Below are 46,849 nucleotides of genomic sequence, written 5' to 3' on the forward strand. Positions count from 1 at the left end.
GGTATATGTCGAAAAATATTTTTTTGACATCCCACCAACGGGTCAAACCGTTGTTATATCAATATTTATAGAGGGAGTGTGCTTTTTTTATAACAATCCCTTCTAGTCCATGCTCTTTGGTTAAATTAAAATATGCTTCCGCATTTCCGGTTGTCCATTCGACCGGTGCTATATATTGAGAAGGTTTGATTAATGATTTTAATAGTTCTTTTCTCTTGAGCAGAGGTAAATGTGTAATTCTTTTCTCCTCAAGATAGATAATATCGAATACACAATACTGTATGGGTTGTATTCCATTTCTCCCCGCTTGAAATCTGCTCATTGTTTCCTCGAAATCAGGTTTACCTCCAGGACCAGGCACAACTACTTCTCCATCCAGGATCGTTTAACTATACTATAATAATTACAGGATGGAATGTTTAATATATAACGTTTTATCCTCTTTTTTATTCATAATATACTGTATATCTATACTAAATTAATTTAGTATATTATGTTTAATATTAATTTATTTTTCTGAGGGCGTAGCCCACAGCGGGAGGCGTCGTGAGGTCCTTAGACCGAGCGTTAACAAAACAGGAGGTGAACATTCTCTTTGAGGGTTCAAGAAGTTATCTTAGAAGGTTTAAGCAAGCGATACATGCTAATTGATCAACATGGATGCCCGGTACTACCTGTTATGAAGTATTTAAAGTATTTGGACATAACAGAGAAAAGTAGCAATACACAAAAAACTTATTGTTATGCTTTAAAGCACTACTTTGTATTTTTACACGACAATAACAAAGACTACAAAGCAGTTTGTTTAGATGATTTAGTAGAATTTATTGGATGGTTAAGGAATCCTTATCAAAACATTAAAGTATCACCAATACAGCCCAAAAAATCAAAAAAAACCGAAAAAACAATCAATCTAACAATTACAGTTATTTTAAACTTTTACGACTACCTATACCGTAATAACACTATTAGCAGCAATATGGTTGACCCTGCTTTTAAACAAGTTTTCTCAGGGGGGAGAAACAAATTTAAAGATTTTCTTTTCCACGTTAACAAAGGAAAGCCTGTTAACCGGAACATACTTAAATTAAAAGAACCGAAACAAAGACTTAGTGTTTTAGTAAAAGACGAAGTTCTACAACTTATTGAAGCAACGAAAAATATCCGGGATAAGTTGTTAATTCAATTATTATTTGAAACAGGATTACGTATCGGTGAGGTATTGTCTCTATTTTTGGAAGACTTTGTATTTGACCATATTAAAGGACATAGAATTCGGCTGGTGGATCGTGGGGAATTAGAAAATGGAGCAAAATTAAAAACTGGGGAAAGAGAAATTTATGTTTCTCAAGAATTAATGGATTTGTACGACGATTATTTATACGAGGTGCTAGATGAACTGGAATTACATAGCAATTTTGTCTTCATCAAAATTCGCGGTGCTAGTGTTGGAAAGCCTATGAATTACCAAGATGTTTCTTCATTATTTAAACGTTTGAGGAAAAAAACTGGTATTTTCAAAATTCACCCTCATTTACTTCGTCATACACACGCTACCATGTTTTACAAACAGACCAATGATCTTAAACAAGTGCAAGAACGTTTAGGTCACGCACATATTCAGACAACAGCAAATTTATATTTACATCCTTCAGAAGATGAAATTCGTGAGAATTGGGAAAAGGCAAAAAGTTCATTCATTATACAATCAACGGAGGCTTAAGTAATCGTATATGACAGAGCTGAACATTTTCAATTACACTACACAAGATTATAATAGTATTTTTCGAGAGCATATTTCTAAGGTTATTCAAGAAAACTTAGTAGAAGTTTCTCCCTTCAACCACATAGATGAAATCACTAACTATTTTGTAGATATGGACATATGGAACGTAAGGACTTTTGGGACAATCTCGAACTTTATCAATGATTTTCAGAAGTATAAGGGATTAAAAGTAAATATAAAATTTAAGACCAAAAATGAGAATATAAAATTAGAATTAAAATATTTTTGTATAAATAAGTTATTTTCTACCGAATGGGCTCTAGGTACTTTTATGGCCGGCACTTCTAATTACATGACAAACTTACAAACATTTATTGATGAAGAGTTTCCTAACATTAAATCAATACTATCAGTAGAATTTCCAGTCTTAAATGATAGATGGAGAGCGTGGTTAGAAAAAAATAATATCAAAACAATAAAGACTGAATTAAAAGAGGTATCAGACAAAGTTTATCAAATAAAATCTCCAATTTTTATGTTTTTGGGGCGATTTTATGAGGGTATTTCAACTGTTTTAGACGATCGGGATGAATGGGAAAAAGATATTTGGGACATTAGGATGTTAATAAAAAAATATGACATAGAGTATAATCCTAGTAAAAATGATTATTTGGTGAATTTTTCTACAATTGAAAACTCTTATTTTAGAGAAGCCGTGAAATCCTATTTTAAACAAAGAATTTTAGCGCAAAATAATTTTTCGTGGTCTACAGCTAGAACTTATGTGGGTTGGATAGGAAAATTTCTTAATTATATATCGCACATGGAACCTACTTGGAAAGATTTAAAACTGCTTTCGCGACAACATATTGAAGGCTATATTGAGTGGTTAAGTCAATATGTAAAAGGTCACACTAGAAAAGATGCAAACCCTAATAGATACAAGCGTCAATCACTTACAGCTGTAAATCAATTTATAAGAGACTTGCACTTTTATAACAACAGTCATATGGCTCCTACTTTACCTGTTGATCTATTAATTTTGCCAGGTGATAAACCAAGGAAAGTAAAAAAATCGCATGATACCATCGATTACATACCCCCTGTTTGTATTGGAACAGTTATTTAAAAATATAGACCATCTACATAAAGAAGTTCAACCAGTTGTATGGCTTGCATTTAAAACAGGTTTAAGAATATCTGATGTGTTAGGTTTAAAGCAAAACTGTTTGGTTTTGCTAAATGGGAAATTCAGTATAGTAACCGATATAGAGAAAACATATGTAAAAGGCCACATGATTCCAATCGATGAAGAATTAGCAAATATAATGGCAGTTTTAATAGATAATGCAAAAAAACACAGCAACCAAAAGAATAATCCTGAAGACTTTATTTTTGTTCGATATAGGGGGAAAAGGAAAGGAAAAGCTTATGAACAAGGATGGGTTTCTGACCAGTTAAATCTCTTAGCTAGAAGAAAGATTATAACCGACGAAATTGGGAACCTATTTCATTTTAAAATGCATCAGTTTCGACATACCTTTGCAATAAAACTGTTAAATAGCGGTACCGATATTTTCACAGTGCAAGAGTTACTCGCCCACTCGTCACCGGAGATGACAATGGTATATGCTAAACTTTTAGATGAAACAAAGCGTAAAGCATATGAAAAGGCGGTTACTGACGGAGTTTTTAGTTTCGATTTAAACGGTAATATGTACGAAGTTAATAAAGATGAAGAGATACCGGAAGAAATAAAGGAAATGCTTTGGCTAAACCACAAGTTAACCGCAATTGACAATCCTTACGGATCCTGTAGAGCGAGATTAAATGGAAATTGCCCTTATGCAGAGGAACCCCCTTGCTTAACATGTAATGGTGGCAGCCCATGTAAGGACCTGGCAGTAGGCCTTTCAGAAATGGATGTAGCAAAATATGAAATTCACATTCAATCCACTTCTAAAATGGTTGAAGTAGCGAAACAATATGGGCGTGAAGAAATAGCACAAAAAAATCAGAAGAATTTAGAGAGACTACAGGATATTTATAATACGATTAAACAAGGAAATATAATATTTGGACGAATGGAAAGAATAAAACGTATGCAAGGAGTATAATATGGCAGCATATGACCGCAAGAAACACCTAAAGCAAATCCACGAAAGTCGAAAAGCCATTACCATAAGTAAAGTAGATGAGGCTATTAAAAGGCTCGTTAGAGCTAATCAAGCAATTAATTTTAATAGTGTAGCCAGTGAGGCCGGAGTGGCAAAGGCTACGCTATACAATAATGTGGCACTACGTGAGCGAATTGAAACACTACGTCAGCAGCAGATAAAGAGCCCTTCTGCAAAGCAGGTTAAGTCTGAAATGCATGAAAATAATAAAGACGCGATTATCGAATCGTTAAAGCGGAAAGTTAAGCGATTAGAGCATGAGAACAAGGATTTACGAGACCAATTAAAGGTAGCGTATGCAGAAGTCTACAAGAAGATATAAGCTGAGTGCCCCTTCTCTTTCTCGTTCCAATTAAATCCAAGGTGCAAAAGACACCTCTTATATTAAATAAAACGCCAGGTTTCCCCTGGCGTTTTATTTAATATAGAAACTTAACAAAGGAAGGTGTGCGTAACAGTCCTTTCCTCGTATAATTTCGGAATTTCAAACGACATCTAATAACTGGTTCCAGTTCAACCAACTTATCATCTTCTCGTGTAATCAGTTGTTTAGAAATAGCATAAAACGCCTGTCGTACCTGTGGTGTTGTCCCAAGTTCTAATGTCCCTATCGGACGAAAGTTTTCTCCCTCTTTCCGGGAACACACCCATCCAAATTCATCCTTCCGGTATCCAGTTATATAAACGTCTTCATACATCCAGTTGATCAATTTAAGCCAATGCTTACTTCTCTTACTGACATATTTACTGTTTTTATACTTACATACCATGCCTTCCAACTTCATCTGTTCGACTGCAGCAAATAAATCCGTACCCCGATCCTCAATATAGCTAATTTTCTTGTAAAAAGCATTTTCATGCATTACTTCATCCAAAATAGCCTTACGTTCTAAAAGAGGTATGGAGCGTAAGTCTGTTCCATCATAGTGCAGAATATCAAAAACGACATACTCAACCGGCAATTGCTTTTGCAATATTTTGATTTTGTCCGACTTTTTCGCAGAAAAGCGTTCCATTATCAGTTCAAAATCAATTGATCCAGTTTCAGGGTCTACACAAACGAGCTCTCCGTCTAGGATAACGTCAGTATCTACCGGCACATCAAGTAATTCGGGAAAGCGTTGCGTTATCTCGTTCTTATGCCGGGTCCACATGCGGGTCTGATCACCTACTTTACTAACAAGTAAGCGAATGCCGTCCATCTTTGGCTCAAAAATATAGTTTGTATCATAAAATGGCTGATCCGTTTTTTCTAATAACATTGGTGTAATAAATGACATGAAATCACCCAATATAATTTTAATGGGTCAATAGGTAAAAAGTCTATGGGAACTGTTGGGTGTTGATTTAAGCAACTTCTTTTTCATAACTGTTGTACAGTTCCCTCCATGTTTGCATAGAGGTAAGAGCAGAAAGTTCAAATAAAATTTCAAGAAATAATTATTGACCCTGTACCATAGTACGAGGTTTAAACTATAAAAGAATAATAACTTAAATACACAATAAAGGACGCAACAACATGAGCGAAAATCATATCAATGCTTCAATAAAGGACCAGGTGTTACAATCACTCGGTTTGCCAAAAGGAGGATTTGAGGAAAAAATCAGTAACCTGTCTCCTGCCGAAAACCTGATTCGTACAGATATCCTTCTTTCCATGGCAGAGGGAAAAATAGTCAATATCAATAATATAACCGCAATGGAGGAACAAGCCAAAATCGATATGAACTCTGCTCTTCAGCGTTTGAGGGAATTGGACCTAGTTCACTGGGACCACAAATCTGGAGATGTCACAGTGGCATATCCTTTCTCTGGAGTTCCCACCCCGCATCGAGTCACATTGGCTGGTATGGCACCATCTTATTCCATGTGTGCAATTGATGCTCTAGGCATTCCATCCATGTTTACGGATGCCGTGATTGAGTCTGAATGTGCATTTTGCGGTGAAAAGATCACCATCCATGTGAAAGACAACGTTCCCGTTACCAATCTTGGCACCGTTGTAGTAGGCTTGGGAACAATGGATACTGCCAACGCATGCTGCGATTCTTCTTGTGGACCGAGTGAGCCAATGTCCATTTCTGCCAGCTGTTGTCCAGCCATACAATTTTATTGCTCTGAGGAACATTGGCAAAAAGCGAATGCAAAAAATTCAACGATGGCGAAGGTCAAGCTGACTCTTATGGAAGCCTATGAGGTTGGTGCTGCTATATTTGGCGGCACGTTATCTGGATCTAATGCTGAGTAGAACTTCATGCAATGAAGTACAATATATATTGACCCTGTACCTAAGTACAGGGTGTATACTCTATCTGAGGTGAAATATATGCAATTTCGTATTGGAGAACTGGCTGACAAGTGCGGCGTTAACAAGGAGACAATTAGATATTATGAGCGTTTAGGCTTAATTCCAGAGCCTGTTCGAACCGAAAATGGCTACCGTACGTATTCTCAACAAACGGTAGATCGAGTGAATTTCATAAAAAGGATGCAGGAACTGGGCTTTACCTTAAATGAAATTGACAAATTATTAGGAGTTGTCGATCGTGATGAAGCAAAGTGCAGTGATATGTATGATTTCACTGTTCTTAAGATAGAGGACATTCAGCATAAAATTGAAGACCTCAAAAGAATTGAACAAATGCTGATGGACCTCAAAGAAAGATGTCCTGAAAACAAAGACATTTACGAATGTCCCATTATTGAAACGTTGATGAATAAATAAAGAGGTGAAACAAGATGAAAAAAACAATTAAAAGTACAGCTTGGTTACTTGTTGCACTAATTACATGCCCGTGTCACCTCTTTTTACTCCTTCCGTTGTTCGCAGGTACAGCTCTGGGATCCTATTTCATGGAATTTAAAGATGTAATTTTCATAGTGATGGGCCTGTTATTTGTTTTTGCCCTGTTCAAGGTTTGGAGAAAAGCTGATCCAGAAACAAAAAATGAGGCAAAGAAAGAAACAGCAATGCATGATTGTTGCAGTATGGAGAGGTTTAAATCATGAAGGAAAAAGTATCACAGTTAGCTACTGTATTTTCAGCTTTTGCTATGGCTGCATGCTGCCTGGGTCCAGTTATTTTCATACCTCTAGGACTAACTGGGTTTGCTGGAGCATTAGCTTTTTACTCACTAAAATATCGGTTAATGTTCAGCATTGTTACCATCATTCTTCTTGCTTACTCCTTTTATATGGTTTATGGGAGAAAGGGAAAAAGAAAAAGTTCTGTCCTTGGCTTATGGATCACGACGGTTTTCGTTTTCGGCATGTTTCTTTTTTTATTTCTAGTTGAAGGTGGAATTTAAAAATGAGGTGCTTTATATGAGGGTACAAATAATCAGGATTATGATGCTATTATCCCTTCTGTTACTGGTTACTGCGTGTAGCAATGAAAAAGAAGCACAAAATACTATAGATCCTCAGAAGGAAGAAAAAACTACAGTTGTAACAAATAAAACAGGGACATTCACCGTTTTGGGAATGGATTGTTGTCCACCTTCTGTTGTAAAAGATGTAATGGAACAGGTAGAGGGCGTTGGTAAATCGACCATTAAAGTCAGTGGAAGCACGGCAGAAGTAACGGTTTCCTTTGATGATAAGAAGACGGATTTACAGGCAATCAAGACAGCAGTTTCAGATTTCGGGCTTGGAATCGAGTAAAGGAGGAATTTGATATGAAAAGATATCGAGTAAACGTTCAAGGAATGACATGTACCGGTTGTGAAGAGCATGTAGCAATAGCGCTTAAGAACACCGGTGCTACGGGGGTTGAAGTCGATTTTCGTCGTGGTGAAGCTATATTTGAGCTTCCTAATGATGTGGAGGTTGAATCAGCAAAAAAGGCGATTGCTGACGCAAACTATCAACCGGGACAAGCAGAAGAAGTTCAAAAACCTGAAATGACCAGTAATTTAATGAGGATGTATCGGATGAATGTTCAAGGAATGACCTGCACTGGTTGTGAACAACATGTAGCTGTCGCTCTTGAAAATATTGGTGCAAAGGGAATTAACACCGATTTTGGCCGTGGAGAAGCTGTATTTGAATTGCCGAATGATGTAAAGCTGGAAACAGCCAAAAAAGCAATTGCTGATGCAAAATATCAACCAGGAGAAGCAGAAGAAATACAAGCACAATCGCAAGAAAAGCCAGATGTAAGCTTAGGTGATGAAGGTAATTACGACTATGACTACATCATTATTGGCTCAGGTGGGGCTTCCTTTTCTTCTGCCATTGAAGCCGTAAAATATGACGCAAAAGTGGCGATCATCGAACGTGGAACAGTAGGTGGAACTTGCGTGAACATCGGCTGTGTTCCGTCAAAAACACTGTTAAGAGCTGGTGAAATCAATCATATAGCAAGAAACAATCCATTTGTGGGATTGCACACTTCAGCCGATAATGTGGATTTGGCACCATTGATAAAGCAGAAAAACGAGCTGGTGACGAATCTTCGAAATGCAAAGTATGTGGATTTAATTGATGACTATGGATTTGAGTTAATCAAAGGCGAAGCGAAATTCGTGGACGAAAAAACCGTTGAAGTGAATGGCATGAAGTTATCTGCCAAACGATTCTTAATCGCGACAGGTGCTTCCCCAGCCATGCCAAATATTTCCGGACTAGATGAGGTCGATTATTTAACAAGCACCACGCTGCTTGAATTAAAGAAGGTTCCAAAGCGTCTTACCGTCATCGGCTCCGGCTATATCGGCATGGAATTAGGGCAACTATTCCACAATCTTGGCTCAGAAGTCACATTGATGCAAAGAAGCCCGCGTCTGTTAAAGGAATACGATCCTGAAATCTCAGAAGCCATTACACAAGCCTTAACAGAACAAGGGGTCAATTTAGTGAAAGGAGCATCCTTTGAACGAATCGAACAAGATGGGGACGTTAAAAAGGTTCATGTCGAGGTTAATGGAAAGAAGCGAATCATTGAAGCAGATCAATTGCTGGTAGCCACAGGAAGAACACCGAACACCGCAACTTTGAATTTACAGGCAGCAGGTGTAACAGTAGGCTCTCGTGGCGAAATCGTGATTGATGAGTATTCTAGAACGACGAATGCACGCATTTATGCAGCAGGAGATGTGACGCTTGGTCCTCAATTTGTTTATGTGGCAGCTTATGAAGGTGGAATGGCTGCGAAAAATGCCATCGGAGGACTGAACAAAAAGCTGAATTTAGAGGTTGTTCCTGGGGTTACGTTCACTGCTCCAGCAATAGCAACGGTTGGTTTGACGGAGCAACAGGCAAAAGAAAAAGGATATGAAGTGAAAACATCCGTCTTACCGTTAGATGCCGTTCCAAGAGCCTTGGTTAATCGGGAAACAACAGGCGTGTTTAAACTGGTGGCGGATGCGAAAACACTAAAAGTGTTAGGGGCTCATGTTGTAGCTGAAAACGCAGGAGACGTGATTTATGCGGCAACACTGGCTGTCAAATTCGGTTTAACTGTAGAGGATCTCCGTGAAACGATGGCTCCATATTTAACAATGGCCGAAGGATTGAAGCTGGCTGCCCTTACGTTTGATAAAGATGTGTCAAAATTATCTTGTTGTGCTGGTTAAAGCTCCTTTTTAGGAGCTTTTTTATTATTACTTTTTCATTTAAGTGAGCGACGTTAAACTGTTCAACATATTATTCATGACCAATATATTTAACACCTAGTTATTATTAAGTTTTTTTAAATTTAGTCTTGATAAGATCGTTCCATTTGGGATGTCTATATTCAGGAGCTCAGGAAACTTCCCTGTTATTTCATTTCCATGTCGAGTATATAGTTTTATAACGTTATCCCATTTAGATAGAAGTAACCTAATCCCATCTATTTTTAATTCGGAGATATATTCATTTTCATCAAATGGAAGCTCATCGAATGGAGGATTAAATTTATGCAATAACATTGGTGAAACAAACATCCATACCACCTCATTTCAACATTAACAGATACCTTCGATAGTATCCTTATATAATTGGTGGCAAGTTATCCAAATGCTTGTAAAGTAACCATATTGGAGGTTTCGAAGTCTGAATTTTCTTGACCCTAACATAATAAGGTAATATAATAAACACTATAAAACGGTGTAATTTAAAATGAATTTATTTTGTATTATTTACTGGCGGTGAATAGGATGAACACTTTGCTTAGTGCGGCTAATGCAGCATTGCAATATAACAGGGGAAAACAAACAGGTTTAGCTGGTTTAGTTTTTATAGGAATTGTTTTACTTGCTGCTTATCAATGGGATCATATCGTCCCTATTTTTGAAGCAATCGGTTTGATAAGTTTTCTCGATCAATGGGGTCTCATATATGAAGGTGAATCTTATATGACTGGATTCAGCATCTTTATGGTTGTATTTAGAATCTGCATTTTGTTTGTAGTACTCGGGTTTATATTATTAGTATTAGGAATTATTGTATCAATGGTTGGCTCTAGTGATATCGGTATTTTAATATTGGGTCTTCTTATCAGTATTATTGCCTTACCGTTTTATCTTGTCTGGATACTTTTCGAGACTATATTCACTCCGAAAGAAGTCCGGGAAGAACGAAAAAGAGAACGAATGAGAAAATATAAAGAAGCTAATAGTACTCCAATTGATATCATAAAGGAGAACTATAATGAAATTACTGAAGATGAGGCAATAAGGTATTTGAACCGAATTCCTACTAAGGGAGACCATTTATTCTTATTAGGGGTAACGGAGGAAAACGAAGTATTTTTTGTTTTTCCAAAACCATATTATTTAAATACTGAGAATTTCAGTGCTGGCCTATGGGGAATAAAATCCATTATGAAACGGTGCAATGGCTCAGAATTTGGTATTGGGCCATTTCAGATAGATATTAAGCCAGAAGAGATTTACCCAGGTAAAGGTATTCAGCCAGTCCCAATTGATCGGATTACTTTCTATCACTCTGATAATAGCCATAAGGATATTAAAGCGAAATCTCAGCAATTTAGTTACCGGGATGAATATAGAAAATACATTGATGAAATACAGTCAACATACTTTCAAAAAAAGGATAATTTAGAAAAAACCATTTCTATTACTCCAAATAAAGAAAGATTCAATGAAGCAGTCCATGAAATAGCAAATTTCAATGCTTCCAATGAAGAGATAGTAAGGATGATGTTACAATCTGAAGGAAGAGTACAATAGAGAGGCAATGTATGGATAACGAGGAATTAATAAATCAATTAGAACAACACAAATCGGAAATAACAACTGCTGCACATTGGAACTCATATGCAAAAAGTGTTGGTTTACCAGATTCAAATAAGTTGATCGCTAATTATGGGTCATGGAATGAATTAAAACGTAAGCTAGGGCTTCCGGTAACAAATACATCATATACTCCAAGCGAGATACGTACAATAGTCAAAAAGCATAAGAATCATGTTAGGACCCAATCTGTGTGGGATCTATACGCAAGGGAACATTCTTTACCCTCTTCTAAGACGCTTATAAAGAGTTTTGGAACATGGAGTGAAGTAAGGAAATATGTTGGGAATAAACGTGAAAGAAAACCGACATATACAAAGAAAGACATTAAAGATATACTCAAAAACCATGCTCCCAATTTCCAAAATCGTACACAATGGGATGTTTATGCAAAAGAGAATAAACTTCCGACTTACAAGACTATAAAGAAATTTTTTGATTACGAGGAAATTACAAAAATTCTTAACAAGGAAAAAAAGATTAATTTATCAAAAGATGATCTAATACGCATAGCACTTAAGCATAAGGATATATTTTTAACATCAAGCATGGCAAAGTGGGATATATATGCTTCTGAGAACAACTTGCCTAGAAGTACCACCTTCCATAAACATTTTGGCTCCTGGAACACAGCTAAAAATGTGATAAAGCCAATGTAATTTAAAAGCCAGCTCTCCTGTTATTGGAGGCTGGCTTCTATCTGTTTAATGATATCCCAAGCAGAAGTAGTTATTACGTAAGTGCCTATTTCATCCTCATGGTGAGAGTCTGATAAAGTTAAAAGATCAAAATTTACCGTGGCTTCTTTTTGATCGTCGTATTTAATGGTTAGTGAGATTGTGTTGCTATCTGTATTTAAGAACCCTTTATTTACTTTATACAAAATCTCTTTTAGAGTACCATTGCGAGAAATTTTATCCATTATTTCTTTAGTAACGGCATCCTTATCGGGATTTTTACTCTTAAATAAATCTTGAGAGATAGACTCTACATAAAAACTAGATAAAAAGATGTCGGTATTGTTGCTAAGAAGCCCAGCAATAAAATATTTTATGGCATCTTTTTTGGGATCTTCTTTTCCTTCATGCTCAGCATGTTCTGGATGGAAATAACCAATGTCTTGGTCGTTACCTTCCGCTAATTGAATTGTTTTCTCAGTGTATTCTTTTGAATCTTTTATTTCCTTCAGTACCTCTTCTTTAGTAGCGTCTAACTCAATCCTTTGTTTGTCTGAATTGATATCTAGATAGATAAACAAAGAAACACCTAAAATGGCCATTATTGATATTAAAGCGGCAGATTTTTTATTCATGATTATTGAGGTGTCTCTCCGTCTGAGGTTTCAAGACTCTTTCTTAGTATTTTCCATTCATTATTGATAGATGCTTGATTCGTTTTAATTTCTTGGTACTCAGTTCTTAGATAGTTTTTATCAATTTCATTTTCTTCAGTGTTGGCCATATCAATAGCAGTTAACAAAAGTCCGTGAGAGCGATTAATTAGCGCTATAAGATTTTGATGGTTCTCAAATAATTCGGGCTCTACATCTAAACTTTCAACATCAGAAACTAGTGTATTTGATATTTCTATATTGTCTTTCATAGATTTTGCGAATTGTTCACGGCTGTATTGTTCAGTATATAAGCCATCTAATGAATTATTAAAGGACTTAAAAATTGATGTCATTTGATCAAAATATACTTGTAAGGACTTATCATATTCTTCTAGATAGGATTTATTTTCTTCAGTTACCTTTAAACTTGCTGTAGCATTTTGTTTTGAGGAACATCCCATTAAAATAAAAATACTAGTAATGATAATAGTTGCAATCCCTAGCTTTTTCACAAATACTGATTCTCCTTTGGTTAGAGGGGGAATCCCCCTCATTTATTAAAATTGAACAACTAATGCCGGATTCATCGCATTCCCTTTATTGGGTGTCCACTGGTTTTTGTGTACTTCAAAGTGTAAGTGTACTCCAGTTGAATTCCCGGTCGTTCCCATATAGCCTAAAAATTGCCCTTGCTTGACTTTTGCACCTTGACTCACTGCTCTATTGGTCATATGAGCATAAACTGTTTCATAAGCTTGCCCATTAATGTTGTGCTTAATAAAAACAACGTTTCCATAAGATGAAGAAAAATATGATCGGCTAACTGTCCCATCTGCAGAAGCAACGATAGGAACTTTGGATTTACCCCCAGAAGCGATATCAGTTCCATAATGTACCGTTCCCCATCTTGCTCCAAAAGGAGAAGACACAGGACCAATAGCTGGCCTCATAAAGCTACCTGGCTTTAATGGAGGAGTATCTCCACCACCTTCATAGGTTGCTGCAGTCTTAAATTTCTCTGCGTTTGATAGTACCTTATTAACATACCAATCTGCGTGATTGTATTGCCAAATGGCTTTTCTTGCATCTTTTGCATATCCATTTTTTGATAGGTAATATGCTGCGGTATGAATGGCATCTTCCATGTCCCAAGGGTCTGCTTTGCCGTCATTTTGGGCATCTCTTCCGTATCCATTTCCAGCAGCAATGACTGCTGGACTGGTGATATCTAGACTTGACGAAACGAGTCCTCCGCCGATATTGTACTTCCAGCCAACCCATGTTGCGGGCATGAACTGCATGTGTCCAACAGCGCCAACAGATGAAACCATAGTTTTATGTGAACTGAATCCAGTTTCAACAAAATGTACAGCTGCCAATACATACCAATCAACACCATACTTCTTTTCCGCAGATCGATAGAAAGGCATGTATTGTGGAGGTACACCTGCACCAGGTATTATAGTTCCGTCAAAGCCAGGGGAACCACCGAAGCTACCTCCGGTTCCCATCGTTTGAAGCCAATCTGTATAAGCAATAGTTCCTCCCATAAACATATAGTTTGCTTCTACTATACTTTTATCGGTTAGACCAAGCCCATAAGAATTGAGGATACTATCAAAAGTAGCATAATCAGTAATAGTAGATTTAGAGGACTCGAAATATTGTTGACGTGTTTTAGTAATTGTTTTTACTTCTATTTTTCGAACTTTCTCGACTTCTACTTCTCTAACCCTTTCTTCTTCCCTTGATTTAGCTTTTTTGACAGGAACTTTTTTATACTCTGTTTTAGTTACCTTTTTATACTTTGTAACAGTTATATACTCTACGTACCTTCTACCGTTTTCATCAAGTTTTACAACAGCAATTTTTTCTTCGTAAGGAACGTATTCGGTAACTGTATAGGGCCGTGTCTCATATTCGATATAGTACTCCACTACAGTAACGGTGTATGTTTCTTTTACTTTTTCTTTATATTTTTCTTCCCGGTATGTGATCTTCTCACTAGTTTTCCAAGGAGTGACTTTAGGTGTGTACGTAAAAGTTGTTGTTCCATTCCAATACTCTACATGGTTTAATTTTGTAACCATATTAGAGGTTCTTTTTACAGGTCCAGCATTACATTTTCCATCTTCACATACCGTGACCTGTTTTTCTTTCCATTCATCATATTGACCGTAATCAAATGTAGGAGCAAGAGCATTGGCCATTTTTTTAATGACGCTTTTAATATCATCATTTTTTTGGAAAGCATCTAATTGAATAGTGGCAGCTATTAGTTTTTCGGGTACGCGATAGGGTCTTTCAAGTGAACTATTCATATTTACTGTGCCATTTGCCTGTTGCACAATATATTCATGAATCTTCTTATCTTCACCCTCTAGTCCATCGCCTGTACCGAACATGAAGCTCCAGGCTAATGAGATAACAATAAGAGCAACAATTACCGCTAAAGCTATCCCTATAACAGGGAGGCCAACAGCTCCAACTAGCCAAGCTAGTACTTTTCCAAGTAGCAAGACAAACTTTTTTGCCGCGAATTTAGCTAATTTAACTGCAAATTTAGCTCCTTTTTTAGCTAGCTTTTTAGCTACTTTCCTGCCCTGCTGTTTGGCCTTATGTTCAGCATATTTTCTTAATACGGATGGATCACGTTCTTTTTCTTGAGGTGAAGGCAGCATGCGATCACCTCAAGCCTTCCACAAATGCTTTATTTCTGAACTTGTCATTCTGTTTTCTCATCATATTTCGTTTGTTAGCTGGACGATAAGCGACTAAATCCTCTGGTTTTAATGAAGTAGTATAACCATCAGTATTATTTGGAATCAGCTTATTATTTCTCATCTCACAGGTGATCTTTTGAGTTTCATCTGGGCTAATTCTTGTATCACCCGGTCCATAAGGAGAAATGCGGTAGGTTTGTCCATTCTTTACTCCTTGAAGGTAGCTTCGATTTCTGTCAACAATCATTTCAATGTTGGACATTTCACTCATTGCATTCTTTAAATAATACTGTCCGCTATCTACCAATTGGTTATAGCTTTGTACTTCTTTTACAACCCTTGGAGTTTTAGGTGTGTTCCTATTAGCTACCAGTTTATTAGGGTTAACATTTATTGTGCGGTTTAAATTAACCCTCCCTCCTCCACTGTCTTCTTGGTAGACATTAGAAGTTGGAGTGAGTTGGCCATCTTGAATTGATAAATCTTGATAAAGGGTGTCTCCCTTTTTTAAAGAAGAATCACCCGAGCCAATACGAGAAACTGTTTGAAGCTGTCCCGATTTCGTTCTTACTTGAAGGACTGTTTGACCCTTAGTAGTAACCATTCGAACTGCTCCAGATGCAAGTGTTTTTTGGCCATCATCCCCAATTATAGTTTGAGCCATTTGTTCTATCTCAGATATTTCAGCAACATCCGGAGATTTTTGATTAACAGCGTTGTTATATGGATTCCATCCTTTTAAGCCAAATGCTTTAGTTACTTGTGTTCCTCCAGCTGCATAATTCGCTCCGGCTTTATAACCCTTTACACCACCAATCATGCCTGTGGTATAAGCAACAGCATTTCTGAAGCCTGATTGTTTTTCTAATACATTTTGAGCGATGTGGTTCCTTCCAGCATCCCACGACTGTTTAATTCCTAATCCAACAGAATCAACAGCTGCTGTTACTGGATTTTGAATTGGATCTCTATTTTCCCATGCTGTTCTTGTTTCAACAGGTAAAGACCTAACAAGAGTGCCCAATTTAGAATCACCAACAAATTTGCTAACCGCTTTCGGACCAGAAATAATACCCGTACTTTCAAGGACTCCACTAGCAACACCAGCACCTAAAGCAGATGCTCCTCTAACGAAACTACCTCCTCCGATTAACCGATGGTCTAAAGGTATATGCCTAGGGAGTCCGCTTACAGGATTGGCTAACGCGTTTAAGTTCTTTTGAAATTGATATGGTGCATGTGATGTGTTCCATTCTTGAACAGCCTCTTGTCTGGTGGCCCCAGGGTTGCTACTAATATGCTGTTCAACAAAAGCGTCCCTTTGCTTGTTTGTTTGCATTGAAGCTAATTGATTACGTAAGAATGGTGTATTTACCGACTTCCCTGAATACAGTGAAGCGTTCTTTACGGAACTTGTAGCTCCACGAACAGCGAGGAGGCTAGCGCTTTGACCCGCTCCAATTACCGCGCCTACTTCATTTCCAACCTCATTAACAAAGTCGTCCTTGTTAATGTAAGAATTGGTACTAGAAGGGATATATCCTAATTTAGAAGCGGCCTTACTAGCAATCTGACTAATTGTGTTTTTTTTACCAGCAACCGTATTTTGCCAAGCAACTTCCCGATTTTGGTTATGGGTTTGTATAGTATCTGAACTTGCATCTGCAGGCAATGGGTTGGACATATCATAGTTCTTCATAAAGGATTCACGATTATTTTTAGCCCACTTGCTTGTCAAATTGCTTACAGTAGCACCGATTAATTCAGAACCCTGAGCTTGTCCCACTTTAACTCCATTAGTCGCAGCTTTGACTGCTTGAATACTTTCAGGATTATTAAAACCGGTAATGGAACTTACTTTATTTCCAAGCTGATTTACAAACTCTTCTTTATTAATAGAGGATGAATCAACTGGAGATCCATTCCCTAGTTTGGAGGCAACCGAAATGGCAGCATTTTTAATAGCATTTTGCTTTTGACCAAGTGCTTGATTCCAGGCAGCTTCTTTAGATTGTTGATGCATTGTTTTTTCTTCTGTAGAAGCATTCGTGGGTAAGGGGTTTTCATTATCATAATTTCTCATAAATGCTTCTTTATTTTTACTGGCCCATTCTTTTGTTAGGCCACCAACAGAAGTATTTATCAAATCTGTAGCTTTTGCACGATTTAAGTTAACGCTATTGATTGCATCCTTAACGGCACCTAAACTTTCTTGTTTCCCATTCATGCCAAGAACGCTACCGACTTGATTGCCAACCTCACTAATAAAGTCATCCTTATTAATGAAAGATTGGCCATCTAACTTGCCAAATCCGAGTTTAGAAGCTGCAGCCAAGACTACACCATTTATGGCATTTCTCTTTTCAGCTATCTTCTGATTCCAGGCTTCATTTTTATTCTGATTATGTTTATTCTTTTCAGCTTCCGTAGCATTTGCTGGCAACGGATGAGCGGCATCATAATTTTGTTTAAAGGTATCTTCATTGTTTCTTGCCCAATCATTAGTCAGGTTATTTACGGTGGAATCTACTAAGTCTGAAGCTTTTGCAAGTTTCCCATTTTGTGCTTTAAGTCCTTTTACTGTTGACCTTGCTTTTTCGAGAAAATCACTTTGCTTAGACGCAACTTGTTTATCCCACATTTGATTGATTTCGCGATCAGTGGCATCAGGGAAACGCTCTTTAATATCTTTTAGAAATGCATCTTTATTTTCACCAGCCCATTGAGAGGTTTCTTTATCAGCAAGGGTATTAGCTAATTTTTCATCTGCATGAGCTTCAGCATTTTTTAAACCATCAAACTTGTTTTTCCCCGCCTTAAAACCAGCTTTAGCTCTGTCTGCCAATAATTCTGCACCAGCCATACCCGCTCTTCCCGCTACTCCACCGATTGCACCACCAGCACTAAAACCTAAAGTTGAGCCAGCAATTGAACCGACAGGACCCATCGGTGAACCAGCAATAGCTCCGGCGGCTCCAAAGACAGCTTTACCGCCTTTTGAAAAAATTTCTCCAGCTTTTAGCATTCTTTCTGCTCTTGAGGTAGAACCTATGTCTGTTCCAGCTCCTGCAAGGAGACCTTTTGCACCGTCTTCTTCAGTACCATCTTTTCCGCCTTTAGCATTTTTAGCTACCTGGCCAGCAGCACTTCTTAATGATTGAGCGACAGATTGTCCACTTAAGGCCCCTTTAACTGCACCAGCAACACCCATTAGTGCAGAACCACCCATCATGGCTGCCGTTTTACTTAACCGGTCATTCATCTGTCCTCCTAAACCTAAAAGAGATCTGATTGATTCCGTAACAGGAATAAAGATGATGTAAAGTAAGATACTTCCGATACCAGGATTCGCACCAGCAATTGCTGCAATTACCCAATATACCCCGGCATGAACGGATTGAACAAATACAGTTCCTGCATATTCTTTAAACAATCCAGCGGTAATACCTTTCGTTTGCGGAATAAGGTAAAGAGCCACTGCCAAAGGCGACATTATGGTTAAAATCATTAGTGTAAGGGTACGCATCATATAATAGAAGTTTGCCCATATTGAAAGTCCAAGAAGTACCAATCCTATTATTAATCCCCCTAGAACACCTTGCTTTAGAAATGTAGTAGCCTGTTTCGCAATATCTCCATCCATGACTTCTTTTGCACTTGAGAATGTCGAAACAAACATTTCATTTACGGAGTACATAATTTCGAAAATTGTGCTCAAGTTAAAAAACAATATAGCTACAAGAATAAAGTCTTTAAAATATTCAAATGTATAGGTCCTGTTAGAAGGATTTATACCGGAAGAGGATATTCTCATACCTGCTAATATAATAGAAACTAAAATGAACCCTACAGATAAGGACTGCATAACAGCCATACCTTGAGCTATAACACCAAATTGATCCTCATTAAAAACACCATAATAGTATTCTTCTTTTCCTGTGTCATAAACGAGCCCCTTAAGAGTGTCTAGATCCTTAAAGGGACCCAATATCCATTCGAGCATCTTCTCAAATAGGGACTCAAATATATCCATAATTTTATCTTGCAAGGACCACCACCCCCTTCTAACGCTGTTCCATGAGTTGTTTTCGCTTCATTTGTTCTTCATAAACTGCTTGGTTAGATTCAATGAAGAATAATTCTTCCTCACTAGGATTTGTTTGTAACCACACGGAGCTTTTTCCCATCCGAAGAATTCCTTCACCTTTATCCGGATTCCCGAATAAGATATTTATTTCACCAGCGCTAAGGTCAAAGTTTTCCTTAATAACTTTCAAATCAATTTTGTTTTGCTGAAGGAATAGATAAGCATGTGTATTTTGTAGAATCCCTCTAGCTTTGTTATTTGTAACAAAGCGTACAAAGTCCTGACTTGCCAATCGAAGACCTGTGTTTCGTTTACGGGCTCTTCGTGCCATTTTTTCAAGGAAACTGACTGTTTGCTCAGAATCGATTAATGTCCAAGCTTCATCGGCGTAAACAAATTTCTTTTTTGTTGCGTTATCTAGATTTTTCACAAAATGCTCCCATAAATAATTCAGGATTACATGATAAGCAATTGGGCGTAAAAAGCCTTCCTCCATTTGGCTAATATTAAAATTAACCAGCCTTGCATCTTGCAATGATTGGGTAACTCCCTTGCCAAGATATGTTTGTCCATCGAAGATAGGCTTTGAGCCATCCCTTAAGAAGGGGCGAATGGCGGCTATTAATCTTAGAGCTTTTGGCTCTTCCTCATAATGATCTTTTAAGTATTCGAACACATCAGATATAGTCGGTTCCGGTTTCCTTACTTTTGATTGGATCAATTGGTTGTCAACTTGAACTACCTCGTTGCTGAATAAGGAATCAGGATGAGATGTAAGCTTTAACTTTTCATTAAAGATGTATTGAACTGCTTCTTCTAAATAGTTTCTCTCAAAAACATCAAGGCCTCGATCTTCCGAATTCTTACCGCGGCAAATAATATCGAAAAAGTCCAGAATGTCATTCATTTTTTCTCTAAGAGGTACAAACCGAATAAATTTCTTCCCCTCTTTTTCAATAACTTCTCGTTCATCAGTATCTTCTAATAAATCTAACTCTTCATCTTGCTCATCCATTGGGACGTCAGTAAAGTTAATAGCGAGAGGATTAATGCAAATATCTTCTTCTTCACTAATGTTTAAATTGATACCACCTAATCGTCTGGTGATTCGAACAAATTCACCTTCTGGGTCTATTAATCTGCTATAGATATTTGCACCAGTTAATTCCCGAGCAATTAAGAGCTTAAGAGTTACTGATTTACCTGAACCAGATATACCAACTACAAACATGTTATAGTTTTGTGGACGGTACTCTTCATTCCCAAAACTATTGATAAACTCTAATTGGCCAGTAATTTTATTTATTCCTAATGGAATACCTCCCATGTATTTACCGCTGCCACTAATGAAGGGAGCGAAGGTAGATAAAGCACGGCGGTCAATATTACGAAATGAATCCGGAATCTCATTTTTCCCAAAAGGAATAACACTTTTAAAACCTTTTTTGACTCTGCCCCAGGTCGAGACTAAAGAGAAGAATTGACTGCTCATTTCATCCTCGATGGCTTCACTGTACCTATTTAGTTCCTTCTCGCTTTGGCCATATAAAACCCCTAACGAACTAACGTTATACATGTCATTCTCGGAGAACTGTATTTCGCTCATAAGTAAGTCTGTGTCTCGAATTTTAGATTCCAAATCATTAATTTGATCAATGTTTCCTCTTTTAGTCTGAAAGGTTAAGTTCGACTGGAGCATTGTAATTTGCCGCTGTAAGGTTCTAATGGCATCTGATTTTCCTACTTTATGTACATCAATTAGAACGTCTACTTCTCCACTTGAAGAAAGATTGTAGAGCCAATTAGTCTGCATTTTTCTGGGATAGCCGTCTCTTGGAATATAAATTGGACGGAAATATGTTTTGGTTCCTAGAGATTGCTTTATTATTCCAAAATCTTCACTATTAATTTTTAAGCCTTCAGGGGAAATAATGTCCCACATTGTAGGCTTAGTCACCATTTGATGATCTGAGATCGCTTCATCCTTACCGGACTGTTTTTTCTTTTTAACCTTACTTTCTTTAACTTGCTTGGCCTTCTTCTGTTCGATCTTCTTTTCGCTGTTCTTCTTGGTTAAATTCATTTTCTTCAATAGCCTCCTTAACCGCTTCAATATGTTCATCAGTCTGCTCAGCTGTTACGTACAATGCATTTTTTTCTGTTTCTACTAAATCTTTGAAACGATTTTTTACTGCTTTTCGACGATTAAAAGTGTGATAAAGCAATTCATAAATCCCTTCTGTAGGAAGAAGAGAAACATTCATTTCCGCTCTCCTTAATTGAGATTTAGCGGCATTCAATCTCCTCATTAATTCAGCAAATGATTTCTCAACAAGTTTTTCTTCTAATTCTTCAGCTGAATCAGCTGAAATGTCCTTTGCGTTGATTTTATGACTAAATATGAGATATCTCTTAGTCTCATAACGTGGTGTTTGTGATTGCCAATTTTGTAAGTCATCAATCATTGATTGGCCAAAACTTAATGCTGCTTCATTAAGGTCTTCTGAATTTCTCATGCTCTCTTTCATTTGCTGGACCGGTTCAGAAATATCTATAAAACGATTTTGTAGGTAAAACTGTACAGGGTAATTAATGGCAGCTAACCAACTTTCAAAAACCATATCGATCGCTTCCTGTTCATCTTGGCTCTTAAGGAAGTAATTGACCGGCTCAACTTCAGCTATCATGGTGAAGGAATTATCGTTAAACCTAATCATATGGTTTGATATGTCCTTTACTTCATCAAATAACTCTTGAAAAAGCTTTGGCTCTTCTTCGACTGAAACCTCATGCTTTTTCTTTTTTTGTTTCTTTTTATTTGATGGGGTATCTGATTCATAAACTTTTTTTTCTTTCCAAGGGAGAATGGGCTCCTTCAACATCATTTTGTAAAATACATAAGCAACAACCCCGAAGATTGCCATTACGATAAGTTCAATCATTTATTAGTCACCTTCCAATTTTTAGAACGGCTACCTTTCCGCCAAATGCCTATCTGTTTTCCGTAATTAAGCTTAATTAGAAAATAGTGGTCAAAATTTAGATGAAGTTTTGTTTTTTTCCAAAAACCAAATATGAAAATAAAAACCAGTGTGGGAATTGCTGAAATAAGAGCAGCTATCCCACCGACGATAAAATGCGGGAATATGTTAAAGACTATGGGGATATATGTATATAAAATGGCCCCGCCAATGATGAGGTAGATAAGTTGCCTTATAGAGATAAAGCCTAGTATTGTTTTTTGTTCAGAGGACATATCAATTGGAACAGTTTCTTTTCTCAAATGAGCACCTTCTTTAAAAATCTACCCCTCTAATAATTTAGAGGGGTATGAGTTTTTCTATTTGAATTTCTAATTAGGATCCGAATCCTGCAAACCAACCAGCAATAGTCGTTGCTTTAACAATAATGAAAATTCCAAGTCCAGCCATTAAGATTCCAATAAAGCCCTGCGTTCGGGCCTGTGGATTTCCGCCCTGAGCAGCTGAGAGTCTCATACCCGCGAATAATAGGCATCCAATAACCCAGAATCCACCTACAGCTGTAATAAAGTAAACAATGTTAGCAAGATCGGTATAAATTTTACTGTTTTTCAAATCTCCTTGAGGAGAAATACCGGATTTCTTCCATGCTGCTGCGGCTTCCTCAGGAGAGAAAATAAGTAAAGAAAAGGCAAATACTGCAGTTAACGCTACAAATGGAAATAATTTTTTCATAGACTTTTTCATGGTTCCACCTCCTTCGAGGAACAAAAAAAGCCCCGAAGAATCTAAGAGCTGTAGATACAAAAAGTATCTACTCTTAGTTCTTCGGGGCTTTCCCGTTGGTTTAAATTTGTATATCATCATAATAATGTAAATATTGGATATGGTCAAGCCTTTATTCCTGTTTTTTGAAGGGCCTATTGCTCCGTGAAATCCTAAATTATGGTACCAACTTTAATAAGGATTATAAGTTTCTATAACGAGCAACAATATTTTCTATTACGTTGGTTAAATTTCCAGTTCTATATTTCTGTATAAAGTCGCTATAAAGAATTCTTAGCACCTGGTTAACTGTAAATGATTTGTTTTCCCCTAATTCTGCTATATCACTTAAAATTACTTCCAGTCGTAAGGCTTCTTTTCTTCTGATGGTACATTCAAATATACGCTCTTTTCCTTTAGATGTATTACGGTTATATGTTTTATTCCCACCTTCATAGCTATTCACCTTTAACGAGTGTTCACTCCTTATATCTAATTCATGATAAAGATCATATGGATTGTTTCGTTGTTTTGCTTGATACAAAAAATCGTCAAGGAGTAAACTTATTAGATCTCTTTGCGTGAATTTACACTCCATGGCTTCAGATACATCATTGCAAAATAGTTCTCCCCTTAAGTATTCAGATGCAGGCACAGAAAAAGAGTATTGAAGTTCTTGAGATTTATATAAGCTTCTACCCAGATTAAAAATTAACTTATCAATCAATCCACTTGGTTGATAAGATAAATCGTCAAGTTCTTCTTCATATATTTCATATTGACCATATCTGGTTTTATTCATAACAATAACCTTCTTTCAATGGTTAGCATGAAACTTATAATCCTGTAGGCAGCCTCTTTTAGACTACAATCCCATTTAACTTTATAATCAAAAAGCTGATCATGGTAATGAACTTCAAGTTTTGCAGGATAAGGTTTCCCTTTTGGATTGTAATAACAGGGAGGAAAATGATGCTCTTCCTTGAGCGCCTTCTTGATTAACAAAGTGCAATAAGGAGTCGGTTCCAGGCCACGCATTTTAGCAAGCCTTTTAATTAATACCCTCTCTTCGTCATTGAATGGTATCTTCACATCTTTCTTTTTATCGCATCTTTCTTTTCTGCCCTCAGCCTTCGTTACAGGCTTTTTCCGAACATTGGGTGTATGAGTTACGGATAGCTTGTTTTTATTTTTGTTATCAAAAATTGGATTGATTGCTTTCAATATACTCCCCCCTCTTCTAAAAGAGCTCCTCTCTCCTCTTTTATCCCAGTGTCAAAATGTTAAATAGTTATATTGTTAATCTATTCATCTAGTGGAGAGTATAGTACGTTTAGAATTTATTAATTTGGACAAACTAAAACTTAACGAACGAAATAAGAGGGCAGGTGGGGAATATATGGCTTCTAAAAAGGATAAAAAAACATTGCTGAAGGAATTAGGGAAGGCAGCAAAAAAATCTAAAGCTGTGACGAAAGTAAAAGTGAAGTGATTTTAGCAGATTTTAAACTCAAGCTGGTAAAGTAGTAAAATATGAAGAGATTATTTTTCTTGAATATAAACAAGCTTATATGCTATTACTTATAGTGCGACATAAATTGATGATTCCAAATTTTTCTAGAGGTGACCAAAATGAATAAAACAGAACTTGTAAATGCAGTTGCTGAACGTAGTGAGCTTTCCAAAAAGGATGCTTCAAAAGCTGTTGATGCAGTATTTGAAGCAGTTACTAATGTATTAAAAGAAGGGAAAAAAGCCCAATTTTTAGGTTTTGGTAACTTTGAGGTTCGTGAAAGAGCCGCTCGTAAAGGGCGTAATCCGCAAACTGGTGAAGAAATTGAAATTGCTGCGAGTAAAGTACCAGCATTTTCTCCAGGTAAAGCACTGAAAGATGCAGTGAAAAACAGTTAAATAACTGGTTCTAAATGTAGTAAAGCCCTTCTTAAGGGCTTTCAGACTGTCGACAAACTCGATGAAAATCGTGCTTGTCTGCAGTCTTTTTTATTTTAAAATAGAGGTAATACAATGCTTGAGGTGATTTAAATGCTTTCAAAACATAATCCAATTCAACGGGATCAAATTGAAATGGTTGCTTTAGACGAACTTGTACCGGCGGACCATTTGGTCCGCAAAATTGAAGCGGCGATTAATTTCTCATTCATCTATGACTTGGTAAAAGATAAGTATTCAGAAAAAGGCCGCCCAAGTATCGACCCTGTAATATTAATTAAACTCACATTTATTCAATATACCTTCGGTATTCGCTCCATGCGTCAAACAATTGAAGAATTGAAAACGAATATGGCTTATCGGTGGTTTCTAGGTTATGGATTCCACGATAAAGTTCCTCACTTCTCAACTTTCGGTAAAAACTATGAACGCCGATTTAAAGACACCGATCTCTTTGAACAGATATTTTACCGAATCTTAAAAACTGCAGCTGAAAAAAATTTAATTAGTGCTGAACACGTTTTTGTAGATTCTACGCATGTAAAAGCCAGTGCAAATAAGCGAAAATTTGCAAAGAAGGTTGTTCGAAAAGAAACACGTGCCTATCAAGAACGCCTTCAAGAGGAGATTAACCAAGACCGTGAGGATCATGGAAAAAAGCCGTTTCCTCCAGATAAGTTTGATAAGGAAGAATACAAAGAAATTAAAGAGAGTACAACGGATCCAGAGAGTGGCTACTATGTAAAAGATGAGCGTACAAAACAGTTCGCCTATTCTTTTCATGCGGCCGCAGACCGCAACGGCTTCGTGCTAGGCACAATTGTAACCCCGGGTAATACGCATGATAGTCATATTTTAGAGCCATTGGTTGAACAAGTCATCGAGAAAGTTAGTAAACCAGAAGCTGTTGCGGCAGACGCAGCTTATAAAACACCTGCCATCACGAGCTATTTATTGAAAAACGATATCACACCTGCTTTACCTTACACCCGGCCTCGCACAAAAGAGGGTTATTTCAGAAAACATGAGTATGTTTATGATGAGCATTTTGACTGTTACATTTGCCCGGCTGGTGAGATATTAAAATATACAACGACTACAAAGGAAGGGTACCGTCAATATAAATCAGATCAGAGAATTTGTGCCGGGTGCTCTTTCTTGTCTCAATGCACACAGAGTCAAGCACATCAAAAACTAATTCAACGTCATGTGTGGGAGGAACATGTAGAAGAAGCAGATCATCTTCGCCACCATCAAGACGTCAAACCGATCTATGAGAAACGCAAAGAAACAATTGAACGTGTATTCGCAGATGCAAAAGAAAAGCATGGCATGCGTTGGACAACCCTAAGGGGACTTAAAAAATTGTCGATGCAGGCGATGCTTACTTTCGCTGCCATGAATTTGAAGAAGATGGCCACCTGGACTTGGAAAGGTCCAGAAATGGCCTAAATGATAACCTCGGAGAGGTCTGCAATTCTCTGTTATTGCATAATGTCCCACAAAAAAGCAAAAAAAGGGTTCTGAATGAGACTATTCCGAACCCTTTTTGTCTTATTCGATTAAGCATGGCCCTATGCTCTGGCATGAAATGAGCTGGCTGCCATTTAATTTTTCCTCTGTCACGGATCATCTATTCTCATCTCCTTATAACAACAATTATACAAACATTTGTTCTTAAATCAACTTGAAAACGAACATTGGTTCCCTTATTATTATGTGAAAAGGAGCTGATAATACATGAACTGCTAAAATTTCTCAAGGGAAAATAAAATACCCATTGAACTATTAGGCTTACCCACATATTGAAAAGAATCTTACGACAGAGGACAGAATTCAATTTACCCTATTTCCATAAGAGACGGATACCTTTGAAAGAAATTTATTCTGAACAATATGAATTCCCTAGCCTAATTTTTAAAGATGAGCTTGAAAATGGGTAAACAATTGGAAGTCATACATTGAAGAAAATAAAGAGAAGTACGTTTCAAAGAAAAAGGAGAGAACCTCATAATAAATTTTACAGTTTGGTAGGTCTTTTCCTCTTCAATATGGAAATAATAGTGAAAGAAGAGGAGGGAGTCCATGACGACTAAAATTGAAGATATTCTTGTTAGCGTCAATTACGATGAGTATCGCCCCGGCATGAAAATCTATTTTTTGGAAAATTATCAAGGGTACAAAGAGGGTGACACCGCAATCATTAAATCCATGAGCGGTTTTGATGGCAGCACTTATACTCACCCAAGGAGCGGCGGTTGTTTCTTTATTACTGATAATAATAAAAAAGTGGAATGGGGAAACAGAATTCGAATATGCTGTTTAATTGAACAGGATCCAACGACCGTATTTTTACAAAGCATGTACTCTAAATACGAACAGAAAGCTGAAAGGATGAAAGAAGAAGCAAAAGCTGAAGATCCGGATTGGTTCAATAAAGATCGTTTTGATGAATATATCGCTGAGAAGTATGATACTCTAGACGAGATTTTGCTTGCTTATAAATACAAACGACTAGGATTTAATTATAAATGAGGGGGCGTCCAGATGGGTGCTCTTTTTTGTTTATATAGAAAATAGATAACAACATTCAAGACAGCCACAGAAAGATATAATCAGATTACTAAATTGACGAAGCAGGTTCTTGCTTGTTTATTTGGTGAAGTAAATAAGAAAAGTCCCCTGAGAACTCACTCAACGGACTTTCATATCTTTAAAATTATATTAATTTAGAATAATTTTTTTATGTGGGGTAAGCGATTTTTGATAAATAAGTCATCAATTCCCTTAGCTTCATCCTCATTCCATAAAACGAGGTTTGCTCTATAGCCTTCTTCTTTTAGACCTTTAGCACATTCCATTAAGTGTTTCTTTACATATACATTGGAAACGGCATCTGCATCAAAGCAAATATTTACTTGTTCCACACCCATTTCCTTTAATACAGGAAGGGCTAGGCGCCATGCTCCTGCTCCCGGAAGTGCTAAGAAGATATCACCTATATCATCAATTTCTAATGGATCATATAGTTTCCCAATACAATCTGATGCTATGTCGCATTTTAAAGGACCTTCAGATAACCATACAGTTCTTGCTTTTAGACTAACCCCTTCTTTCCATTCCTTTAACTTAGAAGTAGGTACTGCAACATGAATGGGGGCTGGATTACCTGAACCTGTTCCTTCTGGTTTCTTTGCTGAACTAAATGTGTGGCATCTCAATCCGTAAGGATTGAGGTAGCCACTACCCATTTCGGGTGCGATAGGTAAGATTTTGAAGTAGTCTCCATCTTTTCCCCCGCCTCACACGGTACGTGCGACTTTCACCGCATACCGCGTTCCATCGAAATACTTCTAATATGGACTAATGCATCAAAGCTAATCACTCTCAAAATCCATTAAAGGCTTTATTTGTTAGGCGACTATAGGTTGTAGTTTCAGCAGTTTTCTCAAAACATTGATTTTATCTATTTGTTTTAAGGAAAGGTTCTCTAAGATTATATATCGTTTTATCGTTTCCTCCTTTGTTGCGTGAATCAAAGTGTGAACGAAGTTGGTTACAATAATTAGGTTGCTATATTTATCAGTTCCACCTGAGTTTCTAGGTTTCTTGTGATGGGTATGCATCCTACCGATAGTTAGAGGTTGACTGCTAATTGCACATTTACCATTTTGCGCTACGAACAGTGATATACGGTTATCGTTAAATTCAATTGACTCATTTATTACAGGGTTTTTAAGAAGATAGACAAGCATTTCACTATCCACTACTTTCAGGCTGTTATGGATAGCTGCTCTTCCCTCTTTAGTAAAGTTATTGATATCTTTTCTAAAGTTTTTAGGTATTTCTAATTTAATACCTGCAATTGGAAAGATAGGCTTACCATCAATGAATATCTTCTTGAATTTATACTGCCCGTATAACTTATTGTACGTTTTGCTTTCAGTCCCAACATTAGAGCTTTGGCTTTTTAATCTATTGTGTATGACCTTAGAGAGAGCAAAATTCATTCTTACAAAGGTGATGTTTACTCTTGTTGCTACTTTGTAGTAGTTGTGATACCCCTTTATTTTCGAATTCATTCTGTCTACTTCTAATTTTTTATGCTCTTTTGAGTATTGAATTGTTTTGATGGACTCCTTAAGGTTTATCTTCATTTTCCGAACTGCCTTATCCGATACGTCACTGATAGATGCGTATCCATGCCTTGTATTTGCTCTAGGAGTTACCTTGAGTTTAAATCCAAGAAATTCAGTATAGTTCTTACGAAGATTAGTAATTTTAGATTTCTTATTACTTACCTCAAGTCCTAACCTTTCTTTCAACCACATTTTGGTTGCAGAAAACATTCGCTTTGCAACATTAATGTCTCTACAGAAGATTTTAAAATCATCAGCGTACCTTACAATGAAAACTTCTTTTAACCTTGTTTTCTTTAATTCTCTATCCTGTTTGCCCTTATTTGAGTAGGTTTTCTTAGATTGAAATGTTTCCCATTGGGAGCTGATCCACCAATCTAATTCATTCAGCACAATGTTGGATAGGAGCGGAGAAATGATTCCACCTTGCGGGGTTCCTTTATTCATTCTCCCTTCGCCAATAATATTGGCTATTAACATTTTGCTTATTACTGAAATAAGGTTTTTGTCCCTAATCCCTATGTTCCATATCTGTCTAAGCAGTTTTCCATGATTGATGTTATCAAAGAAACCCTTAATGTCGATATCAACTACGTAGTGCAGACCATTTGTATTCATAAGGTGTTGTGTTCTGGCGATTGCATGGTGAGCTGAGCGATTAGGTCTAAATCCATAACTGTGTTTGTGGAATTTAGCTTCGCATATTGGTTCGAGAATTTGCAGGATACATTGCTGGATGATTCTGTCTTCAATTGTAGGGATACCCAAAGGTCTGCGTTCTTCACTGAAGTCTTTAGGTATATAAACCCTCTTTATGGAGTGCGGTTGGAAGTTTTGAAGTCTTCTTCTAACATAAGATACCAGTTCAATAATGTTTTTATCAGCTATACTGATGATGTTAGTTTTATTGACTCCTTTAGTAAGGCTTCCACCATTACGTTTTATGTTTCTATATGCAAGCCTGACATTTTCCCTTGACGTTATCAAAGACATTAAATCGCTTGTTTCACGATTGTTTAGGCTGTCTTGGTAAAGTTGGTCAAGCGTAGCTTGCATATCATAATACTCATTGTGCCTGAGCCTCTTCTTTTTGAGATTGAGTGCCAATTGGTCAGCGTCCCCCCTTAGTGGAGTTTTGCTTCTCTTAGTCATACTCGAACCCAATAAATTTGATATATTGTCCTCTTTAGTCATTAGTATTCCGGCTTGGGGCTATCCCTCTACTATGTTTCCATAGCTTCAACGGTACTGTGCCCCTACTCTCACAACGATAAATGCACTTCGGTTAGTAAGATAACCTTATAGCAACCTTCCCGCTTACAGACGTTTAATAGAAGTTCATTGCTTTCGACGTTCCGAAACATTTAGCTATCATATCGTTCCTTAGATGGTGACTTTGAGCCTGTAAATCATATATCCTCATTGTTGGATATCCCGAATTTCATATCTGGCAATCTTACTTTTCGGTAATTTACCTTCCACTAGGAAGCTACACAGTTTCCTGTGCATCTATTTTTAGACCCGTACATTCGCCACTTTGTCAGTGCATCTTTAGCACATTCTCATCATAAAACGCTTTTTCAGCCCCCCGGCCTATCACTAACCATATCCACTCTTGGACTTAGGTTAGTTTCAGCCGACTTCACCTAGCTTCAGACCCCATCAACTCTGTAAAGTTGAGGCGCATGTAGGAGTATTAGGGTGTAGTTTCAAGCCAACATGACGGCTATCATTCCTATCATCAATGTTCCAGTTAGAATTAAATAACTTAATTCCTCTCATTTCATGCTTTAAGCACTTGTTGAGAAACGTCTCGCACGCCAGAAATAACGGTTTCCTTTTACTACTCGAACCCATCCTTTAACTTCATTTTCATGTACAATGGTTGTCCATGTTTTTTTAGATTTAATCTCTTCCTCTAAGATGATTTCACCATCAAAAGAGACCTGCACAAGATCTGGTTGCTCTATAATCCGGGCTTTAAGACCAGGGCGATTAACTTTTACTTCAACCACATTTTGAGGATTATCTATTCGGTACTGGAAACCGACAATTTCATTATAGTGATTTCGAAAAGGTATCAAAATGCCCTTGCTGCCGGCAATAGTCCAGTACTTTTCTTCTTGTAGATAAAAACCAGGGATTCCTTTAAAATGTTTAATTTCCAAACCTTCTTTCAACAATCTCGCTACCTCCCAAGGCTTATCTGGAAAGCTGCGGTATTGCCTTAGCATAACTTGCTTATCAGCTAGCTGTCTTGAAGGAGAAGTTAAGTGTTTGTAATGTACATCATCAAGTTCTAAGCATTCTATTAATGCACTATAAACAGTATTAAGGACTTTATCTTTTTGCTTGGGGTGTCCTACATGAATTTCTTCGATTTCCTCTTTGTTAATCTTTCGCTTATTATCCCCTTTAAGTAGGTGAAGGTAGCTAGGTAAAGCCGAATTTTTTGAAAAATAAGTGTCACTTTCAGTTCGGATACAAGCTACCGCTGAACCATCAACGTGAGCCATACAACCACCTGTCTTACCACAAATTACACATGGGGTTCGATAGTATTCATACCAATCTTTGACTCTAGTTTGCCTCATTAATTTCATAATTCGTAACAACCTTTCTTATAGTTCTTAAGCTCTACACACACAATCCTTATATCGGAAATGATCAATTGGCGGCATGACTGTTACAAGCTTAAAAATAAAATGCGAATGTTTAGCGATGACCACAACAATCGGGTTATCATCCATATCTCTCCCGGCTATTACAACCTTAGATGCCCCTTGTCTTTCAATGATTTCTCCATTAAATAAAGCTGAAACAATGTCTCCTTTAGAGTACCCTCGCTTTTTAAGTCTTTTCTTAGTGTGTGTCCCTATTAAAATTTTTCCTTTTCCAGTCATTAAGACTTTTTTAATTTCCTTTAAATTCATTTTTTTCCACCTCCATTGAATAAAAAAAGCGGCCAATGGAAAGAAGAGAGAGCATCAAAAAGAAAGCTCTTGCTTCGATCCAAAGACCGCTAAATTGATAAATTACCGCTTATCTCATAAAAGATAGCCAAGAAATAATAAAAGAAAATAGATTACTATCAGTTTAGCACCTACATGAAGAATCAATCAACAGCATCTAATAACTTTCTTTTTATTTTCATCCAGAAGGTTGGTCGGTATATTTTATCAAATTCTTTCCCCACAAACCCTCTAGCTATTTTAATAAATGGCGGTATGAGCTTTTGAGCTGCAATTATGTCAGCAATCAATGGTTTTCTCTCATGGTTATTTGCCATTACCCTGTCAAACATGGAAGGTAAAGCTGTGATGAGCTCCAAGTCTAATAATTCTGCTACGTCCTTTGGCCGGCTATGAGTACCAGTGCGGCTATGAATCAATTTAACTGGCTTTTTATACTCCTTAATGAGTGTATTGTGTATGAAATTTTTCCATTCTTTAGTTCGGTCAAACTGGTCATCAGCAATTACCCAAATTTCGTCGAGGTATGGAAGTGTATTTAAAGTGGAATCATCCATCTTTCCGGTAGGCAAATCCACTAATACATAAGCATTTTCTTTAACTGAAATAAAAAAATCTAAAATTAGATCCTGGTTTCGATCAATATCAAAATCATTTAAGCCTACCGGGAACCATTTGACGCCTTTATAAATCCATAAAGAGTTATTATTGCCATTGTCATTGGAGTAAAGGTTTTCCGTTAGTGAAATCCAATTGTCTGGCTTTGAACCAAACCGGTGTAACATCTTAAACAAGTGAGGATTCTCTTTTGGGATCTCCACAACTGATATAGGAACACCATGTTGCTGAAGGAATATGGCATAATCCACAATGAAGGTTGTGGCCCCTGCTGTTAAAGGTGCCCAAATGCCTACAGTCTTTTCTGTACTGAGATTTACGCCATTTAATTTTCTACCGAAATCATGAGCCTTTGTAGGTGAAGAAATGTATATTTTCTTCCTCTTTTTTTGTGAAGCTGATGAGTTGTCATGTTCTTGATTAGGTGCTGCCTTTTTAGATTCCGGACTTGGCGTTTTACTTAGGGATTTACTATTGATCTTTTCTGAGTTTTTTTCTAGATCGTTTTCTTTTGGAGGAATTTTAGAGTTTGTATTATCCTTTTCCTTCGAGAATTCTGGAGGTGATTTGTCTATGGATTTTTCCTGATTATCACTCTTCTTAACGTCATTTTCAGCTGTTTCATTAGCAATTTCTTTCTTTATCGGCTTATCATTGAATGGTTCCATTACTGTTCTATCTATTCCTAAGTGGCCAATAGGTGAATCATAGATGGCCATTCTTGTATCATTTGTACTTCTGCATAGAACTATGTTTTTATTTGTAACGTTTATACTTTTATCATAGTCGATTACAATGAGTTGACCCTCTAATTTAATGGTTTCTAAAATATGTTGATCCAGAAAGTCACTTAGAGTGATACATGCTAAAAATGGGTTGCTTATTGCCTCTAAAACTTCCTCCTTGGAAGATAGCTTATGTACATCTACAAAGGGAAGCAATCCTTTAATTGTACTTCTGATTTCTCCATCTTCTTTATCAGAAACTGCTAAATATATCTTTTTCATGAATCTCTTTCTCCCGCTTCAGATAATCGTTAATCCGAACTCTAAGTTGGGGAGAGAATGGTACCTCGCCCCTTTCAATCTGTCCAAGATAACTTGTACTAATTCCCATCCCCTTTGCAAACTGATATTGGGATAAGGCCATTCGTTTTCGGAGAATTAACAATCGTTCTACGTCATCTTCTATTTCAATTTCATTAAATGTATCAACTGTTAGCATTTATTTAACTGTTCTCCCCTCTTTATAGATTCAAATAAAAAAGACCGCTAAACACACCTTTAACAAAAGGCTGTTTGAGCGGTCATCGCTTTAAGTAAATTAAATTATAGAAATATTATAGCACATCGGGAAGCATTTTAAAGGGTAAAAACACCACAATAGCACAATCCTGGAAGTTTATTATTGTTAATTAAATGATAAAATTGTATAATTTTTTCAGGAACTTTTTTTATTTTTTTATTTTTTGGCAGCCATAATTTGGTTAGCGGATACTCTATTAAACTTACAACCTTTGGGTTGATGGAATTCAAGTAAGCATTATGTGCTTATTTGTAACTATCAAACTCAGAGGTTTTTTTGCATTAATGGAGCAAAAAATAAGTGGTGGAAAAGTTCTAAGAAACTTTAAGGGGCTGTTGTTGTGAAGAAAGATTGTAGCATGGAGGAAGTTATGCAAAAGCTGCAAGCGCCTTTTCCCTCAAAGGATATCGAATGGCGTGTCAGTCGAAGTGGTCAAAGCAATGGTAAAAAATATGCCTTTGTCTTAGCTTATGTCACAAATCGAGCAATTCAAAATCGATTAGATGAAGTATTCGGACCGGCTGGATGGCAAAATGATTTTTCTGATTTTATGCAAGGAGTCCTTTGTACAATCTCATGTTATGTAGATGGCGAATGGATAAAAAAATCAGATGGAGCAGAGCAAACTCAGTTTGAATCATTGAAAGGTGGCCTTTCAAGTGCAATGAAAAGAGCTGCAGTTCAGTGGGGTATTGGAAGATATTTGTATAGATTGGAAGAGAATTACGTACAAGTTTTTGATAATAAACGTGATGGATCCAACTATATAAACGACAAGAAAACTAATGTTAAGGGTTATTGGATGCCACCAAAGCTTCCAGATTGGGCTTTGCCTGCTGATGAGAAAGGAAATTGTAGAAATGCTTCACAAGATCCTCAAAATAAGCCTGAAAAGCAATACCAAAGAGAAAATAGCCAAGCTCAGCAGAGCAATCAAAATGACTCTGTACTGAAAAAAACTGGGAAACAACCTCCGAAAGGAACTAAACAAATGAATCAAAAGGGCGAATTTGACCGCTCTCGTTGTTTAAAGGTAATTGGTGAGTATTTAGAAACTACGGGCCTGAAGGAACAACCGCAATTTATCATTCCGCTGTTCAAAAAGGTGACCCAAAATTCTACTTGCAAGTCACTACAAAATATTCTTGATAAAGCAACAGAAGAGGAACTTAGAGCATTTTATGGTGTTTTGAGGCCGGTTAATGACCTGGTTCTTATCACAAATAATTATAAAGTTGCTTTAAGTGATTCTTTAAGATATGTACAAATTCTTCTTCCTAATGTGAAGATTGAGAGTTTGTTTAGTTGCTTTATACATCTAACGAAGGATCATGTTAAAGAAATCGCTACATTTATTAAAGAGGACCTTCAAAATGGAAATTTAACTAAAATCGCTTAATTGAGGAGTGGCACTAAAGAAGATTTTTCTATCTTTCTTTTGGTGCTTTTTTATTTATACAAAAACAACTCATGGAGGAATAACAATGCATATTAAAATTAACCATTCTGTGTTGTCTGATGCTTTAAAAAAGGTAGAGAAGGTAGTAAACGCCAAACACAATATCCCTATATTACAAGGAATTTACATGGAAGCTACTAATGAAGAACTTATCTTTATAGGTTCTGACAGTAATGAATCATTCCGCTTTCACGTACCTGTTGAGGGTGAAAACGTTGAGGTATATGAGCCAGGGAAAACGGTATTGCCTAAACAAGTGACCGAAACCGTAAAAAGATTCAAGAAGGACATTACCTTAAAGCTTGATGGTTTTACTCTCCTTCTGCAATCAGGCCGGTCTAAGTTTAATTTGAATACGTTTGACCCTGAAGAGTTTCCAAAGTTACCCGACTTTGCTATTGAAGAATCTACCCTGTTCTTAAAGGGCACTGATCTTAGCAATCTAATCAAGAAAACGGGATTTGCTGCGGCTGATTCTGAAATACGCCCTATATTAACCGGTGTATGCCTAGACCTTTCTGGAGATTGTATGCAAATGGTTTGTACCGATTCTCACCGGTTGGGTAAAGTCCAGGTGAGAAACACTTCAGATAGGGATTTAAAGTTTGTTATTCCTGCGAAATCGCTTGATAAGCTGAATAAAACATTTGATTTACAGGAGGATGTCCATATCTATTGTGAATCAGAAAACCAGCTCATCTTTAGAAGTGGTTCCTTGGTGTTCTATTGTCGTTTGTTAGAAGGCACCTACCCTGATACTTCCCGTCTCATTCCGCAAGATTTTAAAGCGGAAATGAAGATTAATCGGAAAGTGTTCCTGGATGAAATTGAAATAATCCGCGGGATTGCTAATAATGCAGACAATGGACAAGGAGGAGTAATTAAACTTCATGTAAACGGAGCAGCAACTATTTCTTCTTATACCGCTCAAACAGGCAAAGGTGAATCGGTTGTAGATTATGAGTCTTTAGAAGGCGAAGATAATTTCACGATTAGCTTTTCGGGAAAATACATTGTTGATGCTTTAAAAGCCATCGATGACGAATTCATAAGTTTCAAGTTCAACGGAGAAATGAGACCTTTCTTGTTAACTCCATGTGAATCTGAGTATGAAGAGCTTCAGCTGGTCTTACCAGTTAGAACACAGTAAGGAGCGGAGAGTTATCTCCCTCCTTTTCTAATGGGGGAATTAATTTGAAGATTGACTTTCATAAAGTAGAAAAACTTTTGGAGCCTTATAAGCAAATTAAAAAGCAAACCTCTGAAAAGAAAGAGGAAGGAGTAGCCAAAGTCATTCAATATGTATGGAATCATACTCCTACCAAAAAGGTGGATTTTGATTCTTTTAATCTAAACGGAGGTCTTAGAGCTTTTTATGAGTTTTATTTCCTCCCCCACTACGATGATGAAATGACACAGGCAGATTTAGTCGCTATTAAAGACAATCTATGGGAGATTAACGCTGCCTGGGATGACTTGATCTATTCATTAACCAAATGTAATAACAAGGTTTATGAGAATGAAGATGATTTCATTTAAGGAGGAATTGGCATGAGAATGTTATTAGATGCAGAAGAAAAATACGCTTACGATGAATCAATAAGCAATTTTCTTACATTAAAGATTTGGCACGATTTAGGGGTTAATGTGAAAGAATTTCCGGATTACATTGTGTATCCAGGTGGTTATGATGGTTCATCTTTCGAGATTCTAGAAGCTGGATTAAAAGCACTTTATCCAACATTCAGACAGCTAGATTATGAAGATGAACACAAACTAGAAACCATTGCTAAAGAATCTAATATTTCTTCTACTCCTGAGCGGCTATATTTATTAAACAATGATAAGGTTCAAAAGCTACTAGATACGGGTGAGATAGATAAGCTAAAAAAGCCATTATCCAAACTTTACGGAGATCTTACTGAATTTGATATGAGTTTCCATAAGGAATATGGATTGGTCTTGGCAATTTATTTTACAAGTGTATTTTTTGAAGCAGCTGAGGCAGTGGCTAGAATTACTAAATTAGTAGAGGATTTATATATACAAATTGAGGGTGTGACAGATAATGGATTATGTTATCAAGCTATCTGACAAAATTGATGACTATGAAGGTTATGTAGAGGTTCTGCGATTATCTGACCGTTTTGATGGAAAGACAGAAAGCTTGGACAAGATGGTGAAAATAGAAAACCGTATCATCCAGGATTTATATAAAATTACTCTATCAGATTTAATCCGGATCTTATCGGAATCTAGTGCAGGTGGAGAAAACATTTCAACTCCTATTTTACCGCAAAATTGCATAAAGCATGTATGGGTGAATCGAGCTGCTAAACAGCATGAAGTATACATTGAGATACCGAAAAGGCGGTGGGATATTACCTATCATTCTCAGGCTTTTGAGAAGGTGGGATTCCCAAGGATGATTTTTAAATACTCAGTGTCTGACACTAAAGTAATCCTATCTAACATTGTAGCAGTGCAAGAGCAAGGGATACTAACTGATGAAACCCCTTTATTTCTGTTTCCTTTTTCAAATGTGAACATAGATACAAAGGTATGTATGGGTGGAAATGAACTCCCTCCTATTAAAACTCTATCTCAGTTAAGTACTTTTCATAATATCTTTTTTGCGGCACCGTTCGGGGATGACTATGGGTCAAAGACGTCTAATGGAAAAACAATACGAGAGCTTTTTACCGTACTTAAGGACAACGATTTTAACGATGAATGGCTTGTTCCTTTAAAAGAGTCTATACTTGGAAATTTTTAAAAAAACTAATTGGAGGAAATAAACAATGACAAAGGTAGAACAAACTGATATTTTTAGCATGTTTGATATTGAGGATGAGGCAGTAATTAAGCTTGAAGCTGCAAAAGCAGCCGCCGTAAAAAAGCGAGAAGAACAAATCGAAAAAAAATTAAGGAAATCAAATGAGGAAAAGAAAGAGGCCAAAGCTTCTACACCAGCTGCTCCAAAAAAGGATCCATTTAAAGTCCTGGTTGATACCATTGTTCGCTATGCGGGTATGGACTTGCCAGTTACCAACTATTTCTCAATAGAAGAGCTAGAAAATGGACTTCCGACTAAAAAGAAGAAAAAAGATGATGATGGAGAAGAATCAGCATTTGAGCCGATTTCTGAAAATGCTCTCAGAAAGAAATTAGAAGATGACTTTCCTGAGCTTGTGGCCAACTTTACTCAACTTGTATACATTGAGAAGAAAAACATTATTGTACCCGTACTTTCTGCAAAGAAGAAAGGTATGGTGGATTGTAAGGAGACCTCTGCATGTGCAGAGGTTTCTTCCTGTTCAAAGAAAAAGAAAATTCCCTTTCACATATTGGCTGATTTTATCGTAGTAGCCAAAGATTTTTCTAGTAAGTTTGGAACGGAGGTTCATGCCGACATCTACCTTGACAGAGACAAAGGAACATTTATCTTAGATTTTCCCAAGCAAGTGGTTAATTCTGTGCTTTGCTCAATCGATGATGATAATGCGTGGCTTTATGTTGAGAAATACGGTGATAGAAACTTAATGAAAATTATGGAGATCCACTCTCATCATGTAATGCCGGCTATCCCCTCTCCAGTGGATGATGCTAACGAAAGGTCCCCTATCCTTTATGCCATAGTTGGCCGCCTGGATAAATTTTTTCCGGACTTAATCGTCAGAACATTTAACAAGGAGACTCAAAAACACTTTAATATTAATCCCTTTAATGTTTTTGAAAACCCGGTATTTGATGACTATGCGACTTATCTTAGTGATATCTCAAATGTGGAGGTTGAGTAATATGCCGAAAATATCTGTGGATTTTACAAAAGGCAAACGACTTTTCACTCATATTGTGCTAGTTGGAGCGGGAGGTAATGGAGGTTATGTCATTCAGCAAGTAGCTCAAATGCTCAATATTTTTGATATGTGGGGCAAAATGGTGATTGCTGATTATGACCATTATGAAGAAAAGAACCTAGCTAACCAGCTTTGTTTACGCCAAGATTTAGGAAGGAACAAAGCGGAAGTATTAGCTAAACGTTATCGCTCAGCTTACCAGGTAAACATTGAAACATATAGCGCTAGTTATATTGAGAATGGTGAAACCTTAGACAATTTATTTAATACAGACTATGAAGGTTGTCATGGCTGGAGTACATCATATGTACCAATCTTAATCTCTTGTGTTGATAACAATTTCTCTAGAAGGGTATTCCATGAATACTTTGAAAAAGTAGATAACCTATTATATATCGATATTGGGAATGAGGAAGTCCAGGTTCCCAATGACTTCCGTATCCGGTCAAAAGATGCCTGGACAGGGGTACCGTCAGGAAAATGCGGATTTACAACGCTAAGCACATTTTCGAGGCGTTTCCCCCATTTTTAACAACGTTAAGAAAATTTCAGTGGTCTTAAAGAATCTAATGAGACCATTTTCTCCGAATTAAAATGGTATTCTCCCAATAAATTTATATGTTCCCAGCCTAAAGGTGACATATGGTGCAATAAATCTTCATTAAAACTACCTGTCCGTTTTTGGTATTCAACTGCTTTTGTTAGATGTAAAGTATTCCAGATACTGATGGCATTGATAATGATGTTTAAGGCACTGGCCCTTTGTAGTTGATGCTGTATCGTCCGTTCCCGCAGTTCCCCTTGTTTTCCAAAGAAAATAGCCCTTGCCAGACCATTCATAGCTTCTCCTTTATTCAATCCTCTTTGTATTTTTCTTCTTAAAGATTCATCCGAAATATAATTAAGAATAAAGATCGTTTTTTCTATTCGGCCCATCTCACGTAAAGCTGTAGCTAGGCTGTTTTGTCTTGAATAAGACCCTAATTTCCCCATAATAAGGGATGCTGAAACTGTTCCTTCCCTTATAGAATGGGCTAATCGCAAAACATCCTCATAATTTTCTTTAATGATTTTTGTATTTATTTGTCCACGTAAAATGGCTTCTAACTTTGGATATTCACTTGCTTTATCTATTGTAAATAATTTCGAGTCTGATAAATCTCTTATTCTTGGAGCAAATTTAAATCCTAATAAATGGGTCAGTCCGAATATTTGGTCCGTGTAGCCGGCCGTGTCTGTATAATGCTCCTCTATGTTTAGATCCGTTTCATGGTGCAACAAACCATCCAAAACATGAATTGCATCCCTTGAATTTGTATGAATAATCTTTGTGTAGTAAGAAGAGAATTGATCACTAGTAAAACGGTAGATGGTGGCTCCTTTTCCAGTCCCGTAATGTGGGTTTGCATCTGCATGAAGTGATGAAACACCTAGCTGCATTCTCATACCATCTGACGAGGATGTTGTACCGTCGCCCCAATAGGAGGACAATTGTAATTTGTGATGAAAATTTACTAATACAGCTTGGGCTTTATTCATGGCATCTTCATGCATGCGCCATTGAGATACATTGGCTAATTGTTTATACGTAAGGCCGGGTGTTGCTTCAGCCATTTTGCTTAAACCAATATTCATTCCCATTCCTAAAAGGGCAGCCATAATAATAGTCGTTTCTTCTTTATCCGGTTTTCGATTGTTAGAAGCATGGGTGAATTGCTCATGGAATCCTGTAATATGAGCAACATCCATAAGTAGATCAGTTAATTTTGTTCTTGGTAGCATCTGATACAGGCTTGCACTAAATTTCTTTGCTTCTTCTGGAAAATCTTTTTCTAAGCGTGCAATCGACAACTTTCCTTTTTCAAGAGAAACTCCATCTAACTTGTTGGAATTAGAAGCTAACCACTTTAACCTTTCATTAAGACTGCTGGTTCTCTCCGTCATATAATCTTCGAATGATAAACTAACTGATAATCTCGTATTCTCCTTCGTTTGGCTCCATGTATCTTCTGAAAACAAATATTCCTCAAAATCTCTATACTGTCTGCTGCCAACAATGGAAACATCTCCTGCCCGAACATGCTCCCGAAGTTCTGTTAAAACAGCCATTTCATAGTAATGACGATTGATTGTTGTACCATCATCCTCGTATAAATGCTTTTTCCAACGTTTTGAAATAAAATCCACAGGCGAGTCATCAGGCACTTTTCGCTTTCCCGATTCGTTCATTCCTCGGATAATCTCAACAGCTTGTAAAAGTGGCTCATTTGCCTTTGTTGAATGAAATTCCAATACCCTTAATAGCGTTGGCGTATATTTTCTAAGTGAATAAAATCGTTTTTGCAGTAAGTCTAAATAATCATAGTCGGCTGGACGTGCAAGTTCTTGTGCTTCTTCCACCGAGGAGACAAAAGAAGTCCATTCAATAACGGATTCTAAAACCTCAAATACGTCTAATTTTTCCTTCTTTGCTTTAATTAAGGCTTGTCCGATATTCGTAAAGTGTATAACCTTCTCATTTAGCTTTTTACCGTTTTGTTTCTGAATTTCTTCTTGAGCCTTACGGCCTTTTGATAACAGACTGAGTATTTGTCTATCATGAATTTCAAAAGCTTTATCCGTTAATTCCTGAGTAAGATGTAATAAATAGACGGTTAATATCGAATATCGTTTATGTTCCTGAAAGTCACGGAATGCATAAGGCTCATATCTTGAACCTAAGCGAGATAATTGTAAAAGGCGATTGCGGTGCAAATGACTAATTTGTACCGTTTCTAATTCCATTCTCCGTAGGTATTCGAGTCGTTCTATTATTTTTAGAAATGTTTCGGGTGAAGGATGACCCGGTGGTTCCTTTAACCAACCCAAAATCGTTTTATTGGATTCGGATGGATGCTGTGATGTAATGATCTCTTCAAGTTTTACTTTTTGCTCATTTGTTAGGGACTGACTAACCGTATTAAATAGCTTCTTTTCAGCCATTGTTCTTGCCTCCCACACCATTCGCTCAAGTGTAGTGATAGCAGGCAGTATGATTTTGTTTTTTCTTAGAAAGTCGATACATTCATGTAGTAGATGAATGGCATCGCCATTTTCCAAAGCTAATTGATGAAGATGCTTAAATGTCATTCTGTATTCTTTTAGGGTAAAAGTTACAAAATCATATTCACTTCGAATTTCTTTCAAATGATCCCAAAGTGTATTTTCTCTTTGAGGATAAAGACTAAGTGAAAATGGACTGGCACCAATTTGTTTTGATATATAATGTATGAACGAATCGGAGATGCTTTTGATATGAGTGTATGGCCAACCGGGATATCGAAGAACGGCTAATTGAACGGCGAACCCTAAACGGTTTTCTTCCCTCCTTCGCTTATTTATAATTTCTAAATCTCGTTTGGAAAAAGTGTAGTAGGTTCCCAATATCCATTCATCTTCAGGAATTTGCATTAGAGCCAGTCTCTGATCTGGTGTAAGTAATTCTCTACCCCTTGCAACTTTCATACAGTATCATCTCATTTCTGCAATTATTCAGTTAAGTAGTTTAATTATATATCAATAGAGTGTACTCTATTGATACAAGTGAAGTAGACTGATAGAATCATAGTTAAGAGTGTCTCACAAGACTTGTCTCAAAAGTGAGGTGGTATTTTTGCGAAAGATCGGTTATATACGTGTCAGTTCGACTAGCCAAAATACTTCAAGGCAATTTCAGCAGCTGAACGAGATCGGAATGGATATTATTTATGAAGAGAAAGTTTCAGGAGCAACAAAGGATCGCGAGCAACTTCAAAGAATGTTAGGGAATTTACAGAAAGATGACATCATTTATGTTACAGACTTAACTCGAATCACTCGTAGTACACAAGATCTATTTGAATTAATCGATAACATACGAGGTAAAAAGGGAAGCTTAAAATCACTAAAAGATACATGGCTAGATTTATCAGAAGATAATCCATACAGCCAATTCTTAATTACGGTAATGGCTGGTGTTAACCAATTAGAGCGAGATCTTATTCGTATGCGACAACGTGAAGGGATTGAGTTGGCTAAGAAAGAAGGAAAATTTAAAGGTCGGTTAAAGAAGTATCATAAAAATCACGCAGGAATGAATTATGCAGTAAAGCTGTATAAGGAAGGGAATATGACTGTAAATCAAATTTGTGAAATCACAAATGTATCAAGAGCTTCATTATACAGAAAGCTATCAGATCCGGACAATTAGTTGATCTTTAGTCCAATAATGGGCAAGGTAATATTAGCTTGTAAGAGGAAGTGTGCATTTTGATAAAATAATAAAATATAAAAGCCTATGTCAAATTGAATATTAAAATCTTTGACATAGGCTCTTTATTTCAATTATCAAATCACTTATTTATTTCCCCACTTTTAATATGTTTTAGTGTTTTTTGATTTATTGAGACAAAAAAGGCTGAAGCGAAAAGTAGAAATGCAGCTAATAAAAATGTAAATCTCACACCAAATTGATCAGCAAATATCCCAAATAAAATAGTTGAAACACCAAATGTTCCAAAGACGATACTATCCTGTGCAGAGTATACCTTTGATAATAATTTTGAATTAACACTCGTTTGGACTATAGTTTGTTGAGCAACTCCCTTAATTTGACTACCAAAACCGAAAAAAAGGGAAATGACAAGTGCGAGCCAAGGAGTTGAAATTAATCCAAAAATAAGTGTAGTAATACTGGTAAGAAATGCTCCACTAATGATTACAAATCTCAAATTATTAGTTATTGTTTGTGACCACTTTAAACTAATAAAACCAGCGATCATTAAACCAGCAAAAAAGCTTGAATTGATATATCCCCACCAATTTTCACTAACCTGTAGAACTTCTTCAACATAGATATACAGAATAGCTGCAACCCATACCACATTTGCTATGGATTCCGTAAATTCTACAATCGTAATTGTTCTTAAAGAAGGTGTCTTCCATATTGTATTCCATCCTTCCAGCAAAACCTTCTTTGTCATTTTTTCTGATTCTTGTTCGTCTTTATTGAGTTCATCCTCAATTCTATCTAAATCCTTAATTAAAAACATAAAAATGGTTGAAATAACGAATAATATAGTTGTTATAATTAGTAGATTACCTGATCCTAATAGAGTGATTAAAATACCAGCTGCTGGCCATCCTCCTAAAGTGATTGTCTGATCGACTATAGAAAGAAAACTATTTACTTTAACCAATTTCTCCTCTGAATCGAAATACCTGGGAATCAATGAATCTCTAGCAGGGCTAGCCCACCCATCTAGAAATGAAATAAACATTACAAATACAAAGGTGAAAATTATATTATCTATTGAAAAAAGATAGATTGAATTTACTGTGAGCATTAATACAATGATTGTTTTACCAAACTGTGAAAATGCCAAAAGTGGCTTCGTTCTATATCTTTCTAAAAGAATAGGAGCAATAAAACCACTAATAAACCTTGAAACTGTATTAACAAAAGGAAATAGAGCCATATAAAATGCAGACCCAGTGATTTCGTACACTATTGAAATTATGCTTACTATATATAATATGTCTCCTAAATTTGCAATTGACTGGCCTATCCATAAAAAACGGAAAGATGTTTTTATTTGCAAAAAATATACTCCTTTACATATAATTTGAGTACTATTTATTAGGATTACATATTTTAATCACCTCTACTCTATTCTTCTCCTTTGAAAAAAATTAAATTCGGCTATGTAATAATTACACGGAAAACACTTCTTTTGCAATTAACTTATATGATTTTATCCTATCTTCAAAACAGAAAGTATTAGTTAAGATCATAATTTCATCTACTTTATATGTATTTTGTATATCTATTAGTTTTTTTTTCACTTCTGTTGGTGATCCTATTATCATTTTATTCTTAAAGTTTCTTATTAATTCCATCTCTTGTCGACTAAAAGTATAGCCGTTTGACTCTATAAAAGACGGAAGTCCTTTATCGCCAATGCCTGTTGATAATTGTACCTCCCATAATAAAGCACTTCTTGCAAGCTCCTGGGCGCGTTCATTTGTCTCTGCACAAATCACAAAAACAGCAAAAATTGTTTTCGGTTTAATGCCGCTTTCTTTACCTTTTAAATTATTATGATAATAATTCATGATTTCTGAGCTTTTGTTTGCACTTAAAAAGTGACCAAATGCATAAGGGACCCCGTATAATGCTGCAAGCCTCGCGCTTTCTAAAGAATTCCTAGAATCCATAATTGTGGAGGAACTGATGGGATTGGATAAGCATTTATAGTCGAATACGGGTGTTTATGTGGGAAACTATTATCAAGAAAGTCTTTAAGCTCTTTCACAGTATCGGGAAATTTTTTTGCTTGCTCCGAAAAATTATCCGAAAGAGCTAACTTCGCTTCTGGAGAGCCTCCAGGACCTCTTCCTACTCCTAAATCTATTCGGTTAGGAAATAGAGATGAAAGCAAATTAAATGTTTCAGCTATTTTATAAGGTTTATAGTAGGGGAGAAGTGTAGCTCCAGAACCAAGACGGATAGTTTCAGTATTAGCACCAATGTATCCGAGCATAACTTCAGGTGATGGGCAACAGAGCGCAGATATATTATGATGTTCAGCGATCCAAAATCTTGTATAACCAAATTCTTCTCCGGCCTTTGCCAATCTGGTGGAATCCTCTAAAACATCCTTTGCTGTTTTCCCTACAGCGAGAGTAGCCAAATCAAGAATGCTTAATTCCATTCAATAAACACCTTTCTTTCCATTGATCCTTTTAAATTTTTTTCTGTAATAGATTGACAGCACGGAATATATGCTTGCAGAAAAAAGTTCTCTGCAAGCATAGTTTTCAAGTAATCATTTACCGCTTAGAGATAGTGTAATACTATCGAAATCATAAGTATTGATAAAGTGATTCATTTCTTTAAGTATTTCTAGTCCACGTTCTCCTAAGAATTGAGTTTTATCATTCATTTCTACGATAGTACGTTTCAGATCTTCTTCGTACATTCTAGATTTCTTTTTATCGCTTAACAAATGGTACATATGCATTATTCCAATAGATACATTAGCAGCGTGGAAAGATTTGTCTAATGGCCGCTTCTTTTTTAAAATCGTCGACGTAGTAAGAGCTTCTTCATTCTCACAAGAAAGGGGATCTGGGAAAATACAATTGACCATGTCATCCAAGAATAAACTATTATGAATAAATTCATGGTAAAGTGCTTCAGCATAGTCGATCACGGTCCATCTCTTAGGGGGGTTAAGCCATATTAAGCCTAATAAACCAGAGACAGAACCCCCATGTAAACGCTAGAATAAAGTTGACAGTTTTTGCTCGATAAGATTTTACACTTTTGCTCAATCAACCTACTACTTTAGTAAAATAAATCGTGACGTTATTTTACTGGAGGTTAGGATTTTGGAGGAGAAGTTAGTGTTATATATAAGGATTCAGGAATTAAATAAGAGAAATTTTAAAGTAGCACAAATCGCTAAGGAGCTTAAGATCTCAAGACCGACTGTCT

General features: G+C 36.6%; 45 protein-coding genes and 2 pseudogenes. 23 read left to right on the top strand and 24 right to left on the bottom strand.

Annotation, left to right across the window (positions count from 1 at the left end; all coding sequences use genetic code 11):
* Positions 1–58: 58 nt before the first annotated feature.
* Complete coding sequence (locus tag AC3WTL_RS23265; protein WP_492370120.1) at positions 59–382, bottom strand: ATP-dependent DNA ligase; 324 nt, start codon at positions 380–382, stop codon at positions 59–61.
* Between the two features lie 213 nt (positions 383–595).
* Between AC3WTL_RS23265 and AC3WTL_RS23270 the strand changes: the two genes are divergently transcribed.
* Genes AC3WTL_RS23270 through AC3WTL_RS23285 form a run of 4 tightly spaced genes read left to right on the top strand, consistent with a single transcriptional unit; the run spans position 596 to position 4,225 of the window.
* The gene (locus AC3WTL_RS23270; protein ID WP_251612862.1) at positions 596–1,723 is read left to right on the top strand and encodes a tyrosine-type recombinase/integrase; all 1,128 of its coding nucleotides are present in this window, start codon (positions 596–598) and stop codon (positions 1,721–1,723) included.
* A gap of 10 nt (positions 1,724–1,733) precedes the next feature.
* Positions 1,734–2,855, top strand: a complete 1,122-nt coding sequence (locus AC3WTL_RS23275; RefSeq protein ID WP_492370111.1) for a hypothetical protein — start codon at positions 1,734–1,736, stop codon at positions 2,853–2,855.
* Positions 2,806–3,843 (top strand): tyrosine-type recombinase/integrase, encoded by a 1,038-nt coding sequence (locus AC3WTL_RS23280; RefSeq protein ID WP_492370112.1) that lies wholly within the window; start codon positions 2,806–2,808, stop codon positions 3,841–3,843. Before AC3WTL_RS23275 ends, AC3WTL_RS23280 begins: the two co-directional genes overlap by 50 nt.
* A 1-nt stretch (position 3,844) precedes the next feature.
* On the top strand, positions 3,845–4,225 hold the full coding sequence (locus AC3WTL_RS23285) for a DUF6262 family protein (RefSeq protein ID WP_061794226.1): 381 nt from the start codon (positions 3,845–3,847) through the stop codon (positions 4,223–4,225).
* Positions 4,226–4,322: 97 nt separating this feature from the next.
* Here AC3WTL_RS23285 and AC3WTL_RS23290 read toward each other — a convergent pair whose 3' ends face one another.
* Entirely contained in the window at positions 4,323–5,183 is an 861-nt protein-coding gene (locus AC3WTL_RS23290) for an ATP-dependent DNA ligase (RefSeq protein WP_061794227.1), read from the bottom strand.
* Positions 5,184–5,422: 239 nt separating this feature from the next.
* On the opposite strand from AC3WTL_RS23290, the gene AC3WTL_RS23295 reads away from it, so the two are divergent.
* From AC3WTL_RS23295 to merA, 6 genes are all read left to right on the top strand, one after another.
* The gene (locus AC3WTL_RS23295; RefSeq protein ID WP_061794228.1) at positions 5,423–6,151 is read left to right on the top strand and encodes an alkylmercury lyase family protein; all 729 of its coding nucleotides are present in this window, start codon (positions 5,423–5,425) and stop codon (positions 6,149–6,151) included.
* Between the two features lie 78 nt (positions 6,152–6,229).
* Positions 6,230–6,628 (top strand): mercury resistance transcriptional regulator MerR1, encoded by a 399-nt coding sequence (merR1, locus tag AC3WTL_RS23300; RefSeq protein WP_061794229.1) that lies wholly within the window; start codon positions 6,230–6,232, stop codon positions 6,626–6,628.
* A 14-nt stretch (positions 6,629–6,642) separates the two neighbouring features.
* A complete protein-coding gene (locus AC3WTL_RS23305; RefSeq protein ID WP_061794230.1) occupies positions 6,643–6,912 on the top strand; it encodes a hypothetical protein in 270 nt (89 codons plus the stop codon).
* Positions 6,909–7,211 carry a mercuric transport protein MerT gene (gene merT / locus AC3WTL_RS23310; RefSeq protein ID WP_061794231.1) on the top strand — a complete coding sequence of 101 codons (303 nt, stop codon included), beginning with the start codon at positions 6,909–6,911 and terminating at the stop codon, positions 7,209–7,211. The genes AC3WTL_RS23305 and merT overlap by 4 nt, the downstream gene beginning before the upstream one ends.
* Positions 7,212–7,227: 16 nt before the next feature.
* Positions 7,228–7,566 carry a mercury resistance system substrate-binding protein MerP gene (merP, locus tag AC3WTL_RS23315; RefSeq protein ID WP_061794232.1) on the top strand — a complete coding sequence of 113 codons (339 nt, stop codon included), beginning with the start codon at positions 7,228–7,230 and terminating at the stop codon, positions 7,564–7,566.
* Positions 7,567–7,820: 254 nt separating this feature from the next.
* Positions 7,821–9,479, top strand: a complete 1,659-nt coding sequence (gene merA, locus AC3WTL_RS23320; protein WP_061794233.1) for a mercury(II) reductase — start codon at positions 7,821–7,823, stop codon at positions 9,477–9,479.
* A gap of 132 nt (positions 9,480–9,611) precedes the next feature.
* On the opposite strand, the pseudogene AC3WTL_RS23325 reads toward merA, so the two are convergent.
* A pseudogene (locus AC3WTL_RS23325) lies at positions 9,612–9,830 on the bottom strand (ATP-dependent DNA ligase); the annotation flags it as partial.
* Between the two features lie 213 nt (positions 9,831–10,043).
* On the opposite strand from AC3WTL_RS23325, the gene AC3WTL_RS23330 reads away from it, so the two are divergent.
* Together AC3WTL_RS23330 and AC3WTL_RS23335 are read left to right on the top strand one after the other, a co-directional pair.
* Positions 10,044–11,078, top strand: a complete 1,035-nt coding sequence (locus tag AC3WTL_RS23330) for a hypothetical protein (protein ID WP_009336142.1) — start codon at positions 10,044–10,046, stop codon at positions 11,076–11,078.
* An 11-nt stretch (positions 11,079–11,089) separates the two neighbouring features.
* Positions 11,090–11,800 carry a hypothetical protein gene (locus AC3WTL_RS23335; RefSeq protein WP_009336140.1) on the top strand — a complete coding sequence of 237 codons (711 nt, stop codon included), beginning with the start codon at positions 11,090–11,092 and terminating at the stop codon, positions 11,798–11,800.
* 20 nt (positions 11,801–11,820) lie between these two features.
* On the opposite strand, the gene AC3WTL_RS23340 is transcribed toward AC3WTL_RS23335, so the two are convergent.
* From AC3WTL_RS23340 to AC3WTL_RS23385, 10 genes are all read right to left on the bottom strand, one after another.
* Positions 11,821–12,453: a hypothetical protein gene (locus tag AC3WTL_RS23340; protein WP_009336138.1), complete on the bottom strand. Its 633-nt coding sequence runs from the start codon at positions 12,451–12,453 to the stop codon at positions 11,821–11,823.
* A 2-nt stretch (positions 12,454–12,455) separates the two neighbouring features.
* Positions 12,456–12,986 (bottom strand): hypothetical protein, encoded by a 531-nt coding sequence (locus AC3WTL_RS23345; RefSeq protein ID WP_019380456.1) that lies wholly within the window; start codon positions 12,984–12,986, stop codon positions 12,456–12,458.
* A gap of 45 nt (positions 12,987–13,031) precedes the next feature.
* A complete protein-coding gene (locus AC3WTL_RS23350) occupies positions 13,032–15,155 on the bottom strand; it encodes a peptidoglycan DD-metalloendopeptidase family protein (protein WP_034297894.1) in 2,124 nt (707 codons plus the stop codon).
* Positions 15,156–15,159: 4 nt separating this feature from the next.
* On the bottom strand, positions 15,160–19,245 hold the full coding sequence (locus AC3WTL_RS23355; protein ID WP_492370113.1) for a hypothetical protein: 4,086 nt from the start codon (positions 19,243–19,245) through the stop codon (positions 15,160–15,162).
* A gap of 16 nt (positions 19,246–19,261) precedes the next feature.
* Complete coding sequence (locus tag AC3WTL_RS23360; RefSeq protein ID WP_009336130.1) at positions 19,262–21,367, bottom strand: VirB4 family type IV secretion system protein; 2,106 nt, start codon at positions 21,365–21,367, stop codon at positions 19,262–19,264.
* Positions 21,306–22,226, bottom strand: coding sequence for a hypothetical protein (locus AC3WTL_RS23365; protein ID WP_492370114.1), 921 nt, complete (start codon positions 22,224–22,226; stop codon positions 21,306–21,308). Before AC3WTL_RS23365 ends, AC3WTL_RS23360 begins: the two co-directional genes overlap by 62 nt.
* On the bottom strand, positions 22,223–22,567 hold the full coding sequence (locus tag AC3WTL_RS23370) for a PrgI family mobile element protein (protein WP_019380452.1): 345 nt from the start codon (positions 22,565–22,567) through the stop codon (positions 22,223–22,225). The genes AC3WTL_RS23365 and AC3WTL_RS23370 overlap by 4 nt, the downstream gene beginning before the upstream one ends.
* Before the next feature lie 73 nt (positions 22,568–22,640).
* Complete coding sequence (locus AC3WTL_RS23375) at positions 22,641–23,012, bottom strand: pilin (RefSeq protein ID WP_009336128.1); 372 nt, start codon at positions 23,010–23,012, stop codon at positions 22,641–22,643.
* A 220-nt stretch (positions 23,013–23,232) separates the two neighbouring features.
* The gene (locus AC3WTL_RS23380; RefSeq protein WP_009336127.1) at positions 23,233–23,832 is read right to left on the bottom strand and encodes a hypothetical protein; all 600 of its coding nucleotides are present in this window, start codon (positions 23,830–23,832) and stop codon (positions 23,233–23,235) included.
* On the bottom strand, positions 23,829–24,254 hold the full coding sequence (locus tag AC3WTL_RS23385) for a hypothetical protein (protein WP_019380475.1): 426 nt from the start codon (positions 24,252–24,254) through the stop codon (positions 23,829–23,831). Before AC3WTL_RS23385 ends, AC3WTL_RS23380 begins: the two co-directional genes overlap by 4 nt.
* Before the next feature lie 408 nt (positions 24,255–24,662).
* On the opposite strand from AC3WTL_RS23385, the gene AC3WTL_RS23390 reads away from it, so the two are divergent.
* From AC3WTL_RS23390 to AC3WTL_RS23400, 3 genes are all read left to right on the top strand, one after another.
* Positions 24,663–24,941 carry an HU family DNA-binding protein gene (locus AC3WTL_RS23390; protein ID WP_009336125.1) on the top strand — a complete coding sequence of 93 codons (279 nt, stop codon included), beginning with the start codon at positions 24,663–24,665 and terminating at the stop codon, positions 24,939–24,941.
* 132 nt (positions 24,942–25,073) lie between these two features.
* Positions 25,074–26,432, top strand: coding sequence for an IS1182 family transposase (locus AC3WTL_RS23395; protein ID WP_009336124.1), 1,359 nt, complete (start codon positions 25,074–25,076; stop codon positions 26,430–26,432).
* Between the two features lie 633 nt (positions 26,433–27,065).
* On the top strand, positions 27,066–27,515 hold the full coding sequence (locus AC3WTL_RS23400; RefSeq protein ID WP_009336123.1) for a hypothetical protein: 450 nt from the start codon (positions 27,066–27,068) through the stop codon (positions 27,513–27,515).
* Between the two features lie 194 nt (positions 27,516–27,709).
* On the opposite strand, the gene AC3WTL_RS23405 is transcribed toward AC3WTL_RS23400, so the two are convergent.
* The 6 genes from AC3WTL_RS23405 to AC3WTL_RS23430 all read right to left on the bottom strand — a co-directional run bounded on the left by AC3WTL_RS23405 (position 27,710) and on the right by AC3WTL_RS23430 (position 33,933).
* Positions 27,710–28,231 carry a DUF3854 domain-containing protein gene (locus AC3WTL_RS23405; RefSeq protein ID WP_009336122.1) on the bottom strand — a complete coding sequence of 174 codons (522 nt, stop codon included), beginning with the start codon at positions 28,229–28,231 and terminating at the stop codon, positions 27,710–27,712.
* 162 nt (positions 28,232–28,393) lie between these two features.
* The gene (gene ltrA, locus AC3WTL_RS23410; protein WP_492370121.1) at positions 28,394–30,271 is read right to left on the bottom strand and encodes a group II intron reverse transcriptase/maturase; all 1,878 of its coding nucleotides are present in this window, start codon (positions 30,269–30,271) and stop codon (positions 28,394–28,396) included.
* 638 nt (positions 30,272–30,909) lie between these two features.
* Entirely contained in the window at positions 30,910–31,635 is a 726-nt protein-coding gene (locus tag AC3WTL_RS23415) for a hypothetical protein (RefSeq protein ID WP_034297890.1), read from the bottom strand.
* 114 nt (positions 31,636–31,749) lie between these two features.
* The gene (locus AC3WTL_RS23420; RefSeq protein WP_009336119.1) at positions 31,750–32,052 is read right to left on the bottom strand and encodes a DUF4258 domain-containing protein; all 303 of its coding nucleotides are present in this window, start codon (positions 32,050–32,052) and stop codon (positions 31,750–31,752) included.
* Between the two features lie 182 nt (positions 32,053–32,234).
* Entirely contained in the window at positions 32,235–33,716 is a 1,482-nt protein-coding gene (locus AC3WTL_RS23425; protein ID WP_009336118.1) for a hypothetical protein, read from the bottom strand.
* Positions 33,688–33,933: a helix-turn-helix domain-containing protein gene (locus tag AC3WTL_RS23430; RefSeq protein WP_009336117.1), complete on the bottom strand. Its 246-nt coding sequence runs from the start codon at positions 33,931–33,933 to the stop codon at positions 33,688–33,690. The genes AC3WTL_RS23425 and AC3WTL_RS23430 overlap by 29 nt, the downstream gene beginning before the upstream one ends.
* A gap of 451 nt (positions 33,934–34,384) precedes the next feature.
* Here AC3WTL_RS23430 and AC3WTL_RS23435 point away from each other — a divergent pair, with 451 nt between their 5' ends.
* The 7 genes from AC3WTL_RS23435 (at position 34,385) to AC3WTL_RS23465 (ending at position 39,865) form a co-directional block, all read left to right on the top strand.
* Positions 34,385–35,413, top strand: coding sequence for a Rad52/Rad22 family DNA repair protein (locus tag AC3WTL_RS23435; protein ID WP_492370115.1), 1,029 nt, complete (start codon positions 34,385–34,387; stop codon positions 35,411–35,413).
* Between the two features lie 85 nt (positions 35,414–35,498).
* The gene (dnaN, locus tag AC3WTL_RS23440; RefSeq protein ID WP_009336114.1) at positions 35,499–36,623 is read left to right on the top strand and encodes a DNA polymerase III subunit beta; all 1,125 of its coding nucleotides are present in this window, start codon (positions 35,499–35,501) and stop codon (positions 36,621–36,623) included.
* A gap of 44 nt (positions 36,624–36,667) precedes the next feature.
* Complete coding sequence (locus AC3WTL_RS23445; protein WP_009336113.1) at positions 36,668–37,012, top strand: hypothetical protein; 345 nt, start codon at positions 36,668–36,670, stop codon at positions 37,010–37,012.
* Positions 37,013–37,024: 12 nt separating this feature from the next.
* Positions 37,025–37,567 carry a hypothetical protein gene (locus AC3WTL_RS23450; protein ID WP_009336112.1) on the top strand — a complete coding sequence of 181 codons (543 nt, stop codon included), beginning with the start codon at positions 37,025–37,027 and terminating at the stop codon, positions 37,565–37,567.
* Positions 37,542–38,249 carry a hypothetical protein gene (locus AC3WTL_RS23455; protein WP_009336111.1) on the top strand — a complete coding sequence of 236 codons (708 nt, stop codon included), beginning with the start codon at positions 37,542–37,544 and terminating at the stop codon, positions 38,247–38,249. Before AC3WTL_RS23450 ends, AC3WTL_RS23455 begins: the two co-directional genes overlap by 26 nt.
* A gap of 25 nt (positions 38,250–38,274) precedes the next feature.
* On the top strand, positions 38,275–39,273 hold the full coding sequence (locus tag AC3WTL_RS23460; protein ID WP_492370116.1) for a hypothetical protein: 999 nt from the start codon (positions 38,275–38,277) through the stop codon (positions 39,271–39,273).
* A gap of 1 nt (position 39,274) precedes the next feature.
* The gene (locus AC3WTL_RS23465; RefSeq protein ID WP_492370117.1) at positions 39,275–39,865 is read left to right on the top strand and encodes a ThiF family adenylyltransferase; all 591 of its coding nucleotides are present in this window, start codon (positions 39,275–39,277) and stop codon (positions 39,863–39,865) included.
* Positions 39,866–39,870: 5 nt separating this feature from the next.
* Here AC3WTL_RS23465 and AC3WTL_RS23470 read toward each other — a convergent pair whose 3' ends face one another.
* Positions 39,871–42,837 (bottom strand): Tn3 family transposase, encoded by a 2,967-nt coding sequence (locus tag AC3WTL_RS23470; RefSeq protein WP_009335988.1) that lies wholly within the window; start codon positions 42,835–42,837, stop codon positions 39,871–39,873.
* Between the two features lie 148 nt (positions 42,838–42,985).
* Between AC3WTL_RS23470 and AC3WTL_RS23475 the strand changes: the two genes are divergently transcribed.
* The gene (locus AC3WTL_RS23475) at positions 42,986–43,561 is read left to right on the top strand and encodes a recombinase family protein (protein WP_009335987.1); all 576 of its coding nucleotides are present in this window, start codon (positions 42,986–42,988) and stop codon (positions 43,559–43,561) included.
* A gap of 142 nt (positions 43,562–43,703) precedes the next feature.
* Here AC3WTL_RS23475 and AC3WTL_RS23480 read toward each other — a convergent pair whose 3' ends face one another.
* The 4 genes and pseudogenes from AC3WTL_RS23480 to AC3WTL_RS23495 all read right to left on the bottom strand — a co-directional run.
* Entirely contained in the window at positions 43,704–44,951 is a 1,248-nt protein-coding gene (locus tag AC3WTL_RS23480; RefSeq protein WP_009335986.1) for an MFS transporter, read from the bottom strand.
* A gap of 112 nt (positions 44,952–45,063) precedes the next feature.
* Positions 45,064–45,567: an LLM class oxidoreductase gene (locus AC3WTL_RS23485; RefSeq protein WP_492370118.1), complete on the bottom strand. Its 504-nt coding sequence runs from the start codon at positions 45,565–45,567 to the stop codon at positions 45,064–45,066.
* Positions 45,546–46,064, bottom strand: coding sequence for an MsnO8 family LLM class oxidoreductase (locus AC3WTL_RS23490; RefSeq protein WP_492370119.1), 519 nt, complete (start codon positions 46,062–46,064; stop codon positions 45,546–45,548). Before AC3WTL_RS23490 ends, AC3WTL_RS23485 begins: the two co-directional genes overlap by 22 nt.
* A 114-nt stretch (positions 46,065–46,178) precedes the next feature.
* Positions 46,179–46,613, bottom strand: a pseudogene (locus tag AC3WTL_RS23495) (hypothetical protein); the annotation flags it as partial.
* Positions 46,614–46,849 lie beyond the last annotated feature (236 nt).

This window comes from Cytobacillus sp. EB106-05-05-XG126 (assembly GCF_058791715.1).

Coding starts and splice junctions, on each gene's coding strand:
- AC3WTL_RS23490 (WP_492370119.1), bottom strand. CDS start 46,064: ATGGAATTAAGCATTCTTGATTTGGCTACTCTCGCTGTAGGGAAAACA.
- AC3WTL_RS23280 (WP_492370112.1), top strand. CDS start 2,806: ATGATACCATCGATTACATACCCCCTGTTTGTATTGGAACAGTTATTT.
- AC3WTL_RS23435 (WP_492370115.1), top strand. CDS start 34,385: ATGCAAAAGCTGCAAGCGCCTTTTCCCTCAAAGGATATCGAATGGCGT.
- AC3WTL_RS23275 (WP_492370111.1), top strand. CDS start 1,734: ATGACAGAGCTGAACATTTTCAATTACACTACACAAGATTATAATAGT.
- AC3WTL_RS23330 (WP_009336142.1), top strand. CDS start 10,044: ATGAACACTTTGCTTAGTGCGGCTAATGCAGCATTGCAATATAACAGG.
- AC3WTL_RS23285 (WP_061794226.1), top strand. CDS start 3,845: ATGGCAGCATATGACCGCAAGAAACACCTAAAGCAAATCCACGAAAGT.
- AC3WTL_RS23360 (WP_009336130.1), bottom strand. CDS start 21,367: ATGAATTTAACCAAGAAGAACAGCGAAAAGAAGATCGAACAGAAGAAG.
- AC3WTL_RS23485 (WP_492370118.1), bottom strand. CDS start 45,567: ATGGATTCTAGGAATTCTTTAGAAAGCGCGAGGCTTGCAGCATTATAC.
- AC3WTL_RS23365 (WP_492370114.1), bottom strand. CDS start 22,226: ATGATTGAACTTATCGTAATGGCAATCTTCGGGGTTGTTGCTTATGTA.
- AC3WTL_RS23400 (WP_009336123.1), top strand. CDS start 27,066: ATGACGACTAAAATTGAAGATATTCTTGTTAGCGTCAATTACGATGAG.
- AC3WTL_RS23460 (WP_492370116.1), top strand. CDS start 38,275: ATGACAAAGGTAGAACAAACTGATATTTTTAGCATGTTTGATATTGAG.
- merP (WP_061794232.1), top strand. CDS start 7,228: ATGAGGGTACAAATAATCAGGATTATGATGCTATTATCCCTTCTGTTA.
- AC3WTL_RS23430 (WP_009336117.1), bottom strand. CDS start 33,933: ATGCTAACAGTTGATACATTTAATGAAATTGAAATAGAAGATGACGTA.
- merT (WP_061794231.1), top strand. CDS start 6,909: ATGAAGGAAAAAGTATCACAGTTAGCTACTGTATTTTCAGCTTTTGCT.
- AC3WTL_RS23425 (WP_009336118.1), bottom strand. CDS start 33,716: ATGAAAAAGATATATTTAGCAGTTTCTGATAAAGAAGATGGAGAAATC.
- AC3WTL_RS23375 (WP_009336128.1), bottom strand. CDS start 23,012: ATGAAAAAGTCTATGAAAAAATTATTTCCATTTGTAGCGTTAACTGCA.
- AC3WTL_RS23450 (WP_009336112.1), top strand. CDS start 37,025: ATGAGAATGTTATTAGATGCAGAAGAAAAATACGCTTACGATGAATCA.
- AC3WTL_RS23340 (WP_009336138.1), bottom strand. CDS start 12,453: ATGAATAAAAAATCTGCCGCTTTAATATCAATAATGGCCATTTTAGGT.
- merR1 (WP_061794229.1), top strand. CDS start 6,230: ATGCAATTTCGTATTGGAGAACTGGCTGACAAGTGCGGCGTTAACAAG.
- AC3WTL_RS23405 (WP_009336122.1), bottom strand. CDS start 28,231: ATGGGTAGTGGCTACCTCAATCCTTACGGATTGAGATGCCACACATTT.
- AC3WTL_RS23290 (WP_061794227.1), bottom strand. CDS start 5,183: ATGTCATTTATTACACCAATGTTATTAGAAAAAACGGATCAGCCATTT.
- AC3WTL_RS23455 (WP_009336111.1), top strand. CDS start 37,542: ATGGATTATGTTATCAAGCTATCTGACAAAATTGATGACTATGAAGGT.
- AC3WTL_RS23470 (WP_009335988.1), bottom strand. CDS start 42,837: ATGAAAGTTGCAAGGGGTAGAGAATTACTTACACCAGATCAGAGACTG.
- dnaN (WP_009336114.1), top strand. CDS start 35,499: ATGCATATTAAAATTAACCATTCTGTGTTGTCTGATGCTTTAAAAAAG.
- AC3WTL_RS23380 (WP_009336127.1), bottom strand. CDS start 23,832: ATGAATAAAACCAGATATGGTCAATATGAAATATATGAAGAAGAACTT.
- AC3WTL_RS23395 (WP_009336124.1), top strand. CDS start 25,074: ATGCTTTCAAAACATAATCCAATTCAACGGGATCAAATTGAAATGGTT.
- AC3WTL_RS23350 (WP_034297894.1), bottom strand. CDS start 15,155: ATGCTGCCTTCACCTCAAGAAAAAGAACGTGATCCATCCGTATTAAGA.
- AC3WTL_RS23465 (WP_492370117.1), top strand. CDS start 39,275: ATGCCGAAAATATCTGTGGATTTTACAAAAGGCAAACGACTTTTCACT.
- AC3WTL_RS23295 (WP_061794228.1), top strand. CDS start 5,423: ATGAGCGAAAATCATATCAATGCTTCAATAAAGGACCAGGTGTTACAA.
- AC3WTL_RS23415 (WP_034297890.1), bottom strand. CDS start 31,635: ATGGCTCACGTTGATGGTTCAGCGGTAGCTTGTATCCGAACTGAAAGT.
- AC3WTL_RS23305 (WP_061794230.1), top strand. CDS start 6,643: ATGAAAAAAACAATTAAAAGTACAGCTTGGTTACTTGTTGCACTAATT.
- AC3WTL_RS23390 (WP_009336125.1), top strand. CDS start 24,663: ATGAATAAAACAGAACTTGTAAATGCAGTTGCTGAACGTAGTGAGCTT.
- merA (WP_061794233.1), top strand. CDS start 7,821: ATGAGGATGTATCGGATGAATGTTCAAGGAATGACCTGCACTGGTTGT.
- AC3WTL_RS23420 (WP_009336119.1), bottom strand. CDS start 32,052: ATGAATTTAAAGGAAATTAAAAAAGTCTTAATGACTGGAAAAGGAAAA.
- AC3WTL_RS23335 (WP_009336140.1), top strand. CDS start 11,090: ATGGATAACGAGGAATTAATAAATCAATTAGAACAACACAAATCGGAA.
- ltrA (WP_492370121.1), bottom strand. CDS start 30,271: ATGACTAAGAGAAGCAAAACTCCACTAAGGGGGGACGCTGACCAATTG.